Raw genomic sequence first — 56,434 nt, 5'->3', positions numbered from 1 at the left:
CCCTGCCCCGCGACATCGATGACGCGCAGGCGCAGTACCTCCTCGGCGCGGCGACCAGGATGCGGGAGGTCTTCCGCGCCGTACAGGACGACCGACTGGACGACGCGGCCGCGACCGTGAACGCCCTCCTGCGCGACACCGGCGCCCGGCCCCGGCTGGATCGGGGCGAGGACGAACCCTGGCAGGTGCACTTCCACGGCGCCGGCGACTCGTTCGCGGCCGGGAGCAGCGCCAGTTGCGCCACCGCGCTCGCGCTGGCCGTGGGCGGCGGCCTGGCCGGGCGGCTCGGCGTGTGCCGGGCCGACCGCTGCGACCGCGTGTACGTCGACACCTCCCGCAACGGCACCCGTCAGTTCTGTTCGACCGCCTGCCAGAACCGTACGAAGGCCGCTGCCTTCCGCGCCCGCAAGGATGCCGGATGAGCGGGTGCCGGCGGTCGGCGCCCGGCGCCCGGTACGGGGCCGAAGATGACGCGGCGGGCCCTCGCACGGTACGAAGTGCAATGTGAACGCACAGACCCAGCCCGCCACCGTTCGGATATTCATCGCGCTCGCCCCGCCCGACGACGCGAAGGACGCGCTCGCGCGGGCACTGCGGCCCGCCTACGAGGCGTACCCGCGCGTGCGCTGGAACCGCATCGAGGACTGGCACGTCACCCTCGCGTTCCTCGGGGAGCTCCCGGTCTCCACCGTCCCCCTGCTGCGCCCGCCGCTCGCGGAGCTCGCCGCGCGGCGAGCCCCCGTACGGCTGGCGCTGCGCGGCGCCGGCCACTTCGACGACCGGGTGCTGTGGAGCGGGATCGACGGGGACCTCGAAGGCCTGCACCTGCTCGCGAGCGAGGTGCGGGCCGTGGTCAAGGAGTGCGGGATCCCCTTCGAGGACCGGCCGCTGCGCCCGCACCTGACATTGGCCCGCGCCCGCCGGACCCAGTCCTCCTTCGCGGTGGAGGCCGCCGCAGCACTCGCCGGCTTCACCGGCCGCGCCTGGCCCGCCGCGCGCCTGCACCTGGTCGGCAGCAACATCGGCCGCGGCCCGGGACCGATCCACTACCGGGACATCGAGGCCTGGGACTTCGTCGGCGGGAGCTGACGACGACCGCGGGCCCGGCGGCCCCGACCGGGCCGTAGGACCCGCGGGGCGAGGGCCTTCGGCCGCTGGAAAGGGCGGACGGGCGGGTGTCCCATGGAAGGGACGGGCCCACAGGACCGCCGTCCCCGTTCGGAGGTACCGGATCATGGCGAGGGTCGAGGAGAAGCGCGGGTTCTGCACGCTGTGCAAGTCGCGGTGCGGGGCGGTCTTCACCGTCGAGGACGGCCGGATCACGGGGGTCCGGCCGGATCCGGACCACCCGACGGGATCGGCGATGTGCCCCAAGGGGCGCTCGGCGCCCGAGATCGCGCACGGCGCGGGCCGGCTCACCACGCCGCTGCGCCGCACCCGGCCCAAGACGGATCCGGACCCCGGCTGGGAGGCCATCTCCTGGGACGAGGCCCTGGACGAGATCACCGCGAGGGTCTCCGCGATCGCGGCCGAGGACGGGCCGGAGGCCGTGGCGTTCGGCGTCGCGACGCCGTCGGGCACCTCCGTCTCGGACGCCACCGAGTGGATCGAGCGGTTCGTGCGCCGGTTCGGCAGCCCGAACACCGTGTACAGCGCGGAGATCTGCAACTGGCACAAGGACTTCGCGCACGCCTTCACCTTCGGCTCCCCGCTCCCTCCGCCCGACTACGCGCACGCCGACCTCGTCCTGTTGTGGGGCTTCAACCCGGCCAAGACCTGGCTGTCGCAGTCCGCCGCGCTCTCCGCCGCCCACGCCCGCGGCATGGAACTGGCCGTCATCGACCCGCGCCGCTCCACCAGCGCCCTCGGCGCCGACCACTGGCTGCGCGTTCGCCCCGGAAGCGACGCCGCGCTCGCCCTGGGTCTGGCCCGCCTCCTCATCACCACGGGCGGCTACGACGAGGCGTTCGTCCGCGCCTGGACGAACGCGCCCCTGCTCGTCCGGGCCGACACCGGCCGCTTCCTGCGTGCGACCGACCTCCCGGACGGCGGCGTCACCGGGGAGGCGTTCGTCGTGTGGGACGGGGCCGAGGGGTGCCCGCGGCCGTACGACACGGCGCGCGGCGCCGTCCGGCCCGAGCGCTTCGCCCTGCGCGGCGCGCACCGGGTCCGCACCCGGACCGGCACGGTGGACTGCGCCCCCGCCTTCGAGCACTACGCGCGGGCCTGCGCCCCGTGGACCCCGCGGCGGGTCGCGGCGGCCACCTGGGTGCCCGAGCGGCGGATCCGGGCGCTGGCCGGGCGGATCGCCGCCGCGCGGTCGGTCGCGTACTACGGCTGGACGGGGGTCGGGCAGAGCGCCAACGCCTCCCAGACCGAGCGCGCCCTGGCCACGCTGTACGCCCTGACCGGCTCCTACGACACGCGCGGCGGCAACCACGTCGTTCCCCCGCCCCCGTACCGCCCGGCGACGTCCGTCGCGCAGTTCGAGCCGGCGCAGCGCGCCAAGGCGCTCGGCCTGGACAAGCACCCGTTGGGGCCGCCCGCCTCCGGATACGTCAACGCCGGCGACCTGTGCACCGCGATCGAGACGGGTCGGCCGTACCGGGTGCGCGCCCTGATCGGCTTCGGTTCGAACCTGGTCGTCTCCCAGCCCGACTCCGACCGTACGGCCGCCGCCCTGCGCTCCCTGGACTTCCAGGTCCACCTGGACCTGTTCCACAACCCGACCGGAGCGAGCGCCGACATCGTGCTGCCCGTCAACAGCGCCTACGAGCACGAGGCCCTGCGCTTCGGCTTCGAGATCGACCACCGGGCCCAGGAGCAGGTGCAGTTGCGGCCGAAGCTGGTCGAGCCGCAGGGCGACTCCCGGTCCGACACGGAGGTCGTGTTCGCGCTGGCGGGCCGTCTCGGACTGGGCGGGGACTTCTTCGACGGGGACGTCGAAGCCGCCTGGAACTGGCAGTTGGAGCCGCTGGGGCTGACCGCGGCCGGCCTGCGGGAGCAGCCGGGCGGCGTACGAGTCCCCCGGGAACGGAGCTTTCGCACGTACGCCTCTCCCGTCGGGAGCGGCGGCGCGGACGACGGCGTCGTGACCGGGTTCGCAACGCCGACGCGGCGCGTCGAGTTCTACTCCGAGCGGCTGCTGGAGCACGGTTACCCGCCCGTGCCCGAGCACCGGGAGCCGGCGGCCCCGGACGAGTCCTTCCCGCTGGTGCTGACCTGCGCGAAGCACGGCTACTTCGTGCACAGCCAGCACCGCTCCGTCAGCTCCCTGCGGCGGCGCGCCCCCGACCCGGCCGTGGACCTCCATCCGCGGACGGCGGCCGCGCGCGGCATCGCGGAGGGCCAGTGGGTGGAGCTGTCCACCCGGCTCGGCTCCATCCGCCTGCGGGCCCGCTTCGACGCCTCCCTCCACCCGGGCGTCGTGGTCGGCGAGTACGGATGGTGGCAGGAGGCCACCGACCTGGCACTGCCCGGCGGCTGCGCGACGGACCCCGCCGGGCACAACTTCAACCGCCTGGTCGACCACAGCGTCAGCGACCCGCTCAGCGGTTCGGTCCCGCTGCGCTCGGCGGTCTGCGAGATCCGCCCCGCCCCGGTCGACGGCACCTGGGCCGGCACCCGTTCGTTCACGGTCACCGGGCTCGGGGAAGCCGGTGAGGGCGTACGGAGCCTGCGGCTGGAGCCCGTCGACGGCGGGCCGCTGCCCGACCACCGGCCCGGCCAGCACCTGACCGTGCGGGCCGACGGGAACGGCCCGGCCCGCAGTTACTCCCTCATCGGACCCGCGCTCGAACCGGGGCGGACCGCCTACCGGCTGGCCGTGCGCCACGTACCGGGCGGCGCCCTCTCCCCGTTGGTCCACGCGCTGGAGCCGGGTGACCGGCTGGAACTGACCAGCCCCCAGGGGGTGTTCGCCGTACCCGTGGACACCCGCCACCCGGTGGTGCTGATCGCGGGCGGCATCGGCATCACGCCGTTCCTCGGCTACCTCGAAACCCTGGCCGCGACCGGTGGCACGGCGCGGGAGGTGGTCCTGCACCACGGCAGCCGGGACTCCCGGGACCACCACTTCCGCGACAGGATCCGCGCGCTCGAAGCCCGACTGCCGCAGCTCACCGTCATCGACCACTACGCGCACCCGCTGCCCGGCGACGTGATGGGCGTCGACCACGACCGTACGGGGTTCGTCGACGCCGACGACGTGGCCCCCGACCTGCTGGACCGGCGGGCCCGCTTCTACCTCTGCGGACCGACCCCGATGCTCGCCTCCGTCACCGGGGGGCTCCGGCGCCGCGGGGTACCCCGCTTCGAGATCTTCAGCGAGACCTTCAGGCCGGCCCGGCAGCCGGTCTCCCTGCCCGACGGCGCGGAGTTCACCGTCACCTTCGCCCGCAGCGGGCGCACGGCCCGCTGGAAGAAGGGCGACGGCCCTCTCCTCGGCCTCGGCGAGGCGGCCGGGGTGAGCATGCCGTCGGGCTGCCGCGTCGGCCAGTGCGAGAGCTGCGCCCGCACCGTCCTCGCGGGCACCGCCGCACACCTGGTCACGCCGTCCGACGACCTTCCCGACACCGACGTCCTGACCTGCCAGTCGGTCCCGACCACGGACCTCGTCCTCGACGCCTGATCGGCCGGAACGCCCGACCGGACCAGGCTCCGGCACGGCGGCCCGGACGGCCCTGGGCCTAGCGGCGGCCCTTCGACAGGTTGAAGGCCAGGACGAGGAGGGCCGCCGCCATCACCGCCACGTGGACCCAGCCGGACATCATGCCGACCTCCGGCCGGCCGGCCCGGTCCTGGGGACGGGCCCGCGGTTGCGCAGGACCGAGGCGAGCACCGCTCCTTGGAACGCGGGCAGCGTCGGCCCGAGCCGCGCACCGATTTCCTCCAACGAGATCCGCTTGCGTTTCCTCATGTCCCCGCGTGTGCCCCCGCGCGGCCCGCTGATGCGTGCGGGCCGGGTGCCCGCTCCGGCCGACCGCCGGTGCGCGGCCGGCGCGAACGATGCGATCGGACGGCCGTTTCATTTCACCAACACGCTTTATGTGTACGGCGGATGAAATTGCGACACCATTACCCGCGGGCCGATATCCAAGGCCATTGACACCCCTTCTCGGGGCCGCCTAGCTTACGCCGCAGATAGCGACATCAGCGGCCTCTCCCGTCCGGCATGACGGCTGCTTTTCGATTTCTCGCCCGTCGAAGCTGCTGGAGAGTCCTTGACCGAATCACTGCTCCTCCCCGCACCACCCTCGGGCTCCTCCGGTCCTGCGGAGCCGGCCGAGCGGGTCCTCCCGCTGCGTCGACCCGGACGGTGGGTCACCGCCGTCGTCGTCCTGGTGCTGGTCGCCCAGGCCGGGCACGGGCTGGTCGCCAACCCCTTCTACCAATGGGACCGCTTCGCCTACTGGTTCCTGCGCCCCGTCATCCTCGACGGGCTGCTCATCACCCTTCAGGTGGCGGCGTACAGCGCGGTCCTCGGCCTGGCCGGGGGCGTCCTGCTCGCCCTCGGTCGGCTCTCGGACAATCCGGTGCTGCGATCGGTGAGTTGGGCGTACATCTGGCTGTTCCGGTCGGTGCCGCTGATCGTCGTCCTGCTCTTCCTCTACAACCTCAGCGCCCTCTATCCCACCCTGAGCGTCGGGGTGCCCTTCGGGCCCGCCTTCTTCACCTTCGACGAGTCGCGGCTCGCCACCGACCTCGTCGTCGCCGTGGTCGGCCTCAGCCTGTGCGAAGCCGCGTACGCGGCGGAGATCGTCCGGGCCGGAGTCCTCTCCGTCGATCAGGGCCAGCACGAGGCTGCGGCGGCGCTGGGCCTGCCCGGGCGCTACCAGTTCGCCCGGATCGTGTTCCCGCAGGCCCTCCGCTCGATCGTGCCCTCGTACGTCAACCAGCTGATCGGTCTGCTCAAGGCCACCTCGCTGGTGTTCTACGTGTCGCTGCTCGACCTGTTCGGCTCGGTGCAGAGCCTGTCCAGCACCTACCCGGGGGACGTGGTGCCGCTGCTGCTCGTGGCGACGGTCTGGTACGTCGTCCTCACCAGCCTGGTCTCCGTCGTGCAGTTCTACGTGGAGCGGTACTACGCCCGAGGGGCGTTGCGCACCATCCCGCCCACGCCCATCCAACGGGCCCGCGCGGGCCTGTCGGAGCTGAGGACCCGCATGCGGAAGGAGACGGACCGATGAGCGTCCGCGGCATCGACCCCACCGAACGGCCCCCGGCGATCGAGGTGCGCGGCGTGCACAAGTCGTTCGGCGGCCGACGGGTCCTGGACGGGGTGGACCTGACCATCGCCCCGGGCACCGTCACCGTGGTGCTGGGCCGGTCCGGCTCCGGCAAGTCCACCCTGCTGCGGGTCCTGAACCACCTGGAGAAGCCCGAGTCCGGGCACGTCAGCGTCGGTGGCGAGCTGATCGGGGTGGAGCGACACGGGAGCCGGCTCAAGGAGCTGCGCAAGCGGGCGATCCTGGCGCAGCGCAGCCGGATCGGCTTCGTGTTCCAGAACTTCAACCTCTTCCCGCACCTGACCGTGCTGGACAACGTCGCCGCCGCCCCGGTCGCCACGGGCAGGTTGCGTCGGCCGCAGGCCCGGGCGCAGGCGCGCGAGCTCCTGGAGCGCGTCGGGCTCGGGGACCGGACCGGCGCCTACCCCCGGCAGCTGTCCGGCGGGCAACAGCAACGGGTCGCCATCGCCCGGGCCCTGGCCCTGCGGCCCGGCGTCATCCTCTTCGACGAACCCACCTCCGCGCTCGACCCCGAGCTGGTGGGCGAAGTCCTGTCGGTCATCAAGGACCTGGCCACCGGCGGCACGACCCTCGTGATCGTGACGCACGAGATCGGGTTCGCCCGCGAGGTGGCCGACGAGGTCGTCTTCCTCCACGAGGGGCGCGTCGTCGAACAGGGCCCGCCCGCAAGGGTTCTGGACCGGCCCGCGCACCCGCGGACCCGGGAGTTCCTCAGCAAGGTGCTCTGAGCTCCCGCTCCCGACACCACTCACGCCCACCCTCCTGACCCTCCTCCGCCCCACCGAACATTCGAACACTCGAACGCGAAAAGGATCATCATGCGACGCCACTCCGTCCTGCGCAGCAGACTCGTCCGCGGTCTCGGCACGGCCGCCGTCACCGCGGCCCTGGCCGGTGGACTCACCGCGTGCGGCGGTGAGGCGGAGGCCACCGGCGCGACGCCGGGCAAGGTCACCATCGGCGCCGTCGCCAACGGCGCGGCCCAGCCGGCGGAACTGTCCGCACCGGTCGTCGAGGCCCTGCGGGCGCGGCTTCCGCAGGCCGTGCGCGACCGCGGCGAGCTGGTCATCGGGGTCGGGGCCCTCCCCGCCGGCTTCCCCCCGCTCGCCTACGTCGGCACCGACCAGAAGACGTTCACGGGCGCGGAACCGGACCTCGGCCGGCTGGTCGCCTCGACGTTGGGGCTGAAGCCGGTGGTGAAGAACTCCACCTGGGAGAACCTCTTCGTCGGCATCGACAGCGGGAAGGTCGACGTGGCCTTCACGAACGTCACGGTCACCGAGGAACGCAAGAAGAAGTACGAGTTCGCCTCGTACCGGCAGGACAACCTGGCCTTCGAGGCGTTGAAGGAGAACACCTGGACCTTCGGCGGCGACCACCGCAACCTCGCGGGCAAGACCGTGGCGGTGAGCTCGGGCACCAACCAGGAGAAGATCCTGCTGGAGTGGCAGAACAAGCTCCGCTCCGAGGGCAAGGACTTCACGGTCAAGTACTTTCCCGACTCCAACAGCCTGAACCTGGCACTGAGCGGCAAGAAGATCGATCTGTACTTCGGGCCGAACCCCTCGATCTCCTACCACATCACCCAGACCGCGAGCACCAACGCCCCGACGCGCAACGCGGGTTCGTTCTCCGGGGCCGGCGATTCCCTCCAGGGTCTGATCGCCGCGACGGCGAAGAAGGACAGCGGGTTGGCCGCGCCGGTGGCGGAGACCATCAACCACCTCATCAAGAACGGCCAGTACGCGCAGCTCCTCACGACGTGGAACCTGTCGAACGAGGCGGTGCCCGCTTCGGAGGTCAACCCGCCCGGACTTCCCACGACGAACTCCTGAGAGCGCACGGGGCGTTCGTGGCGTGCGGGTCGCTCCGGGCGTTCGCGGTCGGACCGGACGGAGTGTTACACCGCCGCCAAATTCTTTTCACAAAGCGGTAATTGCATGCGCCCTCCATCGGTCGTAGCGTTTTGGGAGAAGCTGCCGACGGGCCGAATTCGCGACCCCGAACCTTCCATTCCCGCACGACGATCAGGAAGGCGCTTGCCGACGTGTCCGCATTCCCGTCACGTTCCGTTCCCACCGCCTCCGGACCCCTTCACCTCGCCGTCGCCCTCGACGGCGCCGGCCGGCATCCCGCCGCCTGGCGCGAGCCGGGGGCGCGGCCGGAGGCCCTCTTCACGGCCCGGTACTGGGCCGAGGCGGTCGCCGAGGCCGAGGCCGGGCTGCTGGACTTCGTCACCTTCGAGGACGGGCTCGCGCTCCAATCCTCCGCGCCCGACGGCCCGGACGGGCGTACGGACCGGGTCCGCGGGCGGCTCGACGCCGTGCTGACCGCGGCCCGCGTCGCCCCGCTGACGCGGCACCTGGGCCTGGTGCCGACCGTCACGGCCACCCACACCGAGCCGTTCCACGTCTCCAAGGCCGTCGCCACCCTCGACCACGTCAGCCGGGGCCGGGCGGGTGTGCACGTCCAGGTGTCGGGGCTGCCCCACGAGGAGCGGCACTTCGGCCGGCGCGCGACGCCGTTGTCCGCGGTGGAGCTGTACGAGGAGGCCGCCGACCACGTGGAGGTCGTCCGGCGGCTGTGGGACAGCTGGGAGGACGACGCGGAGATCCGTGACGTGGCCACCGGTCGCTTCGTGGACCGCGCCAAGCTGCACCACATCGACTTCGAGGGGCGGCACTTCCGTGTCCGGGGCCCCTCGATCACCCCGCGCCCACCGCAGGGCCAGCCCGTGGTGAGCGCGATCGTGGCACCGGGAGACGCGGGCGCCGATGCCGCCTACCGTCTCGTGGCCCGGTCCGCGGACATCGCTTACCTGGCCGCGCACGGCTTCGGGGAGTCCGCGGCCGCCGTGGAAGGAGTGCGGCGGGCGCGCAAGTCGGCAGGGCGCGGCGACGAGCCCTTGCACCTGTTCGGTGAACTGATCGTGTTCCTGGACGAGGACGGTCCCGCGGCGGCCGGCCGCCGGGCACGTCTCGACGCGCTCGCGGGCGGTCCGTACGGCGGCGACGCCGAGGTGTTCGTCGGGAGTCCCGGCGCCCTGGCCGACCTGCTGGAGGAACGGCGGGCGGCGGGCCTGTCGGGCTTCCGGCTCCACCCGGCCGTCATCGCCCACGACCTGCCCGCCATCACGCGGGGGCTGGTGCCCGAACTCCAGCGGCGCGGCCTCTTCCGCACCGCGTACGGGGCGGACACCCTGCGCGGGCTGCTCGGCCTGGACCGGCACCCGGCCAACCGCTACGCCACGCCGTCGTCGGCCGTCCGGCCCGGCCCCGCCGCCTGACGCGATCGATCCGGAAGGACGAACCATGAGCACCAAGCCGCTCAAGCAGATCCACCTCGCGGCCCACTTCCCCGGTGTCAACAACACCACCGTCTGGAGCGACCCGGCGGCGGGCAGCCACATCGACTTCGACTCGTTCGTCCACTTCGCCCGGACCGCCGAGCGCGCCAAGTTCGACTTCCTCTTCCTCGCCGAGGGACTACGACTGCGGGAACAGGGCGGAGAGATATACGACTTGGACGTCGTGGGGCGGCCGGACACCTTCACCGTGCTGGCCGCCCTCGCTGCCGTCACCGAGCGGCTCGGACTGACCGGGACGATCAACTCGACGTTCAACGAGCCGTACGAGGTGGCCCGCCAGTTCGCCTCCCTCGACCACCTTTCCGAGGGGCGCGCCGCGTGGAACGTGGTCACCTCCTGGGACGCCTTCACCGGGGAGAACTTCCGGCGCGGCGGGTTCCTGCCGCGCGAGGATCGGTACTCGCGCGCACGGGAGTTCCTGTCGACGGCGATCGAGCTGTTCGACTCCTGGGACGGTTCGGAGATCGCCGCCGATCCGGCGACGGGCACCTTCCTGCGGGACGCCCGCGCGGGGGCCTTCGCCCACCGGGGGCAGCACTTCGACATCGAGGGCCGGTTCAACGTCCCGCGCAGCCCGCAGGGCCGCCCCGTGGTCTTCCAGGCCGGCGACTCCAAGGAGGGGCGGGAGTTCGCGGCCTCCGGCGCCGACGCGATCTTCGGTCGGTACGGGACCCTGGACGAGGGACGGGAGTTCTACGCCGACGTCAAGGGCCGGTTGGCCAAGTACGGCCGTTCCCCTGAACAGTTGAAGATCCTGCCCGCCGCCACCTTCGTGCTCGGCGACACCGATGCCGAGGCCCACGAGAGCGCCCACGAGGTGCGCCGGCTCCAGGTCAGCGGGCAGACCGCGATCAAGTACCTGGAGCACGTGTGGAACCGGGACCTGTCCGGCTACGATCCCGACGGCCCCCTGCCCGACATCGACCCGGAGACCGGTGAGAACACCATCGCGCTGGGCCGGGCCAGCGTGCGGCAGTTCCGTGACCCCCTCGCCACCGCACGCCAGTGGCGGGAGCTCGCCGAGGCGAAGAACCTCTCGATCCGCGAGCTCGTGATCGCGACCACCGCCCGCCAGACGTTCGTCGGCTCCCCCGCCACGGTCGCCGAGCAGATCAACTCCCTCGTGCAGCAGGACGCGGCCGACGGTTTCATCCTGGTCCCGCACATCACCCCCGGCGGCCTGGACGTGTTCGCCGACACGGTCGTACCGCTGCTCCAGGAGCGCGGCGTCTTCCGCTCCGCGTACGAGGGCAGCACCCTGCGCGACCACCTGGGCATCTCCGTACCCGACGCGAGACGGGAATCCGGGCGGCGCGAAGCCGGGCAGACGGCCGGCGCCTCGTGAAGTTCCTGGCCATCACCCTGATCACCGACTCCGCCGACCCGGTGACGGGGACCCCGACCCCCACCCGCGAGCGGTTCCGTCAGGTCGTCTCCGCCGCCCTGCTGGCGGAGGAGCTCGGATTCGACGGGTTCGGGGTGGGCGAGCGCCACGAGCGGCCGTTCCTGTCCTCGTCGCCTCCCGTGGTGCTCGCCCACATCGCCGCGCTGACCCGCGAGATCCGGCTGTACACGGCGGTGACCACGCTGAGCCTGCTGGATCCGGTGCGGGCGTACGAGGACTACGCGACGCTCGACCACCTCAGCGACGGCCGACTGGAGTTGATGATCGGCAAGGGGAACGGCACGGCGCAGCGCGAGCTGTTCGACGTGAGTCCCGAGGACCAGTGGGAACGCAACTCCGAGGGCTACGAACTGTTCCGGCGGATCTGGCGGGAGGACGCGGTCACCGCGCGTCCCCGGTTCCGCCCCGCGCTGACCGGCGCCGAGGTGCTGCCCCGTCCCTACCAGCGCACGCTGCGGGTGTGGCACGGCAGCGCCACGAGCCGGGAATCGGTCGACCTCGCGGCACGCCACGGGGACCCGCTGTTCTCGGCGAACGTCACGCACCCGATCGGTCCGTACGCCGAGCTGATCCGCCACTACCGGGAGCGTTGGGAGCACTACGGACACGATCCGGCGCACGCGGTCGTGGGCGCGGGCACGGCGGGCTTCCACACGGCCCCCACCTCGCAGCGGGCGGTGGCCGCCTACCGGCCGGCGTTCGCGCGGTACCTGGCGGCGCACCGGGCGCAGGGCGTGGAGCCCGTCTTCCCGACGCTGGAGGACTTCATCGAGCGCAGTTCCGCCCTGATCGGCAGCCCGCAGCAGGTGATCGAGAAGGTGCACCGCTACCACGAGGAGTTCGGACACACGGTGCTGCACCTCCAGGCCGAACCCGGCGGGCTCACGGACGCGGAGCACCGGGCCTCACTCGAACTGTTCCAGGCGCGGGTCGCGCCGGTACTGCGCCGCTCGATCCCCGATCCGGCCTTTCCGGATCCGGCGTCTCCGGACCCGACCTCACCGGATCCGACCTCACCGGATCCGGCCCCTCCCCATACGACCAGGCCCCTCCCCGTCCCCCCCGTCCCCGCTTCCCCCGACCTGTAAGGAGCAAGGCCATGCCCGGCATCCCCCTGGGGGTCCTCGACCTCGTCCCGATCACCTCCGGTTCGAGCGCCGCCGAGGCCCTGCACCGCAGCGTCGACCTCGCGCGGCAGACGGAACGGTTCGGGTACGCCCGCTACTGGTTCGCCGAGCACCACCTCAACCCCGGGGTGGCCGGAACCTCCCCGGCCGTGCTGCTCGCGCTGACCGCCTCCGCGACGACGCGGATCCGGATCGGTTCCGGCGCCGTCCAACTGGGGCACCGCACCGCCCTGTCCACGGTCGAGGAGTTCGGCCTGATCGACGCCCTGCACCCGGGGCGCCTCGACCTCGGACTCGGGCGTTCGGCCGGCCGGCCGCCGCAGCCCGCCCCGGACGCCGCGCCGCCCTTCGAGGGGGTGACGTCGAACGGCCTGTTGATCCCGCCCCGGTTCTCCTTCGCGCACCTCCTCGGGCACCCCCGGGTGGCCCTCCAGCAGCGACTGCTGAACCTGCCGGGAGCCCACCCGCAGGACTATGCCGAGCAGGTCGCCGACGTACTGGCCCTGCTGCGCGGCGAGTACCGCTCCCCGGAGGGCGTGGAGGCGCACGCCGTGCCGGGCGAGGGGGCCGACGTACAGGTGTGGATCCTGGGCAGCAGCGGCGGCGTCAGTGCCGAGACGGCAGGGCGCAACGGGTTGCGCTTCGCGGCGAACTACCACGTCAGTCCGGCCTCGGTGTTGGAGGCGGCGGAGGGCTACCGGGCGGCCTTCAAGCCCTCGGACGAGCTGGACCGGCCGTACCTGACGGTGTCCGCCGACGTGGTGGTGGCCCCCGACGACGCGCGGGCGCGGGAACTGGCCGCCGGCTACGGGCCCTGGGTGCGCAGCATCCGTACCGCCGAGGGCGCGATCCGCTATCCGGCGCCGGAGGAGGCGCGACGGCTGCCGTGGACGGACGCCGACCGGGACCTCGTGGCGGACCGGGTGGACACGCGGTTCGTGGGTTCGGCGCGGACGGTCGCCGACCACCTGGAGCGGCTCCAGGAGGCCACCGGGGCCGACGAACTGCTGATCACCACGATCACCCACGGGCACGCGGAGCGGGTCGACTCCTACCGGCTGCTGGCCGAGGAGTGGGCGCGTCGCGGCTGACCCGGGTGGGCCGGCCGCGACGCGTGGGACGAGCGGGGGCGGCGCTACTTGCGGAGCGCTTCGACCGCCTGTCCTTCCAGTTCGAGGCTGCGGTCCACGTGTTCGGCGCAGGCGTCGAAGAGGGCCCGGCGCTCCTCGGCCCCGGCCTCCGGGTCGGCGGCGAGGGCGAGGGCCGCCAGGGCGGACCAGTGCCCGGCGGACTCCCGGAAGAGCTCCGCCGGTTCGGCGCGGCCGACGAGTTCGAGGAAATCGGCGTAGAGCGGGCGGGTGGCGCCCGGCGCGGTCCACTCCTCCTCCAGGCAGGCGTACAGCCGCGCGGTGCCCTCGCGGAAGGCTTCCGGGGAGCTGCCGAAGCGGCGCTCCCAGCCGGTCCTCGTGGTCCGGTCGCGCAGCTGCGCGGCGAACTTCTCCATGCCGGTGAAGCCGAAGTTGACGTCGAACTGGTTGCCCAGGACCGGCCCGGTGAGGTGGGTCACGGTGGCGGCGATGGCGCCGTCGACGTCCGGCTCGCCCTCGGGCGGGCCGGTCGGGACGATCAGCTGGTGGCGGCCCTTGCGGTGCGCGGTCCAGGCGGCTCCGAACTCCTCGCGGTCGATGCGGTGCGGGGTGTCGGCGCCGTCCTCGATCAGCAGGTCGTCGCCGTCGTATCCGGCGATGACGACGGTGTACGGGTCGGCGCCGGTCATCTCGGCGTCCGCGTCGGCCTCGTGCCAGGGCAGGGAGGACCGGTCGACGACGCAGAAGGCGGGCTGCCCCTCGTCGAGCGCGGCGCGGACACGGCCCCAGCGGGGCTTCATCGCGCGCGTGGCGTCGTACGGAACGCCCAGGCGGCCGAGGGCGACCTGGACCCAGGGCTCGGGGTGGGACTGGGCCACGATGGTGGCGATGGGGTTGCGGCCCGCGTACTCGAAGACGAAGTACATGAATCCGATGCCGCCCGCCAGGCCGGCGACCAGCTCCTCCGGGTGGGCGTTGCCCAGGGCGTGTCGGATGAGGGAGGCCTCACGGTGGCGTCCGGTACCGAAGTCTTCATACACGAGCACAGTCATGGCGTCAGCCTAGTTGCGCCCGGGCGGCCCTTTCTCCCCGAGGTGCCGAGCGGCGCGTGCGGTACTAGCGTGTGTGGGGTGAGAGCCGCCCCCACGGGGCACGCCCCCAGCGGCCGGAGTTCCCGCGCGTCCATGGACGGGAACCGAGGCACTGTCGCGTGCCCGTCTCGGGGAGGTACGTCGCATGGGACGCGTCGCTGGGGCAGACGTGCGGACGTACGGAGGCAACGCCACGATCCGCGCCGCAACGTCTTCACGTGCGGCCGCGGCCACCGTTCCTGCCCCGAAGACGTGGTGGGAGGGTGGAAGGAAGGGTATTCCCATGCATGCACAGAGAGCGAAGCGCCTGTTCGCGATTTCGGCTGCCGGCCTCCTGATGGCCGGTGGCGCCGCGATCGGCACCGCGGGTACGGCCGCGGCGGCAACCCCGTCGCACTCGGTCAGCTACCTCGCCGGTGGCGGCTGCGGCGGAGACTCCGACCACGGCGGCTGGTACAACAGCGGCTGGGACGACGATGACGACGACTGGGGCGGCTACGGCGGCCACGGTCACGGTCACGGCGACTACTGACCCCACCCCGCAGAGGAACGGTGCGCGGCCTCGCAAGGGCCGCGCACCGCTGTGTTTTCCGGGCCCGGATCACATCCGGCTGCCCGGATGTCCGAATGTGACAGGAAGCCGTCATTGCGGTCACGGGTGGCGGCCCCGAGGATGGGTCCATGCCCCTCACCCACCGCGTCGTCATCGCGGTCTTCCCCGACGTCGACCTCCTCGACGTCACCGGCCCCGCCGAGGTCTTCGCGCTGGCCAACCGGGAGACCGCGGGCCGCGCCGGCTACCGGGTCCGGCTCGCCGGACCGGCAGCGGGCGAGGTCCGGACGTCGGCCGGTGTGCGGTTGCTGGCCGACCTGGCCTTCGACGAGGTGGGCGGGCAGGTCGACACCCTGCTCGTGCCCGGCGCGGTGGACATGGGCGACGACGGCCCCCGGGCCCGCATCGACCCCGGTGTGGTGGCCTGGGTGAAGGACACCGCACCGCACGCGCGGCGGGTGGCGTCGGTGTGCGTGGGCGCGCACCTGCTGGCGGCGGCCGGACTGCTGGACGGGAGGACGGCGACGACGCATTGGTCGACGGCCGCCCAACTCGCCGCCGAGCATCCGGCCGTCACGGTCGACCCGGATCCGATCTTCGTCCGGACCGATCGTGGCCGGCTGTGGACGGGCGCCGGGATCAGCGCCTGCCTGGACCTCTCGCTCGCGCTGGTCGCCGAGGACCTCGGCGAGGACGTCGCGTTGGCGGTGGCCCGGCAGCTGGTGATGTACCTCAAGCGGCAGGGCGGGCAGAGCCAGTTCTCCGTACCGCTCAGCCGGCCCGCGTCCGCCCGTAGGGACATCGACGCACTGCGGCTGTGGATCGCCGACCACCTCGACGAGGACCTCTCGGCGGAAGTGCTCGCGGCCCGCATGTGCCTCAGTGAGCGGCACCTCGCCCGCGTCTTCAAACAGGAGACGGGCGCGAGTCCCGCCGCGTACGTCGAGGCCGCCCGGGTCGAGGTGGCCCGGCGGCTGCTGGAGACCACCGACAGTCCGGTCGAGCACGTAGCCGCCGCGGCCGGGCTCGGATCCGCGGAGACCCTGCACCGGGCCTTCCGGCGGCAACTCGCCACCACCCCGGCGGCCTACCGCCGCCGGTTCCGCACCACGGCGGGGACCTGACCCGCGCCGGGTCGTCCGCTCCACGCCTCGCCGTCCACCGCACGCCCCGCCCGGGCCGGGCGCACCGCTTCGCCATGCCCGCGCCCTGAAGCCCCGCATTCCTGAATTCCCGAAACCCCTGAAGCCCCTGAAAGGCACTCCATGAGCACGCTCACGCCCTCCACCACCCTGCGCGACGTCATCGGCCTGGACAACCGGCCGCCCGAGCTCGCCGCTTCCGTCCTGATCATGGTGGACTTCCAGAACACCTACCGGACCGGTGTCATGGCCCTCGAAGGCGTCGAGGAAGCCCTCGCGGCCGGCGCCCGTCTGCTGGAACGTGCCCGCGCCGCCGGTGCGCCGGTCGTCCACGTCCTCAACGACGGCGGCGAGGGCACCCCGTACGACATCCGCGCCCACATCGGAGCCATCAGTGACGAGGTCGCGCCGGTGGTCGGTGAGCCGGTGGTCGTCAAGCAGTTCCCCAACGCCTTCCACCTGACCGAACTGGAGCGGACCCTCACCGATCTGGGCGCGGCGCCGGGCAGCGGCAAGGACCTCGTCATCGCCGGCTTCATGACGCACATGTGCGTCAACTACACGGCCCAGGGCGCGTTCAACCTCGGCTACCGGCCGACCGTCGTCGCCGAAACCACCGCCACGCGGTCCCTCGCCGCTCCCGACGGGACCGTGCTGGCCGCCGGCGCGCTCCAGGCCGCCGCCCTGACCGGCATCACTGACCTGTTCGGCACGGTCGTCGCCACCGTGGACGAGCTCCCCGCCTGACCCCTACGGACCGGCTCCCGCCGCCCCGCTGGGGCCGGTCGTACGCGGCCGACCGGGGCCCGGGACACATCGGCGAACGGCACGCCGGCGGTTCGGTGGTGAGGGCGTACGACCCCTCCGGCCGGCATCCTGGTAGCCGCCCGCCCCCGGGGCGGTCCGCTCGCCCCGCGGGAATGCGCGGGGGCGGGGCGCGGTTGCCCCGGCACAGGTTCTTCCCTCCCGAAGGAGCGTTCCGTGCCGCTTTCTCCCGCCGAACGCGAGGAGTTCCTCGCCGAAGCCCACATCGCCGCGTTCGCCGTGGACGCCGGTTCCGAAGGGGACCGGGCCCCGCTGACGGTCCCGATCTGGTACCAGTACTCCCCCGGCGGCGACATCTGGATCATGACGGGCCGGGACTCCCGCAAGGCCGCGCTGATCACGGCCGCGGGCCGGTTCAGCCTGATGGTCGACCGGGTCGAGCCGACGATCCGCTACGTGGCGGTGGAGGGGCCGGTCCTGTCGACGGAGCCGGCGACCCGCGAGCGGCTGACGGAGCTCGCCGCCCGGTACCTGCCGGCGGAGAAGGTCGAGGGCTACGTCGACTTCGCGTGGAAGGAGCACGGCGAGCAGATCGTCGTCCACATGCGCCCGCAGCGCTGGGTGAGCTCGGACCTCGGCCAGGTCTGAGCCCGCTGCGCGGGGTCGGGCCGTCCCGTCCGGCAGCCGACCCCTGGGACGGGTGCGGCGCGCCCTCGCGTCCTGGACGGTCCGTCCGACCGGGAGCGCGCCGCACCGGCAACCCGTACGGTCAGCGGCGGCGCAGCCAACCCGGGCGTCTGCGGGAGGTGCGGGGGCCTCGTTCCGAGGGAAGGGGCGGGGCGAGGGCGAACGTCACGGTGATGTGCGCGCCCCCGCGCGGGCCGAGGGCGATGCGCAGGGAGCCGCCGGTGACGTCCGCGGCCCGCCGGGCGATGTCGAGGCCGAGCCCCGATGAGCCGCTGCTGGCGCCGCGGGACAGCGCCCGGTCCGGTTCCGGGATGCCCGGTCCGGAGTCCTCCACGACGAGTTCCACGGCCTGCGCCGTGCGTGCGACGCGGACACCGAACGGGGTCCCGGACGCGGTGTGTCGAAAGACGTTGCCGATGAGCGCGTCGACGACGGCGGCGAGGTCGTCGTCGGACAGGCCGACGGCCGTTGGCTCCTGGGTGAGTTCGACGGCGCAGGGCCGGTTCTGCTGCTCGGCCAGGATCTCCCAGAAGGCGGTCCGGCGCCGGACCACGTCGGCGGCCTCGCAGCGGGGGCCGTCGCCGTGGGAGGCGTGCGGGTCCGTGTGGAGGTCCGTGCCGAGCAGGCCGTGGCCCATCGGGCCGACGGCGAGCGGGGTGCGGGCCGCCGTGATGATGGCTTCGAGTTCCGTCTCCAGTTCGGCGACCGCGGCCTCGACCCTGGCCGACTCAGGAGTGCCGGCCATGCGTTCCGAGGCCAGGTGCAGGGCGGTCAGCGGGGTCCGCAGCCGGTGCGACAGGTCGGCGACCAGTTCGCGTTCGACGGCGAGCAGTTCGGTCATCCGGTGGGCCATGGCGTTGAAGGCGACGCCCGCCTCGCGCAGTTCCCGGGGACCCATCGGGTCCACGCGGGCTTCGAGGTCTCCCTCCCCCAGCGCGCGCGAGGCCTGTGCGAGCCGCCTGGAGGACCGTACGACCTTCGCGCCGAGCCGGTCGGCGACCATGACGGAACCGGCGACGAGCCCGATGGCGAGGAGGACCATGACGGCCCAGGAGGCCTTCACCCCGCGGGTCAGGTCCTCCTCGGGGACGAAGTTCTCGATGACGGCGACCCGGTCGCCGGGCAGTACCACCGGCTGCAGGGACGTCCAGCCTGCGGGGATCTCCTGGGAGATGGACTCGCGTCCCTGTTGTGCCCGTTTCAGCAGTTCCGCGGGGGCGTGGGAGGTGCCGAGGGGTGGTGCGTCCGGCAGGTGGATCACCAGGTGTTCCGTCGCGTCGAGTCCCGCGACGGACTCCCGCAGGGCGGACGGGTCGGTGGTCAGCGTCAGGACGGGGGCGAGGGCGGCGGCGCGTTGTTCGGCGGCGGTGACGCTCTGCTCCTTGACCAGCGACATGACGAGTGCGGCCAGCGGTATCAGGAAGGACAGCGCGACCATGGACGTCACGGCGAGCGCGACTCCGGCCAGTGAGCGTCTCAACGCGGTGCCACCAGTTTGATGCCGACGCCCCGGACGGTCAGCAGGTAGCGCGGGGCCGCGGCGCGTTCACCGAGCTTGCGGCGCAGGGACGACAGGTGGACGTCCACGGTCTGGTCGTCCACGTAGGGCTCGCGCCAGACCTCGCTCAGCAGCCGGCGTTTGGAGACGACCTGCCCGGTGTGGTGGGCGAGGAAGGCCAAGAGGTCGAACTCCCTCCGGGTGAGGTGCAGTTCCAGCCCGGCCAGGTGTGCGGTGCGGGCGGCGGGGTCGACGGCGAGTTCGCCGACGGTGGTCGCCCGCAGCGGTTCGGCGGCCGGTGCCGGTCCGGGGCCGGCGCTCGGGTGGGCCGGCGGGACGTGGCTGGTGCGGCGCAGGACCGCGGAGAGCCGGGCGATGAGCTGGCCGCCGGAGAACGGTTTGACCAGGTAGTCGTCGGCGCCCGCGTTGAGGAGCTTGATGATCTCCGTCTCGTCGTCGCGGGCGGTGGCCACGAGGACGGGTACGGAGGAGATGCCGCGGATCATGCGCAGGGCGTCTCCCCCGTCCAGGTCGGGCAGTCCGAGGTCGAGGACCACCGCGTCGACGGATATCTGGGTGATCTCCCGCAGGGCGCCGAAACCGTCGCCCACGCTCCGCACGGCATACCCGTGTTCCGACAGGACCTCGATGAGTGACTGGCGGATGCTGGGGTCGTCTTCCACGACGAGGACGCTGGGCATGGGGACACCTTAGGTGCTGGGCCGCGGGAGGTCGTGGGCAGCCGGCGGGCAGCCGGCGCCACGGCTCGGGACGCGTCCGCGGCCCCCTGCTACGGCGCGGCGGGCGTGGCGCCGGCGGCGGTGACGCGCAGGTGGACGGGGTGGTCGGTGACCGGGATGGTGCAACCTTCCCCGGTGCTGCAGCTCGCGTACCCGAACAGGACGGTCGCGTCCCCGTCGGCTCCGGCGCGGACGGGCAGGGTGAGGGTGACCGGGCCGTCCGGGTAGACGGGTACGGGTGCGTCGACGCCGGGCAGGCTGATGTCACGCGCCTCCGCGCCGGCCTTCGGTTCGCCCGCCGCGGCGAGGGCGCCGGTGACGTTCATCGAGGTGGGCCTGCCCACGCCCTCGATGCCGGTGGCCGGCAGCTCCGTGCTGTAGAGGTGGAAGCCCTCCTCCGGGGTGAACACGGCGGTCAGGGTGCCCTTCGATGCCTGCCAGTCGGACACCGAGAGGGCCACGGTGACGCCGTTCTCCGTGAAGCGGGTCACGGGAGCGGGAGCGTTGGCCTCCGGGGACTGCCCGCCGCAAGCGGTGAGCGGCGCGATCAGGGCGAGGACGGCCGCCGCCACGCGGGTGAGGACGGCCCGGCGGGGCCTGTGCGTACCCGGCCGTCTCATGATGCCCACTGGCGCAGGAAGGCATTGAGCCCCTCCGCGGTCAGGGACGGATTGCCCGTGGCGTGGGTGTCGGTGCGCACCGTGCCGGACGGCGACAGGACGACCAGGACGGGCATCTTGTAACTGCCGCCCCCGGGGCTGTACTTGCGCAGGAGCGCCGAGGCGGCGGAGCTGCTGCCGCCGATGTCGATCTTGACCATGTGGTACGACTCCCCGAGCAGGGCCGCCGTCTGCGGCTGCGCGAACACCTTGTCGGCCGCCTTGCAGTTGCCGCACCAGTTGGCGCCGAAGTCGAGCAGGACCATCCGCCCGTCGGCCTTGGCCGCGCGCAGCGCCGCGTCGACCTGCGCCTGCCCGACCGAACCGTCGTAGCCGGGCCCGGGTATCCGACCGGCGGGCGCGGGCGCGGCCGAGGTCCGGGGCGGCTGGGAGGGGGTACGGGAGGGGGTTGCCGTCCTGGTCCTGGACGGCGTCGGCGAGGAGCCGGTCGGGGTGCTCGCGGACGTGGAGGGCGAGGCCGGGGGCGTCGTACTCGGGGACGCCGACGCGGATGCCGACGCGGAAGCGGATGCGGATGCGGACTCGGACGCGGACGGGGACGGGGCCTCGGAGGACGGGACCGGGGACGATCCGGCGACGGACGCCGCGGCGGCGCCGACGGGCGGGGCGGACGTTCCGCAGGCGGCGGTCAACCCCGCCACGACCACGGCTGCGGCGACCAGCGGCAGGCGCGCCCCCGGGCGGCCGGCTGATCCCGGCTGTGCGTCGCGGCGGGCGCGGACGGTTCGGAGCAGGCGAGGACTCATGGCGAAGACACCCCAAGGCACGGTTCGGACGGCGGGAGGGGCGACGACGCCTCCCGACTCGGTGAAACCGACGGCCCGATGGATCGCCGGGCCGTCACGCCCGGGACGCCGAGGCCGCTCGGCTGACGCGAGCCTAGGGCCCCGCGCCCCGTCCCGGGCCGTCCGGGGCCGATCTTGAGGTTGCCCTAAGGAAGAGCTCACCTTCCGCTTCGACGGAACCCGGTGATCGGCGCGCGTAAGCCTCCTCCGTGTACGAAAGGGGACGGGAGCGACGGATGGCGCGGATCGGACGCGGCGGCGGTCGATCGCTCCCCCACCCCCCGAACCGGAAGGAGTTCGGGCTCAGAACGACGTCTCGCGGACGCTCGCCTTCGCCACCGGGTCGATCGTCGCCGTGATGACCGACCGGTGGTCCCCGCCGCTGAACGTGACCGTGAGGGTGTCGTCGGACGTCTGTGACGTGGTGGCCTTGAAGCCCCGGCCGGGAACCGCCGAGATCAGGCACACGCCGCGGGCGCCGTAGCGGACCGTGGCCTTGCCGCCCTGGGAGGGGATGGTGTGCAGCCCCGGCCCGCCCTCCTGGCAGTCGACGGCGGGCTTGGGCGCGGGCGCCTTGGTGGTGGTCGGCGGGGCCTTCGGGGAGGTGCTGGGGGACGCCGAGGGCGACGGCCGCTCCGATGCGGAGGGCGAGCCGCTCCCGGACGGGGTGCCGGAAGCGGAGGGGGACGGCGGCCCGCTCGTCGGCGCCGTCACCGCTTCCCAGGCCGGCGGGGACTCCACGACCGTCGGGGCGGAGCGGGCCACCGGGGGCGTGTGCCGGGTCGAGCCGACCACGAACTGGACCGTGGCGAGCACGGCGGTCACGCTGGTGGCCGTGCACGACAGCCATATGAGCAAGTAGCGCGGAATTCGGGGCACGGCCCCATAGTGACCGACGGACCGGGCCGCCCGTCACCGCCTCCCCCCTTCCCCGGCGGGCCGCCCCTCGCCGCCGACGCGCCGGAGCGGGCGCGCGGGAGCGTCGGGCGCGCGGGCCGTGGACGCGCGGACCGTGAACGCAGACGTCCTCCGGGCCCGCGAACGGGCCGGAGGACGTCTGCCGCGCGGCGGCCGTACCTGGGGGCTTGACGGCCGCCGGGACGTTTCCTACTGCGGGTTCCCACCTCGGTTCTCCACTTCGGCGGTACTCCGCTTCGGTCTCCTACTTCGGTGCGCCGAAGTTCTGCGTCCACCACGGGCCGCCGTCGCCCTTGTGGACGCCTATGCCGATCTCCCGGAACGCGCAGTTGAGGATGTTCGCCCGGTGGCCGGAGCTGTTCATCCAGGCCGACATGACCGCGGCGGCGTCGGCCTGGCCGCGGGCTATGTTCTCGCCCAGCCGGGACCAGGCGTAGCCGGCGGCCTCCACGCGGGTCGTCATGGTCGAGCCGTCGGGTCCGGTGTGGGACATGACGCCGCTGCGCGCCATGGTGTCGCTGTACGCCCGGGCCGCGGAGTTCAGCTTGGCGTTCGCGGTCAGCGGGCCGCAGCCGGCCGTCGCGCGCTCCTTGTTGACCAGGGCGAGGACCGCGGACTCGGAGTCCCCGGAGGCGCTGCCACCGGACCCGCCGGACCCGCCGGAAGTGCTGCCGGAGCCGCCCGATCCGCCCGAGGTTCCGCCGCCGGTCGGGGCGGTCGTACGCGTCGGCTTGCCGGCATCGGGGGCCTTCGGCTTGACCGGGGCGTCACCGTTCGCCGCCGCGGGCTTCGTGGGCGCGGCGGAGCCGGAGGTGGTGGCCGCGGGCGGCGTGGCGGGCATCGAGCCCGACGCGGCGGCGGCCTCGGCGCTGAGCGACGGGGAGGGGGAGGCCGGCGTGGTCGTGGGCGTCGCCGACGCCTCGCCGCCGCCGGGGAGGTCACCGGGGGCCGTCGTCGCGGCCTGCCGACCGGTGGTTCCTTCGGCACGGTCCACTCGCGAGCCGCCGTCGGAGTCGGCCACGGCGACGCCGACCGCGACCGCCGCGGCCGCCGACGCCGCGGTGACGGACAGGACGATGCGGGTGCGCACCGTCTTCTTCCGTCGTGCGTCGATCCGGGACGGCGTTGCGGGAGTTCGGCTGCGACTCATGCCTGTAGCACCTCACAGAGAGAGGGGAGGGGGGTGGTGCGAACGAGACTAGGGCGGTGATCAGCGAAAAGAGCGCCAGTAAGGGGTACTTCACCTTCCCTTAAGGAAGCCCGCAGAGTCGGATCAGGAACAACTCGGGTCAAACACCGCGCACATGGCAGATGGCGATACCGTCGCGTGGGCGGCTGTGGCGACGGCCCCCGTGCGCGACGCCCCCGGCGCCGAGGGCGCAATGGGTGTCGCGGGGACACCGCAGAGTGCTCAGGGCACGAGGACGACCTTGCCGGCGACCGTGCCCGATTCGGCCAGGCGCATCGCCTCGGCGGCGCGGGCGAGCGGGATCTCGGCGGCCACCTTCGCGGTGATCTCGCCGCGCTGGAGGGCGGCGAACACCTGGGTGAGGTCGGAGCGCAGGCGGGCGCGGAACCGGTCCTTGGCGTAGGCCCGGCCGGCCCACACGTTGAAGAAGTAGGCGCTGCGGCCGTTGGGCAGCGCGTTCCACCACCACACCCGGCCCAGCAGCCGCAGGACGGGCCAGGAGCCGGAGCCCTCGTCGTCGCGGGTGGCGGCGCTGCCGTACGAGACGAGGGTGCCGCCGGGGGCCAGGAGCCGCCAGGAGTCGACGATCCCGTCCCCGCCGACGTGGTCGAAGACGGCGTCCACCCCTGTGGGAGCGAGTACGCGGACGCGTGCGGCGACGTTGCCCGAGCGGTAGTCGACCGGTTCGACACCCAGGGCCCGCAGCGCGTCGTGGTGGCGGGAGGACGCGGTGCCGATCACCCGGATTCCCGCAGCGAGCGCCAGTTGCACCAGGATCGACCCGACGCCGCCGTTGGCGCCGTGGACGAGGACGGTGCCCCCGGCGCGGACGTCGGCCTTGCGGTGGAGCATCTGCCAGGCGGTGATGCCGTTGACCACCGCGGTCTCCGCCGCCGCCGCCGTGACGCCCGCGGGCACCTCCACCGCGTCGGCGGCGTCCACCACGACGTGGCTGGCCCAGCCCCCGGTCTTCGTCATGACGGCCACCCTCCTGCCGAGCAGGTCCGACGCCACGCCCGGTCCGGCGGCCTGGACCGTGCCCACCAGGTCGTAGCCGGGGACGAACGGGAACTCGGGCTGGTCGTAGTAGCGGCCGCGACGCATCTGCTGCTCGGCGAAGGACACGCCGGTGGCCTCCATCGCGATCAGCAGCTGTCCCGCGCCGGGCTCCGGCACGGGACGGCGGTGCAGTTCCAGTCCTTCCGGCTCGACCTTGCCCGGCAGCAGGACCTCGACGCGCTCGATGGTGTTCATGACGACCTCCGCTTGTTTGAGCCTCTTATGTTCGTTAGAAGCTATAACCAGAGTGGGCGTCGTCGGCACCGCTGTCAAGCGGTCGACGCGATCGGAAACTAGAGGCCTTGCCGTTGGTGATACGTTCTAACCATCGACTGGATGGAGAGGCGACGACCATGACCGCAAGCACCACGACCCCGCGTGAGCGGTACCGCCAACAGGTCCGCACCGAGGTCAAGGAGAAGGCCTGGCAGCAGATCGCCGGCTCCGGTGCCTCCGCCCTGTCGCTCAACGCCATCGCCAAGCAGATGGGCATGAGCGGACCCGCGCTCTACCGGTACTTCGCCAACCGCGACGAACTGATCACGGAACTCGTCACGGACGCGTACCGCAGCCTCGCCGACACCTTCGCCGCCGTGACCACGGACGGAACCGGACCCGAGCGCCTCGCCGCGCTGGCGGCGGCGCTCCGCGGCTGGGCCGTGGCGGACCCGCACCGCTACTTCCTCATCTACGGGACCCCGGTCCCCGGCTACCACGCTCCGGACGACGTCACCGCGATCGCGTCGGAGATGATGTCCGTCCTGCTGGACGCCTGCGCCGCGGCCATCGGGGCCGAACCCGGGGCAGCTCCCGGCGCCGGAACCGGCGCCCGCGACCTCGACGCGCACCTGGCGGGCCACCGGGAGTGGGCCGACAGCCACCCGGACGCACCGCCGGCGGCCCTGCGCACGGCCCTCGCCTTCTGGAGCCGCCTGCACGGCGCCCTCTCCCTGGAACTGGCGGGCCACTTCACCGGCATGGGACTGGACCCGGCCCTGCTGTTCGCGGCGGAGGTGGCCGCGCTGACGTCCCCGCCTACAATGACCAAATGATCTTCATTGTGGTGAAATTCGCCGTCAAGCCCGCATACGTCGACCAGTGGCCCGAGCTGGTCTCCGACTTCACCCGCGCCACCCGGGCCGAGCCCGGAAACCTGTGGTTCGAGTGGTCGCGCAGCCTGGAGGAGCCCGACACCTACGTGCTGGTCGAGGCGTTCCGGGACGACGCCGCGGAGGCCCACGTCACCTCGGAGCACTTCCGCGCCGCACTGGAAACCATGCGCCCGTTGGTCACCCGTACGCCGGACATCGTCAGCACCACCATCGAGGGCGCCGACGGCTGGAGCCGGATGGGCGAACTCCAGGTCGACTGACCGCCCTCCGCCGGTGAGCGGCCTGCCGGGGATTTCCTCCGGGTGGGGCGTGTAGGGCCCGACCCCCTGGGCAAGCGAGGAATCGGAACGGGACGGAATTCGTTCCGACGGACCACCGATAAAGGGGTGCGGCAGCAATTCGACCGCGCCCGCAAACCGGAGGAGTTGTTTTCGCGTGACCGAGAACATGTGGAATTACCGTTCGACGTCGGGCCACCTCACGGGCGCCGATCTGTCCGGCTACAAGGTCGAGGCCACGGACGGCGGCATCGGCAAGGTCGACAAGCACAACGACGAGGCCGGAGACGCCTACCTGGTGGTCGACACCGGCGTCTGGATCTTCGGCAAGGAGGTCCTGCTCCCCGCGAGCACGGTGATCAGCATCAACGCGGACGAGCAGAAGATCTACGTCGACCGGACGCGGGCGCAGGTCAAGGACGCCCCCGAGTTCCACCGGGACCAGCACTTGGCGGACCCGCAGTACCGCGAGGAGATCGGGATCTACTACGGCATCGGCGGCCCGTTCGGCCGCCCCCTGTAATCCCGAATCCCGGCCGACAGGCGTGCGCGCGGGGCCCCGACTCATCGAGTCGGGGCCCCGTCGTCGTGCCCGGGCGGCCCGCCGCACGGGGAAACCCGGTCCACGGGGCACAGAAAACGGGGAGGGGTGTGTGCCCCGGGCCGGGCCCGGCGGCCGGGAGGCCGCTCTCACTCATCGGCCGCCACTCCCAGAGTAGGCACAACTCGGGCACATCGGTCACCGGAGGGCGAGGCGCGGGTCAGCGGCCCGGAAAGGGGCGCCGATCGGGACGCGGTGCGTCGCGTCGCAGGTCGAGGCGCATCAGCACCCTGGGGTGCCCGGCCAGTACCGACGTGGTGTCCGAGACGTGCGAGAACCCCGCGCGTTCGAAGTTCTTCCGGATCCCGGCGTACGCCATCGTCATGTCGACCCTGGCGTCCCCGCTGTCGAGGGGGTACGCCTCGACCACCGGCGCCCCGTGGGCCCGGGCGAAGTCCACGGCGCCGGCGATGAGCGCGTGCGAGACGCCCTTGCCCCGGTACCCGGGACGGACCCGGACGCACCAGAGGGACCAGACCGGCAGGTCGTCCACCCGCGGGATGGTGCGGCTGCGGGCGAAGGAGGTGTCCGAGCGGGGTGCCACGGCGGCCCAGCCGACCGGCTCCTCGCCCTCGTACGCGAGGACCCCGGGAGGGGTCGGCGTACGACAGAGCGCGGCGACGTGTTCGCCGCGGGCCGGGCCGCGCAGCTCGTTGTTGAGCTTGGACGGGATCCGGTAGCTCAGGCACCAGCACACGTTGGCGGTGGCCGATTTCGGGCCGAGCAGGGTCCGGACGTCCGCGAAGACCGAAGCCGGACGAACCTCGATGGTCATGGCCCCACCCTCGCACGGCCTCCGGTAGGCCGTCACGCGTTCCCCGCGGGGCGGCGGGAACCGGTCACGAATCGAGAAGCCCGGGTCCGCGGACCCGGGCTAACGTAACGGACATGAGCACCGCCGCGGCGCCCGAGGCCGACGGGGTCCGCTCCGCAGGCCCCGTACGCATCAGCAGGGAGACACGATGAGCAAGGCCAAGAGGGCGGACGCCCCGTCGTCCGCGTCGCACGCAGCCGACGGCCACGACCTGATCCGCGTGCACGGAGCGCGCGTGAACAACCTCAAGGACGTCAGCGTCGAGCTCCCGAAGCGCCGGCTGACCGTGTTCACCGGCATCTCGGGGTCGGGCAAGAGCTCGCTCGTGTTCGGCACGATCGCGGCGGAGTCGCAGCGGCTGATCAACGAGACGTACAGCGCGTTCGTGCAGGGGTTCATGCCGACCCTGGCGCGACCCGAGGTCGACGTGCTCGAAGGGCTGACGACGGCGATCATCGTCGATCAGCAGCGGATGGGTGCCGACCCGCGTTCCACCGTGGGCACCGCCACCGACGCGAACGCGATGCTGCGCATCCTCTTCAGCCGGCTCGGCCGACCGCACATCGGCTCGCCCAACGCGTACTCGTTCAACGTGCCCTCGGTCCGCGCGAGCGGCGCCGTCACGGTGGAGCGGGGCGCCGGCACCAGGACCGTGAAGCAGACCTTCAGCCGGACCGGCGGCATGTGCCCGCGCTGCGAGGGTCGGGGCGCGGTGTCCGACATCGACCTCACCCAGCTGTACGACGACACCAAGTCGATCTCCGAGGGCGCCTTCACCATCCCCGGTTGGAAGTCGGACAGCTGGTGGACCGTGCGGCTGTACGCCGAGTCCGGGTTCCTCGACCCCGACAAGCCGATCCGCAAGTACACCAAGAAGGAGATGCAGGACTTCCTGTACCGGGAGCCGACCAAGGTGAAGGTCGAGGGCGTGAACCTCACCTACGAGGGGCTCATCCCGAAGATCCAGAAGTCGTTCCTGTCCAAGGACCGGGAGGCGATGCAGCCGCACATCCGGGCGTTCGTGGACCGGGCGGTCACCTTCACGGCCTGTCCCGAGTGCGGGGGCACCCGACTCAGCGAGGGCGCCCGGTCCTCGAAGATCAAGAAGATCAACATCGCCGAGGCGTGCGCGATGCAGATCAGCGACCTGGCGGACTGGGTCGCCGGTCTCGACGAGCCCTCCGTGGCGCCGCTGCTGACGACGCTGCGCCAGACCCTCGACTCGTTCGTGGAAATCGGACTCGGCTACCTCTCGCTGGACCGCGCGTCGGGCACCCTGTCGGGCGGCGAGGCGCAGCGCGTCAAGATGATCCGCCACCTCGGGTCCTCCCTCACCGACACCACGTACGTGTTCGACGAGCCCACCACGGGCCTGCACCCGCACGACATCCAGCGGATGAACGCCCTGCTGCTGCGGCTGCGCGACAAGGGCAACACGGTGCTGGTGGTCGAGCACAAGCCGGAGACGATCGCGATCGCCGATCACGTCGTCGACCTCGGCCCGGGCGCCGGTTCGGCCGGCGGCACCGTCTGCTTCGAGGGCACCGTCGAAGGGCTGCGGACCGGCGGCACGATCACGGGGCGCCACTTCGACGACCGGGCCTCTTTGAAGGAGAGCGTGCGCAAGCCGACGGGCGCCCTGGAGGTGCGGGGCGCCGCGACGCACAACCTGCGCGACGTGGACGTGGACATCCCGCTCGGCGTGCTGGTCGTCGTCACCGGGGTCGCCGGTTCCGGCAAGAGCTCGCTGGTGCACGGTTCGTTGCCGAAGCACGCGGGGGCCGTGGGCGAGGGCGTGGTGTCCATCGACCAAGGGGCGATCCGCGGCTCGCGGCGCAGCAACCCGGCGACGTACACCGGGCTGCTCGACCCGATCCGCAAGGCGTTCGCGAAGGTCAACGGCGTGAAGCCGGCGCTGTTCAGCGCGAACTCCGAGGGTGCCTGCCCGAACTGCAACGGCGCGGGCGTCATCTACACCGACCTGGCGATGATGGCCGGCGTGGCCACCACCTGCGAGGAGTGCGAGGGGAAGCGGTTCGACGCGTCGGTGTTGGAGTACCGGCTCGGCGGCCGCGACATCAGCGAGGTGCTCGCGATGTCGGTGACCGAGGCGGAGGAGTTCTTCGGGGCGGGCGAGGCGCGCACGCCGGCCGCGCACAGGATCCTGGAGCGGCTGGCGGACGTCGGTCTCGGCTACCTCAGCCTCGGGCAGCCGCTCACGACGCTGTCGGGCGGCGAGCGGCAGCGGCTCAAGCTGGCCACCCACATGGCGGAGAAGGGGGGCGTCTACATCCTCGACGAGCCCACCGCCGGCCTGCACCTGGCCGACGTCGAGCAGCTCCTGGGGCTGCTCGACCGGCTCGTCGCATCGGGCAAGTCCGTCATCGTCGTCGAACACCACCAGGCCGTGATGGCGCACGCCGACTGGATCATCGACCTGGGGCCGGGGGCCGGTCACGACGGCGGCCGGATCGTCTTCGAGGGCACCCCCGCCGACCTCGTCGCGGACGGGTCCACCCTCACCGGCCAACACCTCGCCGCGTACGTGGGCGCCTGACGGACGGCCCGCAGGGTCCGAGGCGCAATCCCCTTACTGGATCCGGCCGTTGCCGTTCCCGACCCATCGGGTAGTTTTCTGGAAACCGAATCCGATGCGATGGGGCTGACGTGTTAGAGCTGACGGGCAGCGGTGCCAAACCGCTGGAGGCCGAGGACCCGCGTCGGATCGGACCGGTACCCCTGGCGGGCCGGCTCGGAGCCGGTGGCATGGGGCGGGTGTACCTCGGGGTCCACGAGGGCCGGTACGTGGCCGTCAAGCAGTTGCTGCCCTCGGTGGTCGGCGAGGACGAGGACTTCCTGCGCCGCTTCGGGCACGAGCTGGACAACCTGGCCCGGCTGCCCGAAGGGGCGACGGCTCCGCTCCTCGCGAGCGACCGCACCGCGCGGCCCCCGTGGTTCGCCACCGCCTACGTGCCCGGCCTCACGCTCAAGGAGGCCGTCGAGCTGAACGGCGGCCCGCTGCCCGCGCGGGCGCTGTGGCTGCTCCTGCGCGAGGCCGCCACGGGGCTGGAGGCCGTGCACGCGTTGGGGATGGTCCACCGGGACCTGAAACCGTCCAACGCCATGCTGACGCTCGACGGGCTCACCCTGATCGACTTCGGCGTCGCCCGGGCCGCCGAACAGAGCCAGTTGACCCGGACCGGCATGGTCGTGGGCACTCCCGCCTACATGGCGCCCGAGCAGGCCTCGGGCAAGCGGGGGGTGAGCGGTGCGACCGACGTGTTCGCGCTGGGTTCGGTGCTCGCGTACGCGGCCTCGGGCCGGCCGCCGTTCGGCGACGAGTCGGGGCACGGGGTGCTGTACCGCATCGTCCACGAGGAACCGGACCTGGAGCCCCTGCGTGAGCTGGACGCGGAGCTCGCCGAGCTCGTCGCGGCCTGCCTCGACAAGGACCCCGAGGCGCGACCCACCGCTGCCGACCTCCTCGAACGCGCCTCCCGGCGCGGGCCGTTCACCGCGCCGCTGTGGCCGCACGCCATCGCCGCGCGACTGACGGAGCGGGCCGCCTTCGCGGCCGAGGTGCGCGCACCCGACGTCCCCACGCTGCCGCTCACGGGCCGGGCGTCCGCCCCGGAGCCGGCCGGTCCGGGCAGGGGCCCCGAGGCCGAGGCCACCCCGGCCGCCGCGGCCCCCACCGGGCGGCCCGAGCCGCGTGAGAAGCGCCGCCGCACCCGCGTGCTGTTCGCCGTGGTCCCCGTCGTGATCGTCGCGGGTGGTACGACGCTCGCCATCCAACTGCTGCCCTACACCATCCCCCCGCAGGCCAAGGCCCAGAACACCCCGCTCCCCCCGATGTCGGCGCCGGCGGGTACGACGCCGCCCCCGTCCACCACGGGGAGCGCGAGTCCCTCCGGCTCGCCCTCGCCCGGCCAGTCGTCGTCCCAGGGGCAGCCGCCCGTGGCCGACGGGCAGGCGAACGGGCAGGTAGGAGCCTCCGGTCCCCCGGTCGCCCTCCCCGGCAACGCCTCATCCGGGCCCGGCAACGGCGGTGCCGCCGGCGCCCCGAACGGCGCGGGTGGCGCCGGCGGCGCGGTGGGTGGCTCGGCGAACGGCGCCGGCGGCGCGGGTACACCCCCTGCCGGCGGCGGCACGTCCACGCCGCCCCCCGCCCCGCGGCCCCCGCAGTCCGGGACCGGCCACTACCGCAACGGCGACAACGGTCGCTGCATCACTCAGGTGTTCGGGTCCTCGGACCACGGCAGTTGCTCGGACTCGACCGCCCGGTGGACCGTACAGGGCAGGCAGGACGGCACGTTCAAGCTCGTCAACCAGCAGAGCGGCCAGTGCCTGTACTCCAACGGGCTCGGCCAGGCCGTCTTCGTGGGCGACTGCGCGCAGGACATCGGCCGACTGTGGCGTGCCGGCGCGGGCGGCAGTCTGCGGAGCGAGTTGGGCGGCGGCTGCCTGGACCTCGCCATGCAGAGCGGTCTCGTCACGAAGTCGTGCACCGGGCCCGCCTCCCAACGGTGGACGCGGGAGGCCTGAGAGCCGGACGCGAGGAAGTCCGGACGCACGAAGGCCCCGGCCTCCATGAGGAGGTCGGGGCCTTGGTTCGAGCGCTGGGCAGGCCTTGCACCTGCATTCCCCCACGGGAAGTGGGGTGTCTTTCCTTGGACCACCAACGCGGGGCTTCACCACCGTGGATCACGGCCGCGAGCACAAGATCAACGATAACCCATGGATCGGGTTCCGCGCACCGCGCGGATCCGGTGGTCGGCCCGCCGCGGAGCCGTGTGACCATGTCCCCTCGGCACACACGCATCTCATGGGGGGACCATGCGCACCCGTACCACCACCGCCACTGCCGGCCTCGCCGCCGTCCTGTCGGCGTTGCTCGTCCTGACCGCCTGCACGGGCCAGGGCGACGGACCGGGCGCGGCGCGGAGTTCGGCGGCTCCTTCGCCCGCGGCCCCGCCCGCGCGGGGTGGGGCCGCCGGGTTCGACGGGCCCCTCCCCCAGGACCAGAACCTGCTGGCCTGGACCGGCGACCCCAACGACGCGGGGCACGTGACGGCCCAGTCGGCGGCCGGCGTGGGCGGCCGGGTCACCCTGGTACGGATCGTCCTGCGCGAGCAGATCACCTGGTCCAACATCTGGCTGGGCCTCGCCGGGGTGGACCCGAACGCGCAGTTGTCCAACTGCTACCTCGGCGTGTACGACGCCCGCGGCACGCTGCTCGCGACGACGGCCGACGTCTCGCCCCAGCTGATGACGGACGCGATCGCCAAGCCCTTCCCCCTCGGCAAGCCGTTCACCGCCGCCCCCGGGACCTACTTCATCGCCCTGCTGCTGAACGGCAATTGGGCGACGAACGCGCTCACCCTGAAGGCGACCGGGGCGGGCATCTCCGTCAACGCGGGACTCACGCCGCCGCAGCTGCGCTACAGCAACCTCCTGACCGGGCAGACGTCACTGCCGGCTTCCGTGAACCTCGCCGACCAGTCCACCAGCACCATCAACACGGGCTGGGCCAGTCAGTGGTACGCCATCTCCTGAGCCGTCCGGCGGACGCGACACGGCTCCCCGCGTGGAAGCGCCGGTGCGGGCCGCGTCCACGACGCGGGACATCGGGCCGTCAGGAACGGGGCGTCCGATTTCGCGGCATGAGGCCGCTGCGGCGTGCCGCCTCGTCCTCCGCGGCGGTGCCGCGGCGCTTGCCCGGGGTGGTGCGGGCGACGTAGCGGAACGGGAGGCCGCCGGGGACCGCGAGCATGCCACCGAAGCGGGGGTCGCCGGCGAACCACAGCTGGTCGTCGGCGAGTTGCCGCGGCGCGGCGGGGCCGTCCCAGCCGTCCCACGGGGGCGGGAACGAGCAGTGGCTCTGGCCGTCGGGTTGCAGCAGCACGACGCGGCCGTCCGTGCCCCACCGGCGGCCCCGCGCGCGCTGCCCCTCGCCGGCGATCACCCGGACCTCCTGCGAACGGCACGGCCACACCTGCCAGCCGTAGGTGCTCAGGGCGAGCCGCTCCTTGCGGCGGGCCCTGCGCCAGAGCTGCAACAGGCCCACCGTCACCGCGAGGACGGGGACGAGTCCGGCGGCGGTCACCGCGGCCGCCGTCGACGTGGGACCGACGAGCAGGACGATGCCGACCAGCAGGAGGAACTCGGCCGCGAGCAGGAACACCCCGCGTTTCACGCCCCGTTCGCGGCGCCGCAGGACCTCTTCGACCCCGGGGGTATCCAGGGCCGTGCCGGGCAACACCTGGTAGCCGTACTCGTGCGCCAACATCACGGTGCTCCGGTCTCGGGTAGGGATGCCGAGGAGGATACCGCCGCCGCCCGTACCACCACAGGGCCGGGACCCCACACGTTCACGCGGACCACCGCCCTCCCGGCGAGGAGTGCCGGTGCGTCCCCTTTCGGGTGCCGTGGGCTCCAACGGCCACCGGGGCGGTCGGCTCCACGGCATCGTCGGGAGCGGAACCGACAGGCCGCCCGACCGGAGGAGACCCGGATGACCGACTCGCCCGCCGCAGCACGCGGCAACGCCGCAGCCGCTCCCCCGCACCAGGACACCCCGGCGCTCCGGGACCGGTACAGCGGGGCCCGGCCCAACATCATCGGCGTGCACCTGTACCTGGAGCGCGAGGACGGCCGGATCCTGCTCGGGCTGCGCCACCCCGACTCCCGCTACGCGGGCGGTGCCTATCACTTCCTGGCGGGCCACTGCGAGCACGAGGGCGCCCTGGGCTGCCTGATCCGGGAGGCCGAGGAGGAGGCCGGGCTGACGATCGCGGCCGAGGACGTGGAGCTCGTGCACACCGTCCACCTCCTGCACCCGGGGGCGGACGGCGGACCGCCCCGCATGCAGTTGGTGTTCCGTGCGCACGCCTGGTCGGGCGTCCCGGAGGTCCGGGAGCCGGACAAGTGCCTGGAGTGGTCCTGGCGGAGCCCCGCGGACCTTCCGGAGCCGATCGTGCCGTACGCGCGGGTGGCGATCGAGGCGATCGGGCGTGGTGCGGCGTACTCCGAGATGGGCTGGGGGTGATCCGGCGGCGCCTACCGCGCGGGCCGGGCGGCCCGGGTCCGGGCGGCGCGGGCGATGCGGTGTTCGACCTCTTCGATGGTCATGGGGGCCTGGATCGCGTACACGTCGCCGACGCGGAGGCGGTCCGGTGTGCTGTACGCGCCGTAGGTGCCGATGACGGACACGGACGCCCGGGAGGCGGGCTGTCGGAACGTCCGGTAGTACGGCGCGTTCCCCTCGCCCTCCGGGACCTCCACCAGCGGGACGCCGCGCCGTTCCAGCAGCCGCCGGAGCTTCGCGAACCGGAGTCGGGGTGCGAAGCGGCCGTAGCGGGCGCGGATTTCGGCGTTGACGAGGGTGCGGTCGCGGTGGGCGAGGCGGTGTACCTGGAGGGTGAAGTGGTGCCCGGACCAGGGCAGGTCGACGCCGGCCCGGTGCCAGTGGAACTCGGCGAGGCCGTGGTCGCGGAACATGCCGGGGCCGCCGAGGTCGTTCTCGGCGAAGTCGGGCCCCAGGACCTCGGCGACGCGGTCGGGAGGGTCGGTGGGCCGCAACCCGAGGACGGTGCCGGTGGTGACGACGTCCACGTAGAACGCCAGGGAGTACGGGGTCACCGCGCGCGGCCGCCCCCGTGGGGCGCGGCGGCGCGGCGGGCGGGGCGGCGGCGGTGTCCGGTGAGCGTCATCCGTACAGCGTAGTGACGGTGCGGCGGACCGGCGGCCGTGCATCGGGGCTTCGGGGTTCGGGGCTTCGCTCGATTTCGGGGCCGGTGGCGGGAACCCGACGCGTGCGGCGTCCGACTCCTTGGGGTGTGGGAGGGCGGACACCCGGGCCGTCCCACTCCCGGCTACGGAGGATCGAGGGACGTGCGATGGGCGGGCTGGACGTACGGATGCGGGAGGTGGCCTGCCGGCACGGCCGGGTCGAGGCCGTCGCCGACGTGGACCTGGAGATCGCGGCGGGCGAACGGGTGGCGCTGACCGGAACCAACGGTTCGGGCAAGACCACCCTGCTGCGGGCCGTGCTCGGGCTGCACCGACAGGTGACGGGCTCGATCCTGGTCGGCGGTCGGGGCACCGGTTCGGCCGCGGAGTGGGCTTGGCGGCGGCGGGCCTGCGCCTGGATCCCGCAGAAGCCGGCGGCCGGCAGGTTCCCGCTCCTCGGGTCGGAGCTCCTCGCCGCCGGCGCCTCCGGGGCAGAGGCGACCGAGGCCGCCGACCGGCTGGGGGTGGGCGCGCTGACCGGGCGGCCCCTGCACACCCTCTCCGGCGGCCAGTTGCAGCGCATGTACCTGGCCCGGGCGATCGGCTGCGTCGCCGCCGGGGCCCAGGTGGTCCTGGCCGACGAGCCGACGGCGGCCCTCGACTTCGACGGCCAGTCCCGGGCCGCCGACGTCCTCACCTCACTGCCCGTGACGCTGATCGTGGTGACGCACGACCGGGCCATGGCCGGTCGCTGCGACCGGGTCCTGGAGATGGCCGCGGGCCGACTGCGGGAGGTGCGGTGACCCTCGCCGGCGCGGACCTGGGCGAACTGCTCGACCTGCTGGCCGTCCAGCGGGCCGGCCTGGCGCTGCTGCTGGCCGCGGTCGGGCTGCCGGTGATCGGTGTGGTCATCGTGGGCCTGGACATCATGCCCGTACGGTTCGCCATGATGCACGTGGCGCTGCTCGGCATCGCGGTCGGCCTGCTGACGGGCCTCGATCCGATGCTGTGCGCGTTGGTGGCCTGCGCCCTCGCCGGCGCGGGGGTCGCTCCACTGGCCCGGACACCGGACGGCTTGTCGGGGGCCATGGGGCTGCTGATGAGTCTGGCCATCGCGGCGGCGCTGCTCCTGCTGGCCGTGTCGGGGGTCAACGCCTCCGGCGCGTTCGCCCTCTTGTGGGGGTCGATCCTGTCCGTGGGGGTCGCCGATCTCGTCGTCCTCGGGGCGCTGGCCGTGGTGGTGCCCGGCCTGTTCTGGTGGCGGCGGCGCGAGATCGGGCTGCTGCTCTACGACCGTGAGCTCGCCGAGGTCTCGGGGGTGCCGGTGCGGGCCCTGACCGCGGCGCTCCTGGTCCTGGTGGCCGTGGCCGTGGCGGGGGCGATCAAACTCACCGGCGCCCTGCTCGTCGACGCCCTGACGCTGCTGCCGGCCCTGGCCGCGCGCCGGCTGGGCGGCTCGCTGAAGTCGATCACCCTGTGGGCGGTCGGCATCGGCGTCGTGGTGAACCTGACCGGGTTCGTCCTGGCCCTGTGGCTGGACTGGCCGCCCGGCCCGGTCCTCGTCCTGACGGCGGGGGCAGTCGTCCTCGCCGTGCATCTCATCCCCGAACGGAGAATCAGCTCATGGCGCCCCACCTCGTCCGAGTCCCTTCCCTCCTCGCACTGAGCGCGGCCCTCCTGTTGAGCGCCGGCTGCGGGAGCGGCGCCTCTTCCGAGGACGCCGCGCCACCTCGCGGCGGGAAGCCCGTCGTGGTCGTGACGACGACGTGGGAGGGGGCGTTCGCCAAGGCGGCCGGCGCCGAGGACATCAAGGTGATCGTGCCGCAGTCCGTGCACCACGCCCCGGACTACGACCCCAAGCCTTCCGACCTCGCCGCCGTGGCGCGGGCCGACTTCGTGCTGTACGCACCCTTCGAGCCGTACGCGGCGAAGATCAAGGAGGCGGCGGGTTCGAAGGCGAAACTGGTCGAGGTCAACCTGGACAACGACCCGGACGCGGTGCGCGCCGAGGTGGCCGAGCTGAGCCGGCTCTTCGGTACGCAGGAGGCGGCCGCGCGCTGGAAGTCCGGGTTCGACACCTCGTACGCCCAGTTGAACGAGGAGATGCGCGCGGCCTGGCCCGGGGGCCGGAGTCCTTCGGTGGTGACGCAGGTCTTCACCGCCTGGTCGGCGAAGTTGGCGGGGGCCACGACGGTGGGCACCTACGGTCCGGAGGCGGTGACCCCGGCTCAGCTCGCCGAGTTGTCCGCGAAGAAGCCCGCGCTCGTCCTCGACAACGCGCACATGTCGACCGGTACGGTGCTGCCCGACTCGGGGGCCGAGCAGGTGAAGATCGTCAACTATCCGGGGGAGGACCTCGACCTGCTGCCGGTCTACCGCAACGCCGCGGCCGAGCTGAAGAAGGCCATGGCAGGTTCATCCTGAACATCCGCTGCAATGGCGGGAATTCCGGGGCCCGGCGGCCGAGTGGCCGCCGGGCCCCGGCGCTTCATCCCGCCTGCGCGAGCGGGACGGTGTCGCTCCGGCCTTCCATGAGCCGGCCGTCCACGACCTGAGTGCTCGTCAAGATGCTTTTCAGCGCCGCCCGGTCGGGCTTGCCGGCTGCCGTCAGCGGCAGTACGTCGACGATGAGGAGCCGTTCGGGGTGCTTGGGCCGCTCCAGGCCGCGGGCGGTCAGGTGCTCGCCGAGCGAGGCGAGCGTGGGGCGCCGGGCTCCGCGCGACACGACGCAGGCCGCGAGCCGCTCCCCCATCAGCGGGTCGGGAACGCCGACGCAGACCACGTCGCGGACGTCGGGGTGGGCCGTGAGTTCGCGCTCCACCTCGGCCGGGCTGATGTTGGCGCCGCCGCGGATGACGATGTCCTTGAGGCGGCCCACGACGTGCAGGGCCCCTTCGGGGTCGAGGAAACCGAGGTCGCCGGTGCGGACCCAGCCGTCGGGGGTGCGGTAGCGGGCGTCGAGGTCGGGGGCCGCGACGTAGCACAGCGGGGTCATCGGGCCGCGCGAGACGATCTCCCCCAACTCGCCGTCGGGCAAGGGGGCGTGGGTATCGGGGTCGGCGATGCGGATTTCCGCGACCCGGGGGTCGGGTCGGCCGGCGATGACGCCGGCGCCGTCGGTCGGTGGCACCGTGTGCGCCAGCCCGGTGTGGCAGTTGACGCCGTCGGCGGACCCGTAGAGGTTCACGACCGGGCAGCCGAAGGCCTTTGCGGCGGCCGCCGCCGTGGTCTCGTCCAGGGGCGCCCCGCCGAGGACCAGGGCGGTCGGCGCGGGCAGTTGCCCGCCCGAAGCGTCGAGTCGTTCGAGCATCATGCGGACCATGGTGGGGACGCCGAGGACGTGCGTCGGCTCGTGGGCGCGCACCGCATCGATCGCGGCCTGCGGGGTGAAGTGGTCGAGCAGGACGAGGGTGCCGCCGTGCCGGGCCAGCGTGACGGAGGTGCCGTTGGAGCCGAACGCCGACGCGAGCGGTACGAGGAACAGGCAGCGCGGCGGGACGGTGCGGTCCGGGATGAGGGAGGCGAGGAAGTTGCCGCGGCCGCCGGCCAGCGCGTTGTGCGAGTAGGCGATCATCTTCGGCTCGGCTTCCGAACCGGACGAGACGAGGATCCGTGCCGCGCTGTCCGGGTCGGGCCGGGCCGGGACGAACCCGTCGGGGTCGGACCGCATGAGCTGCCGTAGGGGCACCGCTCCGTCGGGGACCGTGCCGGGGCCCGCGGCGATGACGTGGCGCAGGGCCGGCAGGGCGCCCGACAGGGTGAGCAGGTCGGCGGCGTGCCGTGCCCCGCGGTGATCGGTGACGGCGATGACGGCCACGGCCGCGGCCCGGCGCAGCAGGCACTCGGCCTCCAGCGTGCCCCGGCCCACGGGGAAGGGCAGGGCGATCGCACCGAGGGCGGCCAGTGCCAGATCGGCGATGACCGCGCTCCGGTCGTTGGGGAGTTGCACGCCGACCACCTCGCCGGGGCGGATCCCCAGGGCTCTGAGGCCGGCGGCGAGACATCGCACCTTGCGGTCGAGTGCGGTGTAGCAGAGCGCGCCCTTGGCGTCGATGACGGCGGTGCGGTGCAGGTCGGCGATCTGGCGGGCCCGGAAGAGGCTGTAGAGGTCCAGGTCGGGACAGGTGCCGTCGACGACCCAGGAGCGGCGCAGTTCGGCGGGCAGCAGGTCGTGCAGGGCGGGTGCGGTGGCGGTGGCGGTCACGCGAAGCTCCAGGGGTCGGGGACTGCGGGGGCGCCGTACGTGTCGCGGCCGATGGGGCCGGTGAGGCGCGGGTCGCGGTGCAGGGCGGACAGGTCGGTGGTGACGGCCGTCGCGGACAGGCCGTTCTCGTGGAGGCGGGTGAGGGCGTCGGCCGTGGAGCGGCCGCGCAGGTCGTCGGCGGCCGCGGAGGCGGACGCGGCGCTGTCGTCGGCGGGCGCGATCCAGCCGTCGACCGTGCGCAGCGGGCGACGGAAGCCGGCGGGCCTGCGGGGGTTGTCGCCGCGGGCGGCGCGTCGCAGGGCCGGGGCGGTCAGCAGGTCGGCGGCCCCGAGGAGGGAGGAGTCGACCCGGACGCCGCGGCCGGTGCGTTCGCGCGACAGGAGGCCCGCGAGGACGGCTTCGGCGCCGAGCAGGCCGCCGAGTACGTCGAGCAGGGTCATCAGGGAGGGGGCGGCGGGTTCGTCCTCGGGGCGCACGGCCTCGCCGACGCCGGTGCGGGCCTGGACCATGAAGTCGGTGCCCATGGGGGCGTCGTCGAGCCGGCCGGCCCAACCGCTGGTGTACGCGTACACCAGCGCGGGATTGACCGGCGCGAGGTCGTCGGCGTCCAGGCCGAGCGCGGCGGCCCTGCCCGGCGCCCAGTTGTGGAGGAAGACGTCGGCCCCGGCGGCCAGTTCCCGCAGGTGGCGACGGCCGGCGTCGGACTTGATGTCGATCTCCACAGCGCTCTTGCCCCGGTTCAGGGCGAGCCAGCGCGCGGAGACTCCGGAACAGGCGGGCGGCATGCCGCGCAGCGGGTCCCCGCCGGGCGGTTCGATGCGGATGACGTCGGCGCCGAGCAGCCCCAACAGGTGTGCGGCGAGAGGTGCTTGGATGCGGCGTCCCGCTTCCAGGACCGTCAGTCCCGCGAGCGGACGGGCGGGGGTGGGGCCGCCGGCGGGTCGAGGGATCGGGGGCCGTGCGGCGCCGGGTGCCGCGCCGGCGGTGTCCAGGGGCGCCAGCGACCAAGGGGCGGCGCCGTCGTGTTCCCCGGCGCGTTCGGCGAGGGTGCGCAGGGGGCACACCTGGGCGCCGGAGAGGACGGCGGCGCGGGTGATGCTCCGCATGGGGTGGGAGCGCGTCACCGTGTGGAGGGCGGCGGGGAGCGGCGCGCAGGCGGTGGCGTAGCGGAACTGGAAGGGGCGCCAGCCGGCGCGCAGCGCGTCGGCGGGTGCGTCCAGGGCCCGCCAGAACGCCGCCCAGGCCCCCGGGTCGAGGGTCTCCAGCTCGAAGAGCACCCCGTCGGCGGAGGTGAAGGGCGGTCCTCCCGGTGCGAGCTCGGCGGCTTCCGCCTCATCGGCCCCGGCTGCGGCGAGGTACTGGGACACCGCGAGGAGCCCGGCCCGGTCGGCGGTCGTGGTGACCTCGGCGGAGCCGCCGCCGCGGGCCTGCCCCACCAGTGCGGCGAGGAGGCCCTGGACCGTCAGGACGGCGGTGGCCGTCGTCACGTAGTCGGCCGCCAGCCCGCGCGGGCCGCCGTCGCGTCGGCCGTGCACGGCCATGATCCCGGTGGCGGCCTGGACGGTGGCCTCGTCGACGATGCCGCTGCCGGGTGATCCCCAGGTGGTGCGCGCCCGGGCCGCCTCGAAGCCGCCTCCGGCGAGGGTGAACCGGGCCGGGCCGGCCGAGGCGGCGGAGCCGGTGGTTCCGTCCGGGCGGACGGCGGCGGCGGTGGGGGCGGCGGACGCGCCGTCGGTACGGTCCGGGAGCGCGCCGAGGCCGCGTAGGTGGTCGGCGACGATGTCCGTGATCCGCGGGGGGCCCGAGGTGTCGAAGCGCAGTGTGTCGAGCGGCCGGACCGTCCGCGCGGTTGCTGGTGACGCCATGCCTCTCCTCTCCTGGCGCGGCGGTGGCCGGCGCCCGGGTGCTGGCGGGAAGCGGGAACCCGGGAGCTCGTGCGCCCGACCAGTTCCACGAACAGACAGTCGGACAGTCGTTCGTACGGGTTCCCGGGATGCAGGAGGAATGCAGTGACGGATCCGGAGTCCCCGGTCGGGGAAGCGGCACGGCCCGCTCCGCACGCGGCGGGGTTGAGGGAGAGGGTCACCCGGTTCGTCGCCGACCGTGTGGTCCCGTACGAGACGGTGCTGGACGCCGGCGGACCGGCGGCGGACGCCGCGCTCGACGCCCTGCGGGCGCGGGCCCGGGCGGACGGGTTGTGGGCGCTGCCGCTCCCTGCGGAACTCGGCGGCGGCGGCCTGTCCTTCGCGGAGTACGCCGCGCTGGCCGAGGCGGAGGGCGCGAGCGACCACGGGCCGGCCGCCCTGGGCTCCGCTTCCCTGCTCGACGTCACGATGCTGGCCCGGCACGGGGGCCCGCGGGTCCGCGAGGAGTACCTGGCCCCGCTGGTCGCGGGAACCCTCCGGGCCTGTTACGCCATGACGGAACCGGATGTTCCGGGCAGCGATCCGGCGCTGACCGGCACCCGCGCCGAGCGGTGCCCGGACGGCAGTTGGCTCGTCAGCGGCCGCAAGTGGTTCACCTCGGGAGCCGGCCGGGCCGACCTGGTGACCGTCCTGGTCCGCACCGGCGGGTCGCCCGGGGACCGCGAGGGGCTGTCCCTGCTGCTCGTGCCCACCGCCTCCGCCGGCTTCCGCGTACTGCGGGAACTGCCCGTGCTCGGCGCGGCCGGCCAGTACGAGATCGGTCTCGATCGGGTCCGGGTGCCCGCCGACCACCTCCTCGGCTCGGGCGGGGACGCCCTGTCCATCGCCGGTGAACGGCTGCAACTCGGCCGTACGCTGCGCTGCCTGCGCTGGATCGGCCAGGCGGGGCGGGCCTTCGACCTCATGTGCGGCCGGGCCGCTTCGCGCAGCGGTACGGGCGGACCGCTCGCCGGGCACCAACTGGTCCAGCAGCACGTGTTCGAAGCCCTGCTCGCGCTCCGCGGGGCCCGGCTGCTGGCCCACGAGGCGGTGGCGCTGATCGCGGCCGGACGGGACGCCCGTACGGAGGTGGGGTTGGCCAAGGTCGCCGCGGCGCGCATGCTCCAGCAGGTGACGGACTCCGCGATCCAGGTCCACGGCGCCGCCGGCCTCGGCCCGGACACCCCGCTGCCGGCCCTCTTCCGCACCGGCCGGGCCGCCCGGATCCTCGACGGCCCCGACGAACTCCACGTCACCTCGGTGGCCCGTCGCGTCCTGCGCGCCTACGCCCCGGAACGAGGCGGCCCCGCGTCGGCCGCCCCGCCGGATGACCCGGCCACGGAAGCTCCGCGGGGCGTCGGGTGATCGGGACCGCCCGCCTCCGCCGGGGCGCGCGGGACGGGGTCGCACCGGCCGGGCCCTGCCGGCGGGGGTCTGCACGCCCCGTGCGGGTGGGCGCCCGCCGGACTCGTCGCGGCGGCGGGTGGTCGGAGCGTTGGCGGGGCAGTGGCGGGGCGGGCTACAGACGGGTGAGGTCGACGAGGCCGTTCAGGGCGGCGAGGCCGAGGGCCAGGAAGAAATCGCCCCAGATCAGTTCGTGCCGGACGGCCAGGGCTCGGCCCGCGTCGTAGCAGCCGTTCAGCAGCATGCCGGCCGGACGGCCCGGCCCCTGGTCGGTGACGTGCTCCCGGACCAGGTGGCCCAGGATCGCCGCGGCCCGCTGCGCGTACCCGTCGGCGCCGGGTCCGGGCAGCAGGGCGAGCTTCAGCAGGGCGACCGCGGTGATGGCCGCCGCCGAGGTGTCGAGCGGGCCGTCCGGGTGTCCGGTACGGGCCGGCGGTACGAGCGGCCCGTACCGCGGGGTCGGAGCCGCGAGCCCGTCGGCCGCCGCCGCGAGCCGGGCGGGGCGCCGGCCCGCGACGTCCGGGAGCAGGAGGGCGTCGGCGACCGCGAGGAGCAGCCAGGCGTCTCCCCGGCTCCAGCCCGGCTCCGGTTCCGCACAGGGCCGCCAACCCGCCACCGCACCGTCGAAGCTCCAGGCGGGGGTCCGGCGGGCCCCCTCGCCCTCCTCCTGCCCGGCGGTCGCGCCGGCGTCCGGGCCGGGCGACGGCCCGGCGGCCGAATCGGCGGACGGGGCGACGGTCGCCCCGGCGCCCGCCGCGTGGTCCGCGTCGGAGCGCTGCCCCGCCTCCCGGCCCAGACAGAGGTCCAGGTGGTGGTGGAGGTGGGTGGAGGCGGCGTCCGCCCCGGCCGGGCCGGCCGCGGCGAGGAGGGGGACCAGGCCCGGTGCGGCGTCCGCCCGGGCCAGCAGGCGCGGTCCGCCGAACGCGTCGCCCCAGGGAACGATCCCGAGCGCGGGGTCGAAGGCCGACAGGCAGGCGCGGGCGGCCCGGGCGCGCAGTGCGGCGGCGTACGGATCGTCCTCGGCCGCGGCGGTCCCGTACCAGAGGATCAGGCCCCGGGTGGCGGTGTCGGCCCGCACCCAGGACGTCAGTCGGGCCGTGCACGCGGCGGCGGCCCGCCGATCGGCCGCGGCGCCGGTGGAGCGGGCCCGGAGCCACAGCAGCCCGGCCCAGAAGCCGGCGGTCCAGGAGCCGTTGCGGGTCGTCGTCCAGGTGCCGTCCGCCGGCTCGGCGAAGAGCGGGAAGCGGTCTCCGACGGCCGCCCCGGTGATCGCGACCCGTTCCAGGACGGAGTCCAGCGCGGGCCCGGCCCACCGGCCGGGTTCCGTGGCGTTCACGCCGTACGTCCCGCACGGTCGCGCCGGGCCCAGGCGAACGCGACCGCTGCCGCGACCGCGAACTCCGCCGCCACCAGCAGCCAGCCGGCCCCGTACCGGCCGCTCTGCGCGAGGAGCCCGAACAGGGGTGGTCCCAGGGCGAATCCGGCGAAGAACCCGGCCGCGACCAGCGCCGAATCCTGCCCGGCCCGGCCCGGCGCGGCGCGCTGCACGACGAGGACCATCGAGACGGCGTTGCCGGACACGGCGAACACCCCGACGGCCACCGCGCCGACCCACACCAGCGGTCCCGCGACGAGGGCGCCGCCCAGCAGGGCGGCCGCCACGAGGGCTCCGCACGCGAGCAGGCCCGGGAGCCGTTCGGCGCGGCCGGGCCGGGCCGCCTTCGACCAGCCGATCCGGCCGGCGATGCCCGCCACGCCCAGTACGGCGACCAGGGCCCCCGCCGTCGTGGGGCCCATGCCCAGACGTTGCGCCCCGAAGAGGGCCAGGTAGGTGTTGACGGAGGCGATGCCGGCGCCCAGGAAGACGGAGAACACGGCCAGCCAGGCCACCATGCCGCGCGGCGCGAGCGGACCGCGCGGCCCGGCGGGAGGTGACGGCGGGTCGGCGGGCAGGGTGCGCAACGCCCACAGGCCGGCCAGCAGGGCCGCGCCGGCCCCGGTCCACACGGCGCCGCGCCAGCCGATCCCGGCCGCGAGCACCGCCAGGGGCAACCCGGCGAAGAAGGCTCCCAGTTGGACTCCTGATTGCTTGATCCCCGTCACCGCCGCCCGCCGCGCCGGCGGTACGGACCGCAGGACGGCCTTGTTGGTGGCCGGGTTGGCCAGCGCCTGCGGTACGCCGCCCAACGCGACGGCGGCCAGCAGCAGGGCGGCGCCGGGTGCGGCGCCGATCAGGGCGAGCGCGGCGGCGGAGAGCAGCAGCAGGGTGACCAGGGACCGGCGCGGACCGATCCGGTCCACGATCCGGCCGCCGGCCGGGGACAGCACCGCCGCCGTCCCGAAACCGATGGTGGTGGCCAGGCCCAGCACGGCGGGCGATATGCCCGCCTCCCCCACCAGGCGGGGGCCGAGGGCGCCGAGGACGAACAGCTGGAGCATGGAGAAGCCCATGGCGCACGTGAGAAGGGCGGTCAACCGCCCTTCCGGTGGACCGGGTTCCCCGGCCCCCGAGATCGCCTTCGTTTCCTCCGCCACCACGAAAATCCCCCGTCCGCGCATGTTGAACCCCTCGGCATGTTGAACCTCTCGGCCGACCGGGTAGGCAGTCGGATGCGTCGGCGGATCGGTTCCCGGCGCACGTGGCGCTCGGGAGCGGCCGGAATCAGGCACGAGAACTTGTCGGGATGTGCGCAGCCCACTGCGCGGCTCGGAAGGCCGGTGCGAGGATGAGCCCGCCATGAACCCGGGCCACTGTCATCGAGCCTTGCGGGCCGCGTTGTTCGCGGCCCTGTGTGTGCTGCTCGCCGCCACCGGGCACCTCCTGATGTCGGGGAAGCCCGTGCCGTGGTGGGCCCTGGCGCTCGCGCCGGCCGCCCCCGCGGGGGCGGGTTGGTTCCTCGGCGCCCGGGAGCGCGGGCCGCTCCGGGTGACCGCGGCGGCCGTGGCCGTCCAGGCCTGGCTGCACGCGGCGTTCTCCCTGGTGCAGTCCCTGACCCAGCCCGTCCTGCCGGCGGGCACCCCGTTCGCCCGGCAGTGGGCGCAGTACCTGACCTGCGGCGGGCTGTCCGCCGCCCTGCCATCGGCGGGGGCCGCCGGAGGTGTCGGGGCGATCGGCTCGAACACCTCGGCCGGGGCGGACGGTTCGGGCTCGGCGATGTTCCGGATGGGCCCTGGTGGGGACATGTCGGCGGCAGCCGACCACCTGCACCACCCCCTGCACGACACGGCGCACGCCGCGTACACCGCGTACGCACCGTCCGCCGTGCAGGTGGGGGCCGGTGGGCACGAGATGGCCGGGATGTCACCGGCCGGCATGCTGACGGCCCACCTGTTGGCCGCCGTGCTGTGCGGTCTGTGGCTCGCCCACGGCGAACGGGCCTTCTACCGCATCGCGCGGTGCGTGGCGGCACGGCTCCGGGCGCCGTTGCGCCTCCTGTTGCGGGTGGTCGGCCCTGCGCACCGGCCTCCCGTTCCGGTGGGCCGGTCCCACCGACACCGCTCCCCGCGACGGCTGTTCCTCGTCCACGCCATCACCTCGCGGGGGCCTCCGGCGGGAACCGCTGTCCTCTGACAGCCGGTTCCCCGAGCACGCGGCGCGTCCCCGTACGCGCCCGCGTCGTGCCTCGGGCATCGGCCGTGCCGTCCGGCCGGCCGTACCCCTCACCGGTGCCGCTCCGCGCGGCGTCGGCTCCCTTGCCCTAAGGACCCGTGGCGATGACCCATGCCCTGCCCACCTTGCCCACCGTGCCCCGTCCCGTCGGCACGAGGCTCCCGCACACTCCCGACTCCGACGCGGCGGTGACCCGTCTGGCGCTGGCGGCCCGCGACGGCGACCCGGTCAAGACGGACCGGTTCGTGCGTGCGCTCCACCGTGACGTGTGGCGGTACGTGGCCTACCTCAGCTCCGATTCCCAGGCGGCCGACGACCTGACCCAGGACGTGTTCCTGCGCGCACTGCGCTCGCTCCCCCGGTTCGAGGGCCGCTCCTCGGCCCGCACCTGGCTGCTGTCGATCGCCCGTCGCACCGTGGTGGACAGCCACCGTCACGCCGCGGCCCGGCCCCGGACCGCTGACCGCACCGACTGGCAGGCGGCCGCCGAGCAGGCCCAGCCGCGGGGCGTCCCGGGTTTCGACGACGGCATAGCCCTGGCCGAGTTGCTGGCCGGCATCCCCGCCGAGCGCCGCGAGGCCTTCGTACTGACCCAGCTCCTCGGGTTGCCGTACGCGGACGCGGCCGCCGCCATCGGTTGCCCGGTCGGCACCGTCCGCTCCCGCGTGGCCCGTGCCCGCCTCTCCCTGACCGCGCTCCTGACGGACACCCCGCCGGCGCCCGCGGCCACCGCGCCCCCGGCCCACCGGCCGGTACCGCGCGCCCGTCGGGGCGCGTTGGCGGGGGCGCGGCCGAAGGCGGCCTGACGGGGGTACGGTCCGTCGCCCGCGGGGGCGGCGGACCGTACGGACCCCGCGGCGGGCGCACGCACGGCCGGAACGTCAACGCCGCACCGCCCGCCCCGACCCGCGAGGAGGTCGTCGTCCAGCTGACCCCGCCGGCCGACGCACGGCACGAAGTGGCGCGTGCCGACGACCAGGAGTACGCGGCGGCCCTCGGGGTCCTCCGCCGCATGATCGCCGACGTCGACCGCGCCACGGGCTGAGGCCGCCACCGGACCGACCGGCCACAGGCGTACCCGTCGGCCGGGCGGCGACGGCAGGACCCCGCCCGGTGCCGCGCCGTCGCGGGGCTCGCCCGCATGGGTGGGCGGCGTGGGGGTAGGCGCCCGACGAGGGAGGGCTGTGCTGTGGAACTTTCCGATTGGCTGCTGACAACCCGTGACCGCGGGAATCCGGCGACTCGCCTGGATTCGCGCCGTGCTGGGGGCTTGGCCTGGGCGGCGGGCAATGACGTCCGGCCCCTGGTGCACGGCAGCACGTACTTCCGGGAGCTGCTCGCCGGGATCCGCGCCCAGGAGCGCGGGGACCTGCTGCTGTTCACCGACTGGCGGGGCGATCCCGACGAACGCCTCGCCGGCGAGGGCACCGAGATCGGCCGGGTGCTGCGCGAGGCGGCCGAGCGGGGTGTGATCGTCAAGGGCCTCGTATGGCGCTCCCACCTGGACGGCTTCCAGTTCAGCGCGACGGAGAACCGCCACCTCGGCAAGGAGGTCGAAGCGGGCGGCGGTGAGTTCCTGCTGGACATGCGGGTCCGCCCGGGCGGCTCACACCACCAGAAGCTCGTCGTGCTGCGCCATCCCGGCCGCCCCGAGCGCGACGTCGCGTACGTCGGCGGGATCGACCTGTGCCACGGACGCAACGACGACGCCGCGCACGGCGGTGACCCGCAGTCCGTGCCGTTCGCCGACGCGTACGGGCCGCGACCCCCGTGGCACGACGTACAGCTCGCGGTGCGCGGCCCTGCCGTCGGTGACCTGGAGGCGGGTTTCCGCGAGCGGTGGGAGGACCCGGCGCCGCTGACGCGCAGCCCGTTGATGCGGCTGCGCCAGCGCGCCCACGGTGAGGACGAGCACGCCGACCGGCTGCCGCCGCAGGCACCCGATCCCGAGCCGTGCGGCACCCACACCGTGCAGGTGCTCCGCACCTATCCGAACCGCCTGTTCCGGGGCTACCCCTTCGCCCCCGACGGTGAGCGCAGCATCGCGCGCAGCTACCTCAAGGCCGTCGGCCGGGCCCGGAGCCTGATCTACCTGGAGGACCAGTACCTGTGGTCCCCGCAGGTGGTGGAGCACTTCGCGCGGGCGCTGGCCGCCCGCCCCGAACTCCACCTGATCGCCGTCATCCCCACCGTGCCCGAGCAGGACGGGCCCGTCACCCTGCCGATGAACCTGGTCGGACGGATCACCGCGCTGGAGCGGCTGCGCCGCGGCGGCGGGGACCGGGTCGCGGTGTACGGCTTGGAGAACCACGCCGGTACGCCGGTGTACGTCCACGCCAAGGTGTGCGTGATCGACGACGTGTGGGCGTCGGTGGGCTCCGACAACGTCAACCTGCGGTCCTGGACGCACGACTCGGAGCTCAACTGCGCCGTCCTGGACACCGCGAGGGACCCGCGCGAGCCCCTCGATCCCGCCGGGCTGGGGGACGGAGCACGGCGCTTCGCCCGGGATCTGCGGCTGGAACTCTCGCGCGAACACCTCGACGCCGAGCCGGAACCGGGGCCGGACGCACCGGACGCGTCGGGATCGCCGGCCGCGCCCGAAGCAGCGGATGCGCTCTGCGATCCGATGCGCGCGTTCGAACGGTTCGCCTCGTCGGCCGCGGCCCTGGACGCCTGGTATGAGGGCGGTCGCCGGGGACGACGACCGCCGGGCCGGCTGCGGGCCTACCGCCCGCAGGACCTGTCCGGGGCGACCAGGGCCTGGTCCCTGCCCCTGTACCGGTTGCTCGTCGATCCGGACGGCCGCCCGCTGCGCGTGCGCCGGCGCGGCGCGTTCTGAGGCCTCCGCCGGCGCCGCGCGCGAGGGCGCGGCACCGGCGGATCCGGCGCCGGCCGTGTCGACTAGGGTCGACCGGACAGCGCGCCACGGAGCGCACGACGAACCACCACACGAGGAGCAGCCGTGAGCCAGCCGGCGTCCACCGCCCTGCAGCAGGAGATCGCCCGGGAACTCCAGGTGTCGCCGACGTTCGACGCCCTGCGGGAGATCGAGCGCCGGGTGGCCTTCCTCACGGAGCGGCTGACCTCGACCGGCCTGCGGTCCCTGGTCCTCGGGATCAGCGGCGGCGTGGACTCCACCACCGCGGGGCGGCTGTGCCAGCTCGCCGTCGAGCGGGCCCGCGCGGCCGGTCACGAGGCGACGTTCTTCGCCATGCGACTGCCCTACGGCGTGCAGGCCGACGAGAAGGACGCCCAGCTCGCGCTCGGGTTCATCAACGCGGACCGGGTCCTGACCGTGGACGTCAAGCCCGCGAGCGATGCCGCCCTGGAGGCCTCCGTGGCCGGTGGCACCGCCTTCCGGGACGCCGCGCACCAGGACTTCGTTCAGGGCAACATCAAGGCGCGGCAGCGCATGATCGCCCAGTACGCGGTGGCGGGCGCGCACGACGGTCTCGTCGTCGGCACCGACCACGCGGCGGAGGCGGTGTCCGGTTTCTTCACCAAGTTCGGCGACGGCGCCGCCGACCTCGTCCCGCTGACGGGCCTGACCAAGCGCCGGGTGCGTGCCGTCGCGGACGCGCTGGGCGCCCCCGCCCAGTTGGTCTGGAAGGTCCCGACGGCCGACCTGGAAACCCTCGACCCGGGCAAGGCCGACGAGGACGCGCTCGGTGTCACGTACGACGACATCGACGACTTCCTGGAGGGCAAGCCGGTCGGCGAAGCGGCTTTCGACACGATCGCCCGCCGCTACCGCCTCACCGAGCACAAGCGGCAGCTGCCGATCGCCCCGTAGGCAGTACGTTCCCCCTGCCGTTCCGGGCCGCCGTGGCGGCCCGGGACGCCGGGACGTGCGCCCCGTGGGATGGTGGAAGGGGCGGATCGGGGGGACTGAACCGACCCGGCACGGGATTGCCGCGGGCTTGCGGCGCGCCCGTCGGGCGGGGAGAGGAACCCCGATGAAGGGCACGACGAGAAGCCGCGCGAGCACGGCCTCCTCCCGATTGCTCGCGGCCGCCGTCCTGGCGGGTGGCGTGCTGGCGGGTGCCGGGCCGGTGGCGGCGGCGACAGCGACAGCGACAGCGACAGCGACAGCGACAGCATCGATCTCGACGGCCGAGGCGCGACGGGCGCCGGCCGCTCCCTGTCCTCACACCCAGCTCGTGGCCAACAGCGCCGAGCGCGTGGGGGCTGCGGCGGTACGGATCACCGTGATCAACGACGGCCCGAAGCCGTGCGCGTTGCGCGGCTTCCCGACCGTGGCCCTGGCGGGCCAGGGTTCCCCGGACAAGAACGAGCCGCTCGGCGTCGTACGGGACGGCACGGCGCGGTCGGTCACGCTGCCGGTCGGTGGACGGGCGACGACGCAGCTCAGCTTCACTCCGGTACTCGGCGAGGCCGACGGGTTCTGCAAGTCCGGCGCCACACCGACCGTCGCACCCTCGCTCGTCCTGGGCGTCGGCGGCGGAGGCCTCCAACTGTCCCCGGCCGACGGAGGCGACTTCGCCCTGTGCGGCAACAGTGTCCGCGCGACCGCCTTCCGTTGAGCACTCCGTACGTGCGGATCCGACCAGCCCGCGACCACCGGAGGGCCGGCCTCCCGGAGGTCAACGGTGTCCGCAGCCCGGGCCCGGAGGGCGGCGCCGGCCGGCTGTGACTCCGCCCACCCGGACTTGACCCACGAAGGAAGGGTTACCTAAGTTCATGGGCATGAGCCCGCACCACCCCACCCCTCCCCCCGGCCAGGACGGCCCCGGAGACCGGCCGGACGACGTCCCGCCGGTCGTCGACTTCACCATCGACCTGACCTCCCAGGAGATGCTCCGGCGGTCCCTGGTGATGGCCGCCCTCGGATCCGACTGGGACCCGGTGGAGGTGTTGCGCGGCGAGGAGGCGGCGTACGACCTCCTGTACTCCGGCCTGGACGACGAGCAGCAGCGCGTGTACGAGGACCTGGTCGCGGCCGGTGTCCTGCCCCGGCGCGGGGGTGGCCATGCTGCCGCTTGACCCCCAGGCGGACATCGGCCGCCGGGCCTGGGTGCCCTGCCCGAACTGCGACGACACCCTGGCCTGCACCCCGTGCGGGGACGGCCGGACGTGCTCGCGGCACTGGCGCTACATGCTCTCCAACTCCGGCAGCCTGATCCACCTCCAGTGCCCGGGATGCACGCACATCTGGGCTCACGAGACCGGATTCGGTGCCACCCGCTCCCTGTGGAGCCGCGTGACCAGCGGCCTGATGCCCCGCCGCTGAGGCCGACCGCCCGCCGCTCCCGCCATCAGCCCCTGCGCCAGAGGGCGGGTACGTTCGGGGGCTCCCAGCCGGGCACGGCCACGTGCGCCTGGAGGCAGATCCAGGCCGTCGAGCCGTAGGTGACCCGGTCGCCCGCCCGGTACGAGGTCCCCGCCGCCCACCCCCCACCGGTCGGCGTCGCGGTCGGCGTGGGCGTGGGGGTCTGCGGTACGTCCAGGACGAAGTCGAAGGTGCCCTCCTTCCCCGGGCCCGCCTGGCGCACGGTCATCAGCAGTCGGGCGTCGAATATCGAATCCGTGGCGTTGCGCGGCTCCCCCGGAAAGTACAGCTGGGTGGTCAGCACGGGCCGGCCGGGCGCCTGCACCTTGACGTGCACGTGCCGGGTGCGCCCGGGATAGAGGCCGGGAACGATCGTGGTCAGCCGGAACACGCCCTGCGCGTCGGTGAACTGGTGGCCGCGGAAGCCGTAGCCGGTGTTGTCGTAGGCGCCGTTCACATCGGCCTGCCAGAAGTCGAGGAGGGCTCCGGCGACGGGCAGGCAGGCCCGGCCGAAGACGTACCCGCTGATGGTGAGGCGGGTGCCGGGGGTGGAGGCCGTCACCAGTGAGGTGCGCCGCGGCGAGTTCGGTTTGAAGTACGGGCCCTCGGTCTGGGGCACGGTCGGCTCGTCCCCGTCGTCGCAGGCGGGGGTGAGTTCGGGCAGGGCCCCGTTCGCCGCCGTTCCCCGCTGGTCGCGGGCCAGGGCCGCGCCGCCGCCGAGCAGCAACGGGGTGGCGCCCGCGAGGGCTGCGGCCTTGAGGAAGTTCTTGCGGCTGAGGCGGCTGCCCGCGCCGGCGCGACCCTCGGGGCGGGGCGCGGGGTGGGCGCCGTCCGCCGGGATCGGTCGGGGTTGGTCGCCGGTTCGGTTCTCGTCGATGGGCACGCGTCGACTCCTTCGCGCTCGTGGGGGGGGTGCGCCTGGTGCCTGCGCCGGAGTCCCGGGCCGCGGTGGGGCGCGGCCCGGGCGGGTGGCGACGGACCCGTCGGCCGGTTCCGTCGGCGTCACGCTACGGTTCCCGGCCCGGCGGCCGCGATGGACCGGATCCGGGGATCGTGGTGAATTCCTCCGGTGCCGGAGGCGGTCGGACCGGTGGCGATCCCGAGCCGGTAGTCGCCCGGCGTCAGGCCGGTCTCGCGGCGGAAGAACCGGCAGAAGTAGGCGGGGTCCGCGAAGCCGGCGCCCCGGGCGACCTGCCCGATCGTCAGGTCGGTCCGGGCGAGGAGCCGCTTCGCCTCCAGCGTCCGCCTGCGGCGGATCAGGCCGCCGGGGGTCTGCCCGGTGGCCTCCTTGACCCGCGCGTGCAGGTGCCCGGAGGTGACCCCGAGCCGCTTCGCGCAGTCGGCGACGGAGAGCCCCGTACCGTCCGGTGAGGCGATCAGGCGCGTGAAGGCGGCGGCCAGTTCCACGGCCCGGCCCGCCGGGACGGGGCTGCTCCCCGGGCCGGGTTCGCAGGCGCGCAGGGCCCGTACGACCAGGACGTGCAGGTAGGCGCGCAGCACCCCGGCGTACCCCTCGCGCAGGTCCCGGTACTCGCGCTCCATCTCCTGGAACAGTGAGGCGATCCCGTCCCGGCCGTCGTCGGGGCGCAGCCAGGGCCGGGCGGCGAGCAGGTCCAGCGCGGCTGCGTCCTCGGGGTGGCCGAGCAGGAAGTCCTCGTTGAACAGCATCACGTGTCCGGTGAGGTCGTCGGCGTCCTCCCAGTGGTGGACCTGACCCGGGGTGATCACGCACAGGTGGGGCGGGTCCAGGGGCCGGTGGGCGAGTTCGAGGACGTGCGCGCCGCTGCCGCCGGTGACGAGGACGATCTCGTAGAACGCGTGGCGGTGGGGGAATCCCGCCCGGGAGAGCGGCCCGATGGAGTCGAAGGTGCCGATGGCGAAGGGGAGCAGGTGCGGGAGCGGTACGTCGAGCCGGTGCAAGGGCAGTTCACTGCCGCGGGTCGCGCTCACGGGGCGGCCCGGTGCGGGGCGGCCTGACTCGGGGCGGCCCGGCGTGGGGTGGTCCGGCGTGGGGTGGTCCGGCGTGAGGTGGTCCGGCGTGAGGTGGTCCGACCCTGCGGGGCTCGGCGTGGCGTGATCCGTAACTCGTCCATCGGGACAGTCTGCGACCCGTTCCCGGCGCCGGCCCAGAGCGCGGACCGGCCGGCGCGACCCGTGCCCGCCGGCCCGCTCCCCCACCGGTCAGGATGGGCGGCATGGATCCCCGTCTCGAAGCCCTGCCGGACGCCTTCCGGGCCGTCCCCTACGCCGGCTCCCGCTACCCCGGCTCCCCCGCCGTGAGCCGGCTGCCCGGCCTCGCCCCGGGCGCCAACTGCCAGCTGTTCGCCTACGAGGTGCTGCGGCACTTCGGCAGGTCCGTGCCCCCGCTGCGCTCCCGCGAACTGTGGAACGACACCCGGCACACCGTCCGGGTCGCGCAGCCCGATGTCCTCGACCTGCTGTTCTTCAACGCGGACACGGACCCGTACGGGGCACACGTCGGCGTGTGGGCCGGCCCGGACGCGGTCCTCCACCTGAGTGCCGAGGTGGGCCGGCCCGCCGTGTGGAGCCTCGCGGACTTCACGGCCCACGACCGCTACCGCGTGCTGCTCGGGGCCAAACGGGCGGAACCGCTCGGGTCGGGGCACCCCTCGACTTGATAGGCAAGCGAACGTTTGCCTATGGTGTGGTCGTGGCCGATGACCTCTTCAAAGCTTTGGCCGACCCCACCCGCCGCACCATCCTCGACGAGCTCTCCGAGAAGTCCGGACAGACACTGTTCGAGATCTGCGCACGGCTGAGCATGAAGCACCAGCTCGGCATCTCACGTCAGGGCGTCTCGCAGCACCTCGCCCTGCTGGAGGCCGCGGGGCTCGTCGAAACCAGGCGGGAGGGGCGCTACAAGTTCCATGAGCTGAACACGGCCCCGTTGCGGCAGATCGCCGAGCGGTGGCCCGTGCCCGACACCTCCGAACCCGAGGAGATCACCCCATGAAGATCCACATGACCAGCGTCTTCGTCGACGACCAGGCCGAGGCCCTGCGCTTCTACACCGAGATCCTCGGCTTCGTGAAGAAGCACGACGTTCCGTTGGGCGGACCGGACCGGTGGCTGACCGTCGTCTCGACCGACGAGCCCGGCGGCACCGAACTGCTGCTGGAGCCCTCCGGCCACCCGGCCGTCAAGCCCTACCGCGACGCGCTCCTCGCGGACGGCATCCCGCTCGCCCAGTTCGCCGTCGAGGACGTGACGGCGGAGTACGAGCGCCTGACCGCCCTCGGCGTCCGCTTCACCCAGGAGCCCCTGGCGATGGGCCCCGTCACCACCGCCGTCTTCGACGACACCTGCGGCAACCTGATCCAGATCGCCACGGAGCCGCGGTAGGCGATGCGCCGCCCGGGGCACCGTCACGGGACCCGAGGAGCAGGCCGGTCCCGCCGGTCCGCCCACGAGTCGGGCGGTCCCGGTCACCCGTGGTCCGGGTGGGCGCGACGGCCACGCCCGCCCGGATGCGACCGGGGGCGCCCGCCCGATCCCGGGTGGGCGCCCCCGGCCGTACCGGAAACGCCGGCATTCCGCCTGCCGGCCGCCCTCAGCGCCTGCCGCCGCGCAGCCGGGTGAGCATCCGACGGGCCGCCGCCCGCTTCCCCGGATCGGCCGCGGCCCGCCGGGCCGAGGCGATGGTCCGCTGCCCCTGCGGGCTACGACTGAACTCCTTGATCTTCGCGAACAGTCCGGGCATGGCTCCTCCAGAGCGTCATCGTGCGCAACGTCCCTGGGCGGATACCCCGCAGACGCCCCTTGAACCGGCGCCACCAGGCAGGATCTCCATGCCAGTTGGGCGGTTGGACGGCTCCTCGCCATCGCACCTCCACCCGAGGTTTGAAACAAACTGTTGACGCGGCTCTTTCGGGACGGCCCCGGGCTGGCGCACCATCCGGATACGAACCCGTGTGTACCCGAACGTGCCTGACGATCCGTGAGTCCACAGGAGCGCCCCGCGCCATTCCGTCGGGAGGTAGCACGACATGGACCCGCTCAGCGAATGTCCCGGCACCACCGCACCGGTACCGGAGTCAGCAGCACAGGCCGTAGGACCCGTCCCGGCTCCGCCCCCGGATCCCGGGCGCCGCAGGGTGTTGGCCGGTCTGGGCATGGCCGCGGCCGGTCCGTTCGTGCTCGGCGCGGGGCGGACCCGCCCGCGGGACGCACCGGTTGCCGCCGGCCCCACCGGCCGGGCCACCGTCCTGCGGAACGCCGCGCTGGTGCTCACCATGGACCCCGCCCTGGGCGACGGGCCGCTGGGCACGGTGGAGGGGGCCGACGTCCTGATGCGGGGCGGGGTCGTCGTGGCGGTCGGGCGGCGGCTCGGCGTACCGGCCGGAACCAGGGTGATCGACGCCTCCGACCGCTTGCTGATGCCGGGTTTCGTCGACGTCCACACCCACCTCTGGCAGTCCTCGATGCGCGGCGGCTGTTCGGGCCGTGACCTCTTCGGCTGGCTGGCCGAATGCAACAGGCCGACGTTCTCCCGGATCCCACCGACCGACATGTACCGGTTCGTTCGCCTGGCGGCCCTGGACTCCGTGCAGTCCGGGGTGACCACGCTGGTGGACTGGGTGGACGCCCTCCCGTACGACACGACCACCCAGTACGTGCGGGCACTGGCCGACACCGGCGTGCGCTTCACGTACGCCATGTTCCAGCCGGAGGCGCGGGCCGATCTCCTGTCCCGGGTGAAGAGGGAACTCATCGACCCGCTGCCGCTGGCCTCGGCGCAGATCGCCACGCACGCGGCGCGCGCCATCGAGGGGCTCAACCGGATGCACTGGGAGATCGCCCAGGACCTCGGCGTCATGCTCAACAGCCACGTCCTGGAACGCGTCGAGCAGCGCGCGGACGATCCGCTCGCGGTGCTCACCGGCATGGGAGCCTTCGGCCCCCACCTGCTGATGAACCACGCGATCCACCTGACGGACGACGAGATCGCCGCGATCGCCGCCCACGACGTCCGGGCCGCGCACTGCCCGCTGAGCAACATGCGGCTCGCCTCGGGCGTGATGCGGCTTCCCGACCTCGGCCGCCGGGGCGTGAAGGTCGGGCTGGGGCAGGACGGCGGAACCAATGACTCCTGCGACTTCTTCGCCCTGATGAAGAGCGCC

54 protein-coding genes (2 of these 54 running past the window's edge) are annotated in these 56,434 nt (G+C 73.7%); 36 read left to right on the top strand and 18 right to left on the bottom strand.

Annotated features, from left to right (window positions below; translation table 11 throughout):
- The 10 genes from ACFY0I_RS11645 to ACFY0I_RS11600 all read left to right on the top strand — a co-directional run.
- Positions 1-422 carry the 3' portion of a CGNR zinc finger domain-containing protein gene (locus ACFY0I_RS11645; protein ID WP_388893288.1) on the top strand. Its footprint begins 154 nt before the window's first position, so only the last 422 of its 576 coding nucleotides appear in the window; its start codon lies beyond the left edge, outside the window; it ends in the stop codon at positions 420-422.
- 82 nt (positions 423-504) lie between these two features.
- Positions 505-1,089 (top strand): RNA 2',3'-cyclic phosphodiesterase, encoded by a 585-nt coding sequence (thpR, locus tag ACFY0I_RS11640; protein ID WP_388893286.1) that lies wholly within the window; start codon positions 505-507, stop codon positions 1,087-1,089.
- 145 nt (positions 1,090-1,234) lie between these two features.
- On the top strand, positions 1,235-4,630 hold the full coding sequence (locus ACFY0I_RS11635) for a molybdopterin-dependent oxidoreductase (protein WP_388893284.1): 3,396 nt from the start codon (positions 1,235-1,237) through the stop codon (positions 4,628-4,630).
- A gap of 592 nt (positions 4,631-5,222) precedes the next feature.
- Positions 5,223-6,188, top strand: coding sequence for an amino acid ABC transporter permease (locus ACFY0I_RS11630; protein WP_388893282.1), 966 nt, complete (start codon positions 5,223-5,225; stop codon positions 6,186-6,188).
- The gene (locus ACFY0I_RS11625) at positions 6,185-6,976 is read left to right on the top strand and encodes an amino acid ABC transporter ATP-binding protein (protein WP_388893280.1); all 792 of its coding nucleotides are present in this window, start codon (positions 6,185-6,187) and stop codon (positions 6,974-6,976) included. The genes ACFY0I_RS11630 and ACFY0I_RS11625 overlap by 4 nt, the downstream gene beginning before the upstream one ends.
- Positions 6,977-7,066: 90 nt before the next feature.
- Positions 7,067-8,083: a transporter substrate-binding domain-containing protein gene (locus tag ACFY0I_RS11620; protein WP_388893278.1), complete on the top strand. Its 1,017-nt coding sequence runs from the start codon at positions 7,067-7,069 to the stop codon at positions 8,081-8,083.
- Positions 8,084-8,295: 212 nt separating this feature from the next.
- On the top strand, positions 8,296-9,534 hold the full coding sequence (locus tag ACFY0I_RS11615) for an LLM class flavin-dependent oxidoreductase (protein WP_388893276.1): 1,239 nt from the start codon (positions 8,296-8,298) through the stop codon (positions 9,532-9,534).
- 25 nt (positions 9,535-9,559) lie between these two features.
- A complete protein-coding gene (locus tag ACFY0I_RS11610; RefSeq protein WP_388893274.1) occupies positions 9,560-10,960 on the top strand; it encodes an NtaA/DmoA family FMN-dependent monooxygenase in 1,401 nt (466 codons plus the stop codon).
- Complete coding sequence (locus ACFY0I_RS11605; RefSeq protein WP_388893272.1) at positions 10,957-12,108, top strand: LLM class flavin-dependent oxidoreductase; 1,152 nt, start codon at positions 10,957-10,959, stop codon at positions 12,106-12,108. The genes ACFY0I_RS11610 and ACFY0I_RS11605 overlap by 4 nt, the downstream gene beginning before the upstream one ends.
- Positions 12,109-12,119: 11 nt before the next feature.
- A complete protein-coding gene (locus ACFY0I_RS11600; protein WP_388893270.1) occupies positions 12,120-13,238 on the top strand; it encodes an LLM class flavin-dependent oxidoreductase in 1,119 nt (372 codons plus the stop codon).
- 44 nt (positions 13,239-13,282) lie between these two features.
- On the opposite strand, the gene ACFY0I_RS11595 is transcribed toward ACFY0I_RS11600, so the two are convergent.
- Positions 13,283-14,287, bottom strand: coding sequence for a BtrH N-terminal domain-containing protein (locus ACFY0I_RS11595; RefSeq protein WP_388893268.1), 1,005 nt, complete (start codon positions 14,285-14,287; stop codon positions 13,283-13,285).
- Positions 14,288-14,609: 322 nt separating this feature from the next.
- On the opposite strand from ACFY0I_RS11595, the gene ACFY0I_RS11590 reads away from it, so the two are divergent.
- From ACFY0I_RS11590 to ACFY0I_RS11575, 4 genes are all read left to right on the top strand, one after another.
- The gene (locus ACFY0I_RS11590) at positions 14,610-14,858 is read left to right on the top strand and encodes a hypothetical protein (RefSeq protein ID WP_388893266.1); all 249 of its coding nucleotides are present in this window, start codon (positions 14,610-14,612) and stop codon (positions 14,856-14,858) included.
- Between the two features lie 149 nt (positions 14,859-15,007).
- Positions 15,008-16,003, top strand: a complete 996-nt coding sequence (locus ACFY0I_RS11585; RefSeq protein WP_388893264.1) for a GlxA family transcriptional regulator — start codon at positions 15,008-15,010, stop codon at positions 16,001-16,003.
- Positions 16,004-16,144: 141 nt separating this feature from the next.
- The gene (locus ACFY0I_RS11580) at positions 16,145-16,768 is read left to right on the top strand and encodes a cysteine hydrolase family protein (protein WP_388893262.1); all 624 of its coding nucleotides are present in this window, start codon (positions 16,145-16,147) and stop codon (positions 16,766-16,768) included.
- 234 nt (positions 16,769-17,002) lie between these two features.
- Positions 17,003-17,434, top strand: coding sequence for a pyridoxamine 5'-phosphate oxidase family protein (locus tag ACFY0I_RS11575; protein ID WP_388893260.1), 432 nt, complete (start codon positions 17,003-17,005; stop codon positions 17,432-17,434).
- A gap of 121 nt (positions 17,435-17,555) precedes the next feature.
- Here ACFY0I_RS11575 and ACFY0I_RS11570 read toward each other — a convergent pair whose 3' ends face one another.
- From ACFY0I_RS11570 to ACFY0I_RS11540, 7 genes are all read right to left on the bottom strand, one after another.
- Complete coding sequence (locus tag ACFY0I_RS11570; RefSeq protein ID WP_388893258.1) at positions 17,556-18,953, bottom strand: ATP-binding protein; 1,398 nt, start codon at positions 18,951-18,953, stop codon at positions 17,556-17,558.
- Positions 18,950-19,672, bottom strand: a complete 723-nt coding sequence (locus ACFY0I_RS11565) for a response regulator transcription factor (RefSeq protein ID WP_388893256.1) — start codon at positions 19,670-19,672, stop codon at positions 18,950-18,952. Before ACFY0I_RS11565 ends, ACFY0I_RS11570 begins: the two co-directional genes overlap by 4 nt.
- Positions 19,673-19,761: 89 nt before the next feature.
- Positions 19,762-20,331, bottom strand: a complete 570-nt coding sequence (locus ACFY0I_RS11560) for a hypothetical protein (RefSeq protein ID WP_388893254.1) — start codon at positions 20,329-20,331, stop codon at positions 19,762-19,764.
- On the bottom strand, positions 20,328-21,137 hold the full coding sequence (locus tag ACFY0I_RS11555; protein ID WP_388893252.1) for a thioredoxin family protein: 810 nt from the start codon (positions 21,135-21,137) through the stop codon (positions 20,328-20,330). The genes ACFY0I_RS11560 and ACFY0I_RS11555 overlap by 4 nt, the downstream gene beginning before the upstream one ends.
- Before the next feature lie 342 nt (positions 21,138-21,479).
- The gene (locus ACFY0I_RS11550) at positions 21,480-22,055 is read right to left on the bottom strand and encodes a hypothetical protein (RefSeq protein WP_388893250.1); all 576 of its coding nucleotides are present in this window, start codon (positions 22,053-22,055) and stop codon (positions 21,480-21,482) included.
- A 283-nt stretch (positions 22,056-22,338) separates the two neighbouring features.
- Positions 22,339-23,244 carry a CAP domain-containing protein gene (locus tag ACFY0I_RS11545; RefSeq protein WP_388893248.1) on the bottom strand — a complete coding sequence of 302 codons (906 nt, stop codon included), beginning with the start codon at positions 23,242-23,244 and terminating at the stop codon, positions 22,339-22,341.
- A 261-nt stretch (positions 23,245-23,505) separates the two neighbouring features.
- Complete coding sequence (locus tag ACFY0I_RS11540) at positions 23,506-24,537, bottom strand: medium chain dehydrogenase/reductase family protein (RefSeq protein ID WP_388893246.1); 1,032 nt, start codon at positions 24,535-24,537, stop codon at positions 23,506-23,508.
- Between the two features lie 158 nt (positions 24,538-24,695).
- On the opposite strand from ACFY0I_RS11540, the gene ACFY0I_RS11535 reads away from it, so the two are divergent.
- The 3 genes from ACFY0I_RS11535 to ACFY0I_RS11525 all read left to right on the top strand — a co-directional run bounded on the left by ACFY0I_RS11535 (position 24,696) and on the right by ACFY0I_RS11525 (position 26,255).
- Positions 24,696-25,394 carry a TetR/AcrR family transcriptional regulator gene (locus ACFY0I_RS11535; RefSeq protein ID WP_388893244.1) on the top strand — a complete coding sequence of 233 codons (699 nt, stop codon included), beginning with the start codon at positions 24,696-24,698 and terminating at the stop codon, positions 25,392-25,394.
- Positions 25,391-25,714, top strand: coding sequence for a putative quinol monooxygenase (locus ACFY0I_RS11530; RefSeq protein WP_385574102.1), 324 nt, complete (start codon positions 25,391-25,393; stop codon positions 25,712-25,714). Before ACFY0I_RS11535 ends, ACFY0I_RS11530 begins: the two co-directional genes overlap by 4 nt.
- 175 nt (positions 25,715-25,889) lie before the next feature.
- On the top strand, positions 25,890-26,255 hold the full coding sequence (locus tag ACFY0I_RS11525) for a PRC-barrel domain-containing protein (protein ID WP_388893242.1): 366 nt from the start codon (positions 25,890-25,892) through the stop codon (positions 26,253-26,255).
- Positions 26,256-26,493: 238 nt separating this feature from the next.
- Here ACFY0I_RS11525 and ACFY0I_RS11520 read toward each other — a convergent pair whose 3' ends face one another.
- Positions 26,494-27,108, bottom strand: a complete 615-nt coding sequence (locus ACFY0I_RS11520) for a GNAT family N-acetyltransferase (RefSeq protein WP_388893240.1) — start codon at positions 27,106-27,108, stop codon at positions 26,494-26,496.
- A gap of 187 nt (positions 27,109-27,295) precedes the next feature.
- Between ACFY0I_RS11520 and ACFY0I_RS11515 the strand changes: the two genes are divergently transcribed.
- From ACFY0I_RS11515 to ACFY0I_RS11505, 3 genes are all read left to right on the top strand, one after another.
- Complete coding sequence (locus ACFY0I_RS11515) at positions 27,296-29,704, top strand: ATP-binding cassette domain-containing protein (protein WP_388893238.1); 2,409 nt, start codon at positions 27,296-27,298, stop codon at positions 29,702-29,704.
- 110 nt (positions 29,705-29,814) lie between these two features.
- On the top strand, positions 29,815-31,692 hold the full coding sequence (locus ACFY0I_RS11510; RefSeq protein WP_388893236.1) for a protein kinase: 1,878 nt from the start codon (positions 29,815-29,817) through the stop codon (positions 31,690-31,692).
- Between the two features lie 291 nt (positions 31,693-31,983).
- Positions 31,984-32,703 carry a hypothetical protein gene (locus tag ACFY0I_RS11505; RefSeq protein WP_388893234.1) on the top strand — a complete coding sequence of 240 codons (720 nt, stop codon included), beginning with the start codon at positions 31,984-31,986 and terminating at the stop codon, positions 32,701-32,703.
- Positions 32,704-32,782: 79 nt separating this feature from the next.
- Here the strand turns inward: ACFY0I_RS11505 and ACFY0I_RS11500 are convergent, their stop codons facing one another.
- Positions 32,783-33,436, bottom strand: coding sequence for a hypothetical protein (locus ACFY0I_RS11500; protein ID WP_388893232.1), 654 nt, complete (start codon positions 33,434-33,436; stop codon positions 32,783-32,785).
- A 225-nt stretch (positions 33,437-33,661) separates the two neighbouring features.
- On the opposite strand from ACFY0I_RS11500, the gene ACFY0I_RS11495 reads away from it, so the two are divergent.
- Entirely contained in the window at positions 33,662-34,195 is a 534-nt protein-coding gene (locus ACFY0I_RS11495; RefSeq protein ID WP_388893230.1) for an NUDIX domain-containing protein, read from the top strand.
- A gap of 11 nt (positions 34,196-34,206) precedes the next feature.
- Here the strand turns inward: ACFY0I_RS11495 and ACFY0I_RS11490 are convergent, their stop codons facing one another.
- Entirely contained in the window at positions 34,207-34,788 is a 582-nt protein-coding gene (locus tag ACFY0I_RS11490) for a hypothetical protein (protein WP_388893228.1), read from the bottom strand.
- A 257-nt stretch (positions 34,789-35,045) separates the two neighbouring features.
- Here ACFY0I_RS11490 and ACFY0I_RS11485 point away from each other — a divergent pair, with 257 nt between their 5' ends.
- Genes ACFY0I_RS11485 through ACFY0I_RS11475 form a run of 3 tightly spaced genes read left to right on the top strand, consistent with a single transcriptional unit; the run spans position 35,046 to position 37,302 of the window.
- The gene (locus ACFY0I_RS11485) at positions 35,046-35,681 is read left to right on the top strand and encodes a metal ABC transporter ATP-binding protein (protein WP_388893226.1); all 636 of its coding nucleotides are present in this window, start codon (positions 35,046-35,048) and stop codon (positions 35,679-35,681) included.
- Positions 35,678-36,544: a metal ABC transporter permease gene (locus tag ACFY0I_RS11480; protein WP_388893224.1), complete on the top strand. Its 867-nt coding sequence runs from the start codon at positions 35,678-35,680 to the stop codon at positions 36,542-36,544. The genes ACFY0I_RS11485 and ACFY0I_RS11480 overlap by 4 nt, the downstream gene beginning before the upstream one ends.
- Positions 36,502-37,302: an ABC transporter substrate-binding protein gene (locus tag ACFY0I_RS11475; RefSeq protein WP_388893222.1), complete on the top strand. Its 801-nt coding sequence runs from the start codon at positions 36,502-36,504 to the stop codon at positions 37,300-37,302. Before ACFY0I_RS11480 ends, ACFY0I_RS11475 begins: the two co-directional genes overlap by 43 nt.
- 64 nt (positions 37,303-37,366) lie before the next feature.
- On the opposite strand, the gene ACFY0I_RS11470 is transcribed toward ACFY0I_RS11475, so the two are convergent.
- Both ACFY0I_RS11470 and ACFY0I_RS11465 read right to left on the bottom strand, forming a co-directional pair.
- On the bottom strand, positions 37,367-39,082 hold the full coding sequence (locus ACFY0I_RS11470) for a class I adenylate-forming enzyme family protein (RefSeq protein ID WP_388893220.1): 1,716 nt from the start codon (positions 39,080-39,082) through the stop codon (positions 37,367-37,369).
- On the bottom strand, positions 39,079-40,947 hold the full coding sequence (locus ACFY0I_RS11465; protein ID WP_388893218.1) for a CoA transferase: 1,869 nt from the start codon (positions 40,945-40,947) through the stop codon (positions 39,079-39,081). Before ACFY0I_RS11465 ends, ACFY0I_RS11470 begins: the two co-directional genes overlap by 4 nt.
- 144 nt (positions 40,948-41,091) lie before the next feature.
- Between ACFY0I_RS11465 and ACFY0I_RS11460 the strand changes: the two genes are divergently transcribed.
- A complete protein-coding gene (locus ACFY0I_RS11460; RefSeq protein ID WP_388893216.1) occupies positions 41,092-42,351 on the top strand; it encodes an acyl-CoA dehydrogenase family protein in 1,260 nt (419 codons plus the stop codon).
- A gap of 154 nt (positions 42,352-42,505) precedes the next feature.
- Here the strand turns inward: ACFY0I_RS11460 and ACFY0I_RS11455 are convergent, their stop codons facing one another.
- Positions 42,506-43,726 (bottom strand): sugar ABC transporter permease, encoded by a 1,221-nt coding sequence (locus ACFY0I_RS11455; RefSeq protein WP_388893214.1) that lies wholly within the window; start codon positions 43,724-43,726, stop codon positions 42,506-42,508.
- Positions 43,723-44,865 carry an MFS transporter gene (locus tag ACFY0I_RS11450; RefSeq protein ID WP_388893212.1) on the bottom strand — a complete coding sequence of 381 codons (1,143 nt, stop codon included), beginning with the start codon at positions 44,863-44,865 and terminating at the stop codon, positions 43,723-43,725. Before ACFY0I_RS11450 ends, ACFY0I_RS11455 begins: the two co-directional genes overlap by 4 nt.
- Positions 44,866-45,154: 289 nt before the next feature.
- On the opposite strand from ACFY0I_RS11450, the gene ACFY0I_RS11445 reads away from it, so the two are divergent.
- The 7 genes from ACFY0I_RS11445 to ACFY0I_RS11415 all read left to right on the top strand — a co-directional run bounded on the left by ACFY0I_RS11445 (position 45,155) and on the right by ACFY0I_RS11415 (position 51,254).
- The gene (locus tag ACFY0I_RS11445) at positions 45,155-45,961 is read left to right on the top strand and encodes a hypothetical protein (protein ID WP_388893210.1); all 807 of its coding nucleotides are present in this window, start codon (positions 45,155-45,157) and stop codon (positions 45,959-45,961) included.
- Between the two features lie 143 nt (positions 45,962-46,104).
- Entirely contained in the window at positions 46,105-46,806 is a 702-nt protein-coding gene (locus ACFY0I_RS11440; protein ID WP_388893208.1) for a sigma-70 family RNA polymerase sigma factor, read from the top strand.
- Between the two features lie 500 nt (positions 46,807-47,306).
- On the top strand, positions 47,307-48,842 hold the full coding sequence (locus ACFY0I_RS11435; protein ID WP_388893206.1) for a phospholipase D family protein: 1,536 nt from the start codon (positions 47,307-47,309) through the stop codon (positions 48,840-48,842).
- Positions 48,843-48,965: 123 nt separating this feature from the next.
- A complete protein-coding gene (nadE, locus tag ACFY0I_RS11430) occupies positions 48,966-49,796 on the top strand; it encodes an ammonia-dependent NAD(+) synthetase (protein ID WP_388893204.1) in 831 nt (276 codons plus the stop codon).
- A 367-nt stretch (positions 49,797-50,163) separates the two neighbouring features.
- Positions 50,164-50,547, top strand: coding sequence for a DUF4232 domain-containing protein (locus ACFY0I_RS11425; protein WP_388893202.1), 384 nt, complete (start codon positions 50,164-50,166; stop codon positions 50,545-50,547).
- Positions 50,548-50,704: 157 nt separating this feature from the next.
- On the top strand, positions 50,705-51,007 hold the full coding sequence (locus ACFY0I_RS11420; protein WP_388893200.1) for a DUF6400 family protein: 303 nt from the start codon (positions 50,705-50,707) through the stop codon (positions 51,005-51,007).
- Positions 50,994-51,254: a hypothetical protein gene (locus tag ACFY0I_RS11415; protein WP_388893198.1), complete on the top strand. Its 261-nt coding sequence runs from the start codon at positions 50,994-50,996 to the stop codon at positions 51,252-51,254. Before ACFY0I_RS11420 ends, ACFY0I_RS11415 begins: the two co-directional genes overlap by 14 nt.
- Before the next feature lie 25 nt (positions 51,255-51,279).
- Here ACFY0I_RS11415 and ACFY0I_RS11410 read toward each other — a convergent pair whose 3' ends face one another.
- Both ACFY0I_RS11410 and ACFY0I_RS11405 read right to left on the bottom strand, forming a co-directional pair.
- The gene (locus tag ACFY0I_RS11410) at positions 51,280-52,134 is read right to left on the bottom strand and encodes a carbohydrate-binding protein (RefSeq protein WP_388893580.1); all 855 of its coding nucleotides are present in this window, start codon (positions 52,132-52,134) and stop codon (positions 51,280-51,282) included.
- A 161-nt stretch (positions 52,135-52,295) separates the two neighbouring features.
- Positions 52,296-53,243 (bottom strand): AraC family transcriptional regulator, encoded by a 948-nt coding sequence (locus tag ACFY0I_RS11405; RefSeq protein WP_388893196.1) that lies wholly within the window; start codon positions 53,241-53,243, stop codon positions 52,296-52,298.
- 245 nt (positions 53,244-53,488) lie between these two features.
- On the opposite strand from ACFY0I_RS11405, the gene ACFY0I_RS11400 reads away from it, so the two are divergent.
- From ACFY0I_RS11400 to ACFY0I_RS11390, 3 genes are read left to right on the top strand one after another with little or no spacing between them, the layout of a single operon-like run.
- Complete coding sequence (locus tag ACFY0I_RS11400) at positions 53,489-53,932, top strand: hydrolase (RefSeq protein WP_388893194.1); 444 nt, start codon at positions 53,489-53,491, stop codon at positions 53,930-53,932.
- A gap of 32 nt (positions 53,933-53,964) precedes the next feature.
- On the top strand, positions 53,965-54,267 hold the full coding sequence (locus ACFY0I_RS11395) for an ArsR/SmtB family transcription factor (protein WP_388893192.1): 303 nt from the start codon (positions 53,965-53,967) through the stop codon (positions 54,265-54,267).
- Positions 54,264-54,656 (top strand): VOC family protein, encoded by a 393-nt coding sequence (locus ACFY0I_RS11390; protein ID WP_388893190.1) that lies wholly within the window; start codon positions 54,264-54,266, stop codon positions 54,654-54,656. The genes ACFY0I_RS11395 and ACFY0I_RS11390 overlap by 4 nt, the downstream gene beginning before the upstream one ends.
- Positions 54,657-54,864: 208 nt before the next feature.
- Here the strand turns inward: ACFY0I_RS11390 and ACFY0I_RS11385 are convergent, their stop codons facing one another.
- Positions 54,865-55,014, bottom strand: a complete 150-nt coding sequence (locus tag ACFY0I_RS11385; protein ID WP_281209375.1) for a hypothetical protein — start codon at positions 55,012-55,014, stop codon at positions 54,865-54,867.
- A gap of 286 nt (positions 55,015-55,300) precedes the next feature.
- Between ACFY0I_RS11385 and ACFY0I_RS11380 the strand changes: the two genes are divergently transcribed.
- On the top strand, positions 55,301-56,434 hold the 5' portion of the coding sequence (locus ACFY0I_RS11380; protein ID WP_388893188.1) for an amidohydrolase family protein. 372 nt of this gene lie beyond the right edge of the window; only the first 1,134 of its 1,506 coding nucleotides appear in the window; it begins with the start codon at positions 55,301-55,303; its stop codon lies beyond the right edge, outside the window.

The organism is Streptomyces sp. NPDC001568 (assembly GCF_042893755.1).
GTDB lineage: Bacteria > Actinomycetota > Actinomycetes > Streptomycetales > Streptomycetaceae > Streptomyces.
The sequence above is the reverse complement of the archived record's forward strand: the minus strand, read 5'-3'. Positions and strand labels throughout refer to the sequence as shown.

Excerpts from the sequence above, each read along its gene's own strand:
- ACFY0I_RS11635 (WP_388893284.1), top strand. The coding sequence starts at position 1,235 with ATGGCGAGGGTCGAGGAGAAGCGCGGGTTCTGCACGCTGTGCAAGTCG.
- ACFY0I_RS11625 (WP_388893280.1), top strand. The coding sequence starts at position 6,185 with ATGAGCGTCCGCGGCATCGACCCCACCGAACGGCCCCCGGCGATCGAG.
- ACFY0I_RS11620 (WP_388893278.1), top strand. The coding sequence starts at position 7,067 with ATGCGACGCCACTCCGTCCTGCGCAGCAGACTCGTCCGCGGTCTCGGC.
- ACFY0I_RS11610 (WP_388893274.1), top strand. The coding sequence starts at position 9,560 with ATGAGCACCAAGCCGCTCAAGCAGATCCACCTCGCGGCCCACTTCCCC.
- ACFY0I_RS11600 (WP_388893270.1), top strand. The coding sequence starts at position 12,120 with ATGCCCGGCATCCCCCTGGGGGTCCTCGACCTCGTCCCGATCACCTCC.
- ACFY0I_RS11595 (WP_388893268.1), bottom strand. The coding sequence starts at position 14,287 with ATGACTGTGCTCGTGTATGAAGACTTCGGTACCGGACGCCACCGTGAG.
- ACFY0I_RS11590 (WP_388893266.1), top strand. The coding sequence starts at position 14,610 with ATGCATGCACAGAGAGCGAAGCGCCTGTTCGCGATTTCGGCTGCCGGC.
- ACFY0I_RS11585 (WP_388893264.1), top strand. The coding sequence starts at position 15,008 with ATGCCCCTCACCCACCGCGTCGTCATCGCGGTCTTCCCCGACGTCGAC.
- ACFY0I_RS11580 (WP_388893262.1), top strand. The coding sequence starts at position 16,145 with ATGAGCACGCTCACGCCCTCCACCACCCTGCGCGACGTCATCGGCCTG.
- ACFY0I_RS11565 (WP_388893256.1), bottom strand. The coding sequence starts at position 19,672 with ATGCCCAGCGTCCTCGTCGTGGAAGACGACCCCAGCATCCGCCAGTCA.
- ACFY0I_RS11560 (WP_388893254.1), bottom strand. The coding sequence starts at position 20,331 with ATGAGACGGCCGGGTACGCACAGGCCCCGCCGGGCCGTCCTCACCCGC.
- ACFY0I_RS11555 (WP_388893252.1), bottom strand. The coding sequence starts at position 21,137 with ATGAGTCCTCGCCTGCTCCGAACCGTCCGCGCCCGCCGCGACGCACAG.
- ACFY0I_RS11545 (WP_388893248.1), bottom strand. The coding sequence starts at position 23,244 with ATGAGTCGCAGCCGAACTCCCGCAACGCCGTCCCGGATCGACGCACGA.
- ACFY0I_RS11540 (WP_388893246.1), bottom strand. The coding sequence starts at position 24,537 with ATGAACACCATCGAGCGCGTCGAGGTCCTGCTGCCGGGCAAGGTCGAG.
- ACFY0I_RS11535 (WP_388893244.1), top strand. The coding sequence starts at position 24,696 with ATGACCGCAAGCACCACGACCCCGCGTGAGCGGTACCGCCAACAGGTC.
- ACFY0I_RS11530 (WP_385574102.1), top strand. The coding sequence starts at position 25,391 with ATGATCTTCATTGTGGTGAAATTCGCCGTCAAGCCCGCATACGTCGAC.
- ACFY0I_RS11520 (WP_388893240.1), bottom strand. The coding sequence starts at position 27,108 with ATGACCATCGAGGTTCGTCCGGCTTCGGTCTTCGCGGACGTCCGGACC.
- ACFY0I_RS11515 (WP_388893238.1), top strand. The coding sequence starts at position 27,296 with ATGAGCAAGGCCAAGAGGGCGGACGCCCCGTCGTCCGCGTCGCACGCA.
- ACFY0I_RS11505 (WP_388893234.1), top strand. The coding sequence starts at position 31,984 with ATGCGCACCCGTACCACCACCGCCACTGCCGGCCTCGCCGCCGTCCTG.
- ACFY0I_RS11500 (WP_388893232.1), bottom strand. The coding sequence starts at position 33,436 with ATGTTGGCGCACGAGTACGGCTACCAGGTGTTGCCCGGCACGGCCCTG.
- ACFY0I_RS11495 (WP_388893230.1), top strand. The coding sequence starts at position 33,662 with ATGACCGACTCGCCCGCCGCAGCACGCGGCAACGCCGCAGCCGCTCCC.
- ACFY0I_RS11485 (WP_388893226.1), top strand. The coding sequence starts at position 35,046 with ATGGGCGGGCTGGACGTACGGATGCGGGAGGTGGCCTGCCGGCACGGC.
- ACFY0I_RS11475 (WP_388893222.1), top strand. The coding sequence starts at position 36,502 with ATGGCGCCCCACCTCGTCCGAGTCCCTTCCCTCCTCGCACTGAGCGCG.
- ACFY0I_RS11465 (WP_388893218.1), bottom strand. The coding sequence starts at position 40,947 with ATGGCGTCACCAGCAACCGCGCGGACGGTCCGGCCGCTCGACACACTG.
- ACFY0I_RS11440 (WP_388893208.1), top strand. The coding sequence starts at position 46,105 with ATGACCCATGCCCTGCCCACCTTGCCCACCGTGCCCCGTCCCGTCGGC.
- ACFY0I_RS11420 (WP_388893200.1), top strand. The coding sequence starts at position 50,705 with ATGGGCATGAGCCCGCACCACCCCACCCCTCCCCCCGGCCAGGACGGC.
- ACFY0I_RS11415 (WP_388893198.1), top strand. The coding sequence starts at position 50,994 with ATGCTGCCGCTTGACCCCCAGGCGGACATCGGCCGCCGGGCCTGGGTG.
- ACFY0I_RS11400 (WP_388893194.1), top strand. The coding sequence starts at position 53,489 with ATGGATCCCCGTCTCGAAGCCCTGCCGGACGCCTTCCGGGCCGTCCCC.
- ACFY0I_RS11390 (WP_388893190.1), top strand. The coding sequence starts at position 54,264 with ATGAAGATCCACATGACCAGCGTCTTCGTCGACGACCAGGCCGAGGCC.
- ACFY0I_RS11385 (WP_281209375.1), bottom strand. The coding sequence starts at position 55,014 with ATGCCCGGACTGTTCGCGAAGATCAAGGAGTTCAGTCGTAGCCCGCAG.